Raw genomic sequence first — 55484 nt, forward strand, 5'->3', positions numbered from 1 at the left:
CCCGGCGGGGGCGGACGCCGTGGCCTTCGCCTTCGCCGAGGCCGAGGCCAGGGGCGCGGAGCTGCACGCGGTGCACGCCTGGAGCCGGCCCATCGTGGGCTGCGGGCCGTTCGCGCTCGCCGACGCCGAGGAGGCGGCCCAGCGGGAACGGCGCGCGCTGGCCGAGGCCCTGGCGGGCCAGGGCGAACGTCACCCGGACGTCAAGGTCGTCGAGTGGCTGGAGTACGGCCATCCGGTCGAGGCGCTGCGGGAGGCGTCACTGGAGGCCGACCTGCTGGTGGTCGGATCACGCGGACGCGGCGACCTGAAGGGGTTGCTGCTCGGCTCGGTGAGCCACTCGCTGCTGCACCACGCCGCCTGCCCGGTGGTCGTGACCCCCTTCCCGGGAAGGGCTCCCGGAAGGGACGGAGATCGCGAGTCCGCCCCACGTGCGGCTTCGCACAGGACGTGAGAACCCTCGCAGGGGGATATGCCATGGGTACACGAAGCACTCCCGCCCGCCGGGTGGCCCTCGTGGCCGCAGCCCTGGGCGCCGGGACCGTCCTGACGGCCTGCGCCCCCGGTGTCGTCCTCACCGCGGGGCCGCCTGCGGGCGCGCCCGCCCTCGTGTTCACCGATGTCCTTGAGGAGCACAACGCCCAGGACGTGTTCTTCGCCCAGCGGATGATCCAGCACCACCGGCAGACGCTGATCATGACCGAGATGGCCGCGGCACGCGCGGCGGACCCCGAGGTCAGGGCGACGGCCGAACGGATCGGACGGGCCCAGAAGGCCGAGATCGACCAGCTGACCGCCTGGCTGAAAGGCTGGGGGGACCAGGTCCCGCCCCCCGATCCGTGCATGAGCCCGGGCAACGGCGACGTGAGGTGCCGTGGAGACGAGGACGTCGGACCCGGAGCGGACCGGGGACCGTACGTGATGGACCCCTCCGACCTGGAGGCGCTGAGCAGGACGTCCGGGGCGGACTTCGACCGGATGTTCCTGAACCTGATGATCCGCCACCACAGCGATGAGATCGCCCTGGCCGGGATCGAGCAGCGGGACGGGTTGTCGCCGAAGGCCAAGGCCCTGGCCTCCTCGATCACCACGGCCAGAACCGCCGAGATCGTCCACATGCGGTCGATGCTCGTGCGGTTCTGAACGGGTTCTCCGGCTCCGCCACGCCGTTGTGGAGGAGCCGCCCGGGCGGTCTGGGGATGAGTCCGCCCGGGCTCGAAGGGCGCGCCCCCGCCGAGGGCGCACCCCCGATGCTCCGTGCCGGCCGGGGCCGGCACGGTCTCACGGTCCCGGAGGGCCGTCAGACGGGCAGCACCCGCAGGGCGGGGTAGTTGACCGAGTTCAGGTACAGCTTGTCGGTGCCGTGTTCCTTCTCCAGCTCCAGGACGAACCGGTAGCGGTAGAGCCCCGGCTTGGCGTCGCTCATCACCGCCCCGGCCCAGTAGTAGTAGACGGCGGTGTACTCGTCGCGCATCCGGTCGGGACCGCCGTAGACCTTCAGCTCGGTCATGATCCGGCGTTCGGCGACGTCGTCCTCGTCACCCTTCTCGACGTCGAGGAAGACCAAATTGTTGATCTTCGGCATCGGGGGCCAGGTGCCGTCGGGACGGCGGTGCATGTCGATCGGGCGGATGATCCAGTTGATCACCTGGCCCTGCTTGCAGATGGTCTCCAGGTGGTCACCACCCTGGCCGACGCCGCCGACGCTGTTGTCCATCATGTAGAGGCAGCCGTCCAGGGACTTCGTCGCGGCGGCCCTCTCCATGTCGACGAGGGTCACCACGTTCAGCTGGACGGAGTTGAGCTGGCCGCGGTCGGCGAAGTCCGTGGCCGCGTACGCCTGGGTCATCGGCCTTACCTTCCCTCTGGGGCGGGACCGGCCAGGACGGGCCTGGCGGTCGGAGTGAACGGCGTGCTGACGGTGCCGAGCAGGAAGGAGAGCCGGTAGGGGACCGGTTCGGTGATGTCCTGCTTGACCTCGGCGGTCCAGAACACGATGTCGGTTCCGGGGTACACCTTCCGCACGGGCTCGGCGATCCGCGGGTCGATCTCGATGTCGGTGAGGGACACGTAGGTCTCGCACTCAAGCGGGAGCACGTTCCACAACAGGGTGTCACCCTTGTGCACCAGGCTGCGCAGCCCGGGGGTGCCGAACCCGGTCGACCCGGCGGCCCTGTTGGTGTCGTAGAGGTAGAGGTTGTCGTCCAGGTTCTCCGACGCGAGCGCGGCCACGGGGTCGACCACCGCGGTGATCGTCACGGGCCGGGCGGGCCGGCGCTGGGACTGTCTGGTTCTCGGGGGCATGCGGCTCCTCCGTTTCGAAGACGTTCCGGCTCGGTCCGGGTCAGCCGGCGGCCGGGACGGGCGGCAGCGGAAGCACGCCCAGTCCGGCGCCGGTGAACCCGTTGCGCTTCGGATCGCTGATGATCTTCAGGCTTGACGTGCAGGTCAGGTCGACGGACTCCCAGACCAGCTCGTCGTTGCGCTCGACCAGCTCGTGCAGCTGGACGTGCACGGTGTACGAGTAGACGCCGGGCCTGCTCGTGTCCACGGTCGCGGCCCAGTACCAGCCGTCGTAGACCATGTCGGGCGAGCCGTACTGGGCCGGGTAGATGATCTTCTCGGTGACGGCCGGGCCGGTGATGTCGGTGATCACCGGGGCCGGGTAGTTGTAGGCGTCGGCGCCGCTGGTGGTCTTGCCGGTGACGTCCAGCAGCTTGGCCGCGGTGAGCCCGCGCCCGCTTTGCCGGCCTGCCCGCTTGCCGACCCGCTGCTGCAGCCGCTTGAGGTCGGCCTCGCTCACGCCGCCCTCGCCGCTGAGCGCGGCGAGCTCCTCCAGCGTGCGCCGGTCGTCGGCGCGCTCCTGCTCGGCCAGGTAGTTGCGCGGCACCGTCGGGGGGATCGCCCCCAGCGCCGCGGGCAGCCAGTTCAGCACCTGCTCGGTCGCCTGCGACCCGTCGAGGAAGTAGGTGCCGGGCACGATCGTTTCAAGCTGTTCGGTTCCCACTCCGGTGGAACCGATGAACTTCATGTTGTCGAACCAGTACGTGTTCCCGTCGAGCGAGCGCGTCTTCAGCGCGTTCTCGACATCGAAGAGCACGATGATCCCGTGTTGCTGGGCCATGAGACCGCCTTTCGCGGAACAGGGTTCACACGCGCAGCAGCGCGGGTGAGTCGACGTACAGCACGCTGTTGGGTCCTTCGTGGAGCTTGAGGGAGAGCCGGTACCGGTAGGGCACACCGGGCACCATGTCGTAGGGCACGACGCCCTCCCACACCAGCAGGTCGTGGTTGTCGTGCCCGTTGGAGGCCGTGGCGTCGACGCCCAGGGCGGGCACGACGGCGGACTCCACCGGGTACGGCTGCGCGGCCTGACCGGTCGTTTCGTCCGGGAGCGGGGCGACCGCGCCGGACAGGAACTCGATGGACTGGATCTCGACCGGGGTCTGCACGTCCACGTGGATGGGCGTCCAGTGGACGACCTGTCCCGGGACCACCGCCGTGACGAGGTCGGGAGTCCCCTGGTGCTGACTCCCGGCCGTACTGTCGTCGACCAGCGAGAGATTGCCGTTGTGCAGCGTCCGGTCGGACAACGCCCCGACGGCGTCGACCATCACGACGATGTTGACCTTTTCCTTCATCTGTCCTCCCGTGTCGGGTGTCATTCGGGCACCTGGACGGCCAGGCGCTCAGCCCCGGTCTCTGACCAGGGGCGTCTTGCCGACGGTGGTCCGTTCGATCTGCGGCGACGCGGGCGGTACGAACGCCAGGCGGAAGCCGTAGCCGGTCTGCTCGATGGCAGCCGCGTTGGCCTCCCGGTCGTTGAAGAGCGACAGGGAGGCGGGCAGCGCCTGGAGGAACAGCCGCCGCGTCCCGCTCGCGCCCAGCGCCCGCTCGACGGCCGCGGTCGTACCGTCGGGGTCGTCCACCGCCGCGAGCAGGGTGAGGGTCCGGTCCTCACGGTGGTTGTGGAACTGGAGCTCGTGCGCGATCAGGTCCAGGTCGACGCCGGTCGCCGAGCGCAGCCGCGTGCGCAGGGCCGCGTAGGCCAGCGTCGCCGAGTACTGGCTGTCGTTGAGGTGCAGCACGTCGGCGGTGCGTCCGGCGAACTCGAACCTCTCGGTGCGCAGCCCGGGGCCGTCCAGGGCGGGTCGGCGGATCATCCGGTCCCCGAGCTTGAGACGCAGCAGCGGCGCCTCGTCGGCGTGCAGCCGGGTGACGACCAGCTCGCCCTCCTCGCCCTCGGCGACGGCGCGGCCGTGCTCGTCCACGATCTCCACCAGGTGCAGCCCGGGTACGGCGGACAGCGCGGGCGAGGTGTGGTCGAGCTGGAGCCCGATGCACTCGGCCTGGGTCGCGGCGAAGTAGCTGAGGATCGACACGTTGGGGAAGAACGCCTGCAGCTCGTCACGCTTGCGCTGCGGCAGGGAGCCGCTGCCGTACATGGCGACCCGGAAGTCGGCCCTGGCCTGCGGGGACAGGCCCGCGCCCAGTTCGGGCAGGAGCGCGATGCCGGCGGTGATGCCCATCAGGGCCTTGTGGCCGGGGTAGGAGAACATGTGCTCCAGCACCGGCGCGCTGACCGGTCCCGCGCCGATGTAGTTGACCCCGGGGACGCTCGCCAGGACGCCGCCGACCATGGTCCCGCTGCTCCACATCTGGTAGTCGGCCAGGGTGGTGAACAGCCAGCGCGGCGCGGGACCGCGCAGGTAGCGGTTGAGCTGGTAGGCGCCCATGAACGCCCCGGAGATGCGGTAGGTGTCGCGCAGCTCCCGCAGGGAGTACACGATCTCCAGGGGCGTGCCGTCGCCGGTGCCGCCGCTGGCCACGACCTCGAACCCGCCCCGGTCGAGCGGCACGACCATCCCGGCCCGCGGGCCCATGAACATGTCCCGCTGCACGATCTTGTCCGACAGGGGGATCCGCTCCCACTCGGTCATGTCGGCGGGGACGTCGCGGATGCCGAAGTAGTGCAGCCGCTCGCGCCACAACGGGTTGAGCAGGCTGATGCCGACGAGCTGCTGCAGGCGGCGGAACACCAGCGCGTTCTGCAGGTCGAGTGGGGACTCGCAGTACGGGACGCCGGTGAGCCGCCCGCACTCGTCCAGCCTCTCCGCGAACGACGTCAGCCGGGTGACGTCGTCGACCGAGCGGGGCCGTAGCTCCTCCTCGGGGATCAGCTGTGCCGCCAGCCGCGCCGAGGCGGCGATGTCAAAATCCGTAATTGTCATGATTGACTCCCGTTCCGCTGGTCGTGCCGGGCCGTGGCGCTCGCGCGCAGCACCCGTTGCCCGATGTCCCTGATCTCGGCGATGAGCATGGCCAGGTGATCGGCGTCGATCAGGTGGTTCATCACCACCACCCGCAGCGCCGCCGTCCCCTGGATGTCGACCTTGGAGATGAAGAAGCGCCCGCCGCCCCGTATCCGGTTGCGGATCTCCAGCTGCAACCGGTGCGCGGCCGCCGGTTCCATCCCGTCCGGCAGATACCGGAAGCACAGGATGTTGGACTCCGGCTCGTGCGCCACGGCGAAGTCCGGCTCGGCGGCGATCATCCGGTGCGCCTGCCGGGTCACCTCGCACAGCCGGTCGATCTTCTGCTCGAACAGCGCCGGGCCGTAGACCGACCAGACCGTCCAGAGCGGCATGATCATCGGGCGCTTGGTGCACTCGAAGTTCTTGTCCGCGCTGTCGTAGGCGCTGTATATGTCCGGTTCCTCGTCGAAGACATAGCTGGCGCGCTGCTGGAACGCTCCGCGCGCCGCCGTACGGTCCCGGTAGAACAGCAGTGTGCACGGCGCCGGCATGAACAGCATCTTGTGGGCGTCCCAGGTCAGGGAGTCGGCCAGTTCGATGCCGCGCAGCTTGTCCCGGTGCTGTTCCGACAGCAGCAGGCTCGCCCCGTGCGCCCCGTCCACGTGGAGCCAGAGCCCGTGGCGGCGCGCCAGGGCGGCGAGGTCCTCCAGCGGGTCGAAGGCGCCGAGCGACGTGGTTCCGGCCGAGGCCACCAGGCAGAACGGCCGCAGGCCGCGTCGTTTCGCCTCGTCCAGCACCGACCCCGCCAGGTCGGGGCGGATTCGTCCCGCCTGGTCGACCGGCAGCCGGATGATCTGTCCTTCACCGATGCCCAGCACCCCGGCCGCCCGGGTCACGCTGTAGTGGGCCTCCTCGCTGATCGCGATGGCCGGCAGGCCCGGCGCGCCACCGGCGCCGCGCGTCCAGATCTGCGGGAAGGCGTGGTTGCGGGCGGCCAGCAGCGCGGTCAGGTTGGCCAGGGAGCCCCCCGACGTCGTCACCATGGCGAACCGGTCGCGGTCCCAGCCGATGAACCGGTTGAGCTCCTCGGCCATGAGCCGCTCGGCGACGTTGGGGAGCTGCCCGGCCTCGTAGAAGGAGGAGGGCTGGTTGACCACCGAGCCGACCAGGTCGATGAGACCGGCCAGCGGCACCACGCCGGAGAACTGCCGCCCCATGTAGCCGGGGGAGTGGACCGGGATCCCGGTCTCGGTGTACAGGTCGACGATCTGCTTCACCCGGTCGGCGTCGAAGTCGGCGACGCGCTGCCGTTCGGGGGTCATCAGTCCCCGTGCGGCCTTGAGCAGCACCTCCGGGTCGATGAGGTCGAGTCCTCGGACCGACCGGTCGCCCAGATAGGCCGTCAGGCGGTCGACGATGTCCAGAGCGCCTTCGTGGAAACGTCCCGGGTCGAAGGCCGCGGTGAGGCCCGATGCGGAGTGCCAGAGGTCCTCACCGGTCGTCGGCTCGGGAAAGGAACTCTGGACATCGGAAAGTGAACTCGTCACGAATGATGCTCCAAATGATCCGGCGTCGAGAACTCTTACATCTCGATAGGAATTCGAAAATGGCGGCTCGAACTCTTCTTCGGACGCGTGGGATTCTCGCGGAAAATGCGTTTTCTACGGTGGTGCATCGAGCAGCAAAGGAACTCCGGTGCCCGAGGGCGCGCGGAGTCATTCATGTCTTCGCAGGTCCGTCCCGGGGGGTAGAACGGTCCAACGCGGAGGGAGAACCCCGATCGACGGCATGGGAGAACCCGAAAAACTTTCGCTTTCCCCTGTTTCACCCGTTCGATCGGTGCTGGTCGGTCCGGCGGTTCCGCCGGTTCTCAGGACCTGGTGAGGTCCTGTAGCCGGCGCAAAAGCAATCCGTCCCGAATTCCGTCCGCCGCACACGTTGGCACGCCCTTCATGCAGCAGACCTAATCATTAATGGCGGGAGTGATGCAAGTCGAGCGATAGGCGCGGATGGTGCGGTTACACATTGTGACCGAGGCGGGATAATGTTCTGTAAGTTATTACCGTTCGGTAAATGTGAGTTTTTCTCGCGAACCTTGATCAAGCTCGGGTTTTGAAATCCACACCCTTGGCGGCCCGCTCTTTCAACGGGACGTTTCTCCTGTATGCGGCAGCTTTCCCGAAACACGCTAGAAGCCCTAGGTGGGCTACATGTCAGCCTTCTTCGGCGTGTCGGTCATAAAAGTGGACACCTCTTATGTTTCTGGGTGGTGTCATGTCAACGGCATCCTGCGCGTGCCACCTTGGGCTGGACGGTGCCGTTTCACCGGACGCGGCGAGCCGTGATCGCCGATCTCGCGCGCTCTGCCGCCGGGCACGGGGAGCCTCTGGAACGCGAGCCGGCCCAGGTGCCCGGCGTACCCTACGAGGACGTCACGCCGGCGGCGTCCGTCGCGCAGGCCTTCACCGCTGCCGGGGATTTCAGGCCCGCTCTCCCCGTTCCGCGCGGGGAGGTCCCGTGCCGGGACCGGCGATGAGCCCGCGTCAGGCCTCCGGCCGGTCCACGGCTCCGGACATGGGACGGCCCAGCAGGCCCGTGGCGACGGCCGCGACGTGCGGGGCCAGGTCGGCGGTCCGCGCCCTGGCCAGGGCGGGGGTGGCCACGACCGAGCGCAGGATGCCGATGCCGACCAGCCAGGCGCTGAGCAGTTCGGCCCGCAACTCGGCGTCGTCACCCTCGGCCAGGTCCCGCAGGGCGTTGACGTAGGTGTGGCAGACCTCCTCGCGGAGGTGCCGCCGGGTGTCCTCGTGGGCGGAGGAACGCAGCAGGGCGACGAGGGGGTGCTCGCCGCCGTACTCCGTCCAGTCCTGGTCGACGACCGTGCGCACCATGCGGGCGACCAGTTCCTCGTTCGGCCCGTCGAGCAGGTCGGGGGCCAGGTCGGCGGCGGTGGCCTCCTCGAAGAGCCGCTTCTTCGAGCCGAAGTAGCGGAAGATCAGGGTGGCGTCGACGTCGGAGTCTCCGGCGATGTCACGGACGCTGGTGGCGTCGTAGCCGTCGCGGGCGAAACGCAGTCTGGCGGCCTCCAGCAGACGTGCCCGGGTGGCCTCCCTGTCTCTCTTCCGCAACGCGGGCCCCTCCCTGTGTCATCGACCGTTGACATTCTACGTGGGGCCCGTGCTACGTTCCCTCAAGTCAGCGTTCGATGACTTAAAGGGGGAAATATGCGAACATATGTGGTTGCGGGGGGAACGAGCGGGATGGGGAGAGGACTGGCCTTACACTTCCTGCGCCGGGGCGACCGGGTGACGGCCGTGGGCAGCGATCCGGCCAGGGGGCGGCGTTTCCTCGAAGAGGCCGCTGGGCTGGGCGCGGGAGAACGGGCGACCTTCCTGCGGGCCGACCTGACCTCGGTCGCGGAGAACGCCCGGGTGATCAAGGAGGTCGGGGAGCGGTACGACGCACTGGACGGTCTGGTGTCCACCGCGATCCGTCACTTCCCCCGGAGGACCGAGACCGCCGACGGCTACGAGTCCACCTTCGCCCTCTACTACGTCAGCCGCTTCCTGCTCGCCTACGGCCTGACCGGCCTGCTCGAACGCGGCGAGAACCCGATGATCGTGAACGTCTGCGGGGTCGGTATCACCAAGGGACGGGTCCACTGGGACGACCTGTCGCTCCGGCGTGGCTACGGCGGAATCAGGGCCCTGCTGCAGGGCGGGCGGGCCACGGACCTCCTGGGTGCCGCCTACGCCGCCAACCACCCGGACGGCCGCGTCCGCTATCTGCTGCACCATCCGGGCTTCACCGACAGCGGCACTGACAGCCTCGGGCAGCCGGCCAGGGCGGCCGTCAAACTGCTGGCCAGGATCGCCGCCCAGCCGGTCGAGAAGGCCATCGCGCCGATCATCGAGCTGATGGACGACCCGCCGGGCGGAGGTGGGCTGCTGGCCTACGACCGCCGCCGCCCGCTCGATCCCGCGCTACCTTCGCTCGACCCGGACGCCGCCCGCCGCCTGTACGACCTGACCGCTCACCTGCTGAACCTCTAGCCGTACGGCCAGAGCACCGGGAAACAGGAGCGGCCTCATGACCGGCGGCGACGCCGTGTCGACCTGCCTGCTGAAGCGGTCGCGGCACCGTCGGGAGGGGCCGGTGCCCGGAGGGGCGGCGGCTGATGAACCGCCGGCCCGGATGTACGAGGCGTGGTTCCGCGCCAGACGTTGAACCACGTGGTTCACTGATGGTATGGTGAACCACATGGTTCAGCGAGAGGCTCTCGACCAGGTGTTCGCGGCGCTCTCCGACGGGACGCGCCGCGACATCCTCGTCCGGCTCGGCGAGGGACCCGCCACGGTCTCCGAACTGGCCGAACGCGCGGGGATCACGGTCACCGGGCTGGCCAAACACGTCAAGGTCCTCGAAGAGGCGGGCCTGGTCGCCACCGAGAAGGTCGGCAGAGTACGGCAGTGCCGCCTCGGGCCGGAGCGCCTCACCGACGTGACGGCCTGGATCGGCCGCTACCAGCGGCTCTGGGAACGCCGCATGGACGGCCTGGACATCTATTTCACCCTGAGGAAAGGCACCGAGCGATGAACGACGCCTCCCAGCTCCGGATCACCCGGGTGCTCCCCGCCACCCCCGAGGAGGTCTTCGACGCCTACACCGACGCGGACAAGCAGAAGATCTGGTTCTCCATCCTCGACGAGCGCCCCGGTGTCGTCGAGATCGAGGTGGACCTGCGCGTCGGCGGCGTGCAGACCGCCGCGTGGGGGCCGGACGAGGACAACCTGTTCCGCGAACGGCAGACCTTCCTGGTGGTCGAGCGTCCGAACCGGCTGGTGTCGGAGGTGACCGGCAGCTCGCCCGACGGCGCGACCCTGACGACGCACGTCGAGGTCACCTTCGCCGAGCAGCCGGACGGCCAGACCCTGATGACCGTCGTCCAGTCCGGCTTCCCGACCGAGGAGACCCGTGACTTCTTCGCCAAGGAGGCGTGGGCGGGCGCGCTCGACCGGATCGAGACGTTCCTGCGGCGCGCGCCCCAGGACGCCCGGTGAGTCACGGGGAACGAGGAGCGAGTGTTCTGCGCAGGCCGTACACGACGGCCCCCGCGGCCAGCACCGCGCAACCGGCGACGACCACCGCGTCGGCCGGTCCCAGGCGCCGCGCCAGCCGTTGCTGTCCGGTGCGAGCCATGGGCGACCTCCAGCGGGATCGGATGTACGGGGGCCTCGCGCTCCGACCGTAGTGGCCGCCGTCCGCCGATCCCAGCCGGGACGTTCTCTCAGCGGGGTGTCACCCGGGCGTGTTCGTGCACCGCAGGTTGAAGGACGCCCAGTTGGAATAGGAGTGGGTGGGGGAGAGGATCTCGATCGCCTCCGAGTGGGTCCCCGGCGCGCCGATCAGCCAGGTCGTGCTGACCGACCTGGTCGTCTGGCCGAGGCCGAAGTGCACCTCCTGTATCGGAGCGGAGGCGTTGTCGCTGCGGATCCAGCGGTAACGGACCGTTTCCGGGGTGAGCAGCACCGAGATCTGGCCGGTGAAGGTGAAGGTGTGCCCGCGTGAGCAGTCACCGCTCCAGCTTGTGGGGCTGACCCACACGTTGGCGGTGGGGTAGGCCAGGGCGCCGGAGGCCCCGGCCGGGGGCGGGCCGGTGACGGCTCCCGCCGGTGTCGCCGGAATCGCTGCCGCCACGCTCAACGCGGCGATCGCCGCCATTCGCGTCCAGTGCATCGTTGTTCCTCTCGTGAGGCCGGTGCGCTCAGTGAACAACGGCTCACAGAACCGGTCCATGACCGTCGGCGCCGAGGACGTTCACACCGCGACCGACGCTCCGCCCCGTCGGCCCCGTCAAGGACGGAAGTCGTCGGCGTGCTCCCGGGCCCACTCGGCGAACGTCTGGGCGGGCCTCCCGGTGAGTCTCTCGACGATGATCGAGGTCTCCGGGACGGCCCTGGTGCCCGCCTCCCAGGCACGCATGATCGCCTCGACCCCCATCCGGGGGATCTTCTCGCTCAGATCGGCCCGCGCCTCCTCGGGCGTCACCACCTCGACCGGGATCTCCCTGCCGATGGCCGCGCCGATGTGCCCGACCTGTTCGCGCAGGGTGAGCGCCTGCGGGCCGTACAGCGTGTAGGCCTGCCGCCCGTGCCCCTGCTCGGTCAGCGCCCGTACCGCGACCGCCGCCATGTCCCGTTCGCCGACCGGGGCGATCATCGAGTCCGGGTACGGCAGCCGCACGGCCTCGCCCTTCTTGATCGGCTCCGTCCACCACCAGCGGGTGTTGGTCGCGAACATCCCCGGGCGGACGAAGGTCCACGAGATCCCGGACTCCTCAAGGGCCGACTCCACGGCCCGGTGCTCGCGAGCTATCGGGTTGTGGGCGGAACCGGGTTGCACGACCGCGGCGGAGGAGAGCAGCACCACGTGCCGCACCCCGGCCGAACGCGCGGCCGTCACGAACCCGTCGACGCCCTCTGACCTGGCGTAGAGGAAGACCTGCGAGGCGCCCTCCAGCGCGGCGGGCAGGGTGTGCGGCGCGTCCAGATCCGCCGCCACGTGGGAGTCGTCCGGGGTTCTGCTCGTCAGCCGGACCGGCACGTCCAACGCGGCCAGACCCGCGGCGACGTGGCGGCCGACACTTCCCCTGGCGCCGAAGACAACGGTGACCATCGTGTGGGTTCTCCTATTCGTCTTCCTCGGTCTGCTCATCGGTGAGCAGCCTGACGAGCTGGGTGCGAAGGATCCGCCGGGTCTCCGGCGACAGCGGGTCGCCACCGAGGACGTCCTCGACGAGCTGCGGCATCGTGACGGGCGCGAGCGTGATCGCGTAGGCGGCCAGGAGCGCGAACGCCGGGTCGGTCCCGGCGCGGACCTCACCGTTCTCCTGCCGTCTTCTGGCCTCGGCCACCGCCGCGACCGTCTTCTCCCGCTGCTGTTCCGCCCGCAGCCGTTCCTCCTCGGCGTCGGCGAACGGGCAGTCGCCCAGCGCCTGCCAGGCCACGAACCTGGCCCAGTCGGGCCGGTCGAACGTCGCGTCGAGGTAGGCGCGGATCCGTCCGGCGAACGAGGCCCCCGGCGGGACGATCGTCGCCTGGATCTTCTCCCTCCGGCGCCGGAGCTCGTCGAGCAGCCCCTGCTTGCCGCCGAAGTGGTAGGAGATGAGTTGCTGGTTGACCCCGGCCCGCGCGGCGATGCACGCCGTACGGGCTCCGGCGTAGCCCTTGGCGCCGAACTCGGCGACGGCCGCGGCGAGGAGGCGTTCTCGTGTCTCCTCCGCCGTCCGCGCGCGCCCGTCCGGAGAGGGCTTCCTCGACGAGGCCATGTGGATCACGATAGTCAACCGTTTGTTTGAACGAGGACTTCTCCGGGGCCGCCGTGCGGCGGCGGGGCGGCGGATGCGATGCTCCTCGAAGAGAGTGCCCGGCGCCGGTCCTCACGTGGCGAAACCACCCCCGGGGTGTGTCAGGGGCCGTGCTCCGTCCGGGCCGTCGTCACTCGCTCCTCACAGGAGGTCTCTTGACCACCATTCCCGCCGGGGACTTCGACTACGAGCGTCACGGCCACGGCTACGCCGGGCAGCGCCGTACGGACCCCCGTATCGCCGCCCACGTCCACGCCGCGCTCGGGCAGGCCAGGACCGTCGTCAACGTCGGCGCGGGCGCCGGCTCCTACGAGCCGCCGGACCGGCACGTCGTGGCGGTCGAGCCGTCGGCCATGATGCGCGCCCAGCGGCCCCGTCACCTGGCCCCCGCGGTGAACGCCGCGGCCGAGCGGCTGCCCTTCGACGACGGCGCCTTCGACGCGGCCATGGCCACCGTCACCGTCCACCAGTGGAGCGACCTCGGGCAGGGCCTGCGCGAGCTGCGCCGGGTCAGCCGGGGCCCGGTCGTCGTCCTGACCTTCGACCGCGACCTTCTCGGCCTGTACTGGCTCGCCGAGTACGCCCCCGAGATCATCGCCGTGGAGCACCGGCGTTACCCGCCGATCGACCTGATCGCCTCCCACATCGGGAGCCGTGCCGAGGTGCTGCCGGTCGCGATCCCGTTCGACTGCGTCGACGGTTTCGCCGAGGCCTACTACGCCCGCCCCGAACGCTTCCTCGACGCCGAGGTCCGGGCTTCGCAGTCGGCGTGGGGCTTCGTCGACGACGCCGTTCAGGCCCGTACCGTCGATCGGCTGCGGCGCGACCTCGAAAGCGGCGCCTGGGACGAGCGCTTCGGCCACCTGCGTGAGCAGCCCGAGTTCCTCGGCTCCCTCAAGCTCGTCGTCGGGCGTCCATGACCTCGTGGAACGGGATTCGTTCCCCGGAACCTCCGCCTTCGCCGGCGACGGCTTCTGGGCACGGCGGGCCGTTCAGGCCTGGGACTCGGCCTTCCACGCGGGCCAGCGCTGCTCGACCGGGCGGGGAAGATCCGCGGCGTACCACGTGCGCAGCGGCACCCGCACCGGTTTCGACGGCTCAGCCGGCACCGGCGCGTCGGTCAGCCGTGCCAGGGCCTCGTGGTCGGAGGCTTCGGTCGCCAGCCGCTCGTTGCCGACCATCGGAGCTGACCACCAGTTGATCGGCACGCTGGTGCGGACCCGCTGCGCGTGGTCGCGGCTGGGCAGCACCGCGTGGACGGCGTCGCCCCGGGCGACCACGAACCGGTTGCGGCGTGGCGCGATGGTCCACGCGCGTTCGAGGCGGCGCGGGACGAGGGCCGTGCCCTCCTGGTCGCAGACCTGAGAGGAGAAGATGGTCGCACCGCCCGCGTCGCCGAGGTAGAAGACGCTGGCTGCCGTCGGCGGCCGGACGACGCCGTCGCGCATGAACAGCGCCTCGTCCTTGTCCACGTGCCAGGGCTGGAAGTGGTAGGCGGGGGCTCGGCGGACCCACCACTCGACCCCGGCGCCGGGCCGGTCGAGCTGCGGGAGCCCGACCAGTGCCTTCAGGTGGCGCAGGACGGCCGCGATGAGCGGTGGTCCGGGCGCGTCGAGGCCGGTCCAGAAGGACAGCGTGCGGTTGGGCAACGCGGCGGCCGCGGCGCTGAGCGCTTCGAGCAGTGCCGGGGGCAGCACGTCGTCGAAGACCCGCGGCGCGAACGGATCGACATCCATCAGGCACCTCCCCGGGAGCAGCGTTCGGCCAGCGCGGTGCGTACGACGCCGAACCGTTCCAGTGTCATGAGCGCGTCGGCCAGCTGGGGGAAGGGGACGGACAGTCTCCGTGCCAGGTCGCCCGCGGTGAGCGGCGGCCGCACGGCGAGGTGCTCGGCGAACGCGGCCGACCATGACACGCCCCGGATCCGGCCGGCGACGGCCCCGGCGCGGACGATCTCGACGCCGTCGGTTTCGGCCCTCAGCACGACGTTCTCGGACAGGACCGGCTCATCCTGCGGCACCCAGTCGTGATAGGGCGACGCGACCTCTTCGATCCGGTCCAATGCCCAGAGATCCGGCACGCCGGCGTGAGTGACCATGCAACGACCCCTCAGAAGACATGTCAACGTCCGGGCGCTTGATTGCCGCCGCCGAAATCCGACCATAACAGCGGCCGTCCATTCCCGCCACCCGCACCATTGATTATGTTGTCTGCGCCTGTTAACTTTTGTCAGAATCGTCGTCGACCCTCGAAAGAGGTACGCATGGCTGAGAACCTGGCTTCCGAGTCTGAGCTCCCCGCCGCAGGCGAGGAGCACGTCCAGTTCACTGTCGAAATGATGGAACTCGACAGCAACCCGATCATTCTGCAGCCGAAGTCCTACTGACGTCGCGCATGGCGAATTCGTATCCGGCTGCCTCTGGATCACATTCTGTGGCGTCCGAAAGCAGCGATTTCGCCTATGGTCTCGCCCCTTGGGTGGTCACCGCCGCCCAGGGGGCGAGTGCATTCCTACTGGGACCGAAACTTTCATTGGTCCGCCTTGCGACCGATATGATCGACGCGTCCACAATTGCGCAGGACATGGGTGTGGACAATGCGGTGGAAGCTGGTTTCATCGAGCCTCTCGCGCTTTCCGGTGATTTGGAAACGGGCGATTTCGGCCCGGACGTTTCCGGGCCCGGCGCACCGGTGACGGGAGTGCTCGTGCGCGGCGCCGGCGTGCCGGCCCGCGCGTGCGCGGAGCTGGCCCGCCGTCTGACCGCCGCCGGTCAGGCCCGGTGGGTCATCGGGCGTCCGTCGCTCCCCGAGACGCTCGTCCTGATCGTCACGCATCGCCAGGCCGACCACGACGCACTGGCCCGCACGCTGCGCGCGGGCCGGCTCCTGCGCGTGGGCGAGTCCTTCGAGGGCCTGTACGTGACCGGCCCCGAGCCGCTGTCCGGGCCGCTGCCCGGGCCGGGGCCGGACCGGCGCTGGGCCTTCGAGCACCGGCTCGCCGAACTCGGCCTGCACGACCGGCCCTCCACGACGCTGTGGCGGTTGCGCGCCGACCCGGACGGCCTGGTCCGCGCCGTGCTGGCCGCGACCCGCCACACCGCGGACGACGCCGTCCTCGCCGACTCCGGGAGGCGGGTCTCCTTCGCCACCCCCGCCGCCCTGCGCCGTACCGCGTTCCGCGACGTGCCGGACACACAGGCGTGGACGTTCGGGATGGTGCGCGGGCTGAAGACCGGGCCAGGAGCGGTCGCGGGCAGCCGCATCGCCACCTGCCGGACCCCCGCCTCCGGTCAGGACCACCTGGAGGGAAACAGCGGCAAGGGAACCGATCCGCAGGCCGCGGTGACCGGCGCGGTAGGGGAGGCCGTCGAACGCTACACGGCCTACGAGGCCAACTGGAGCCTGCCACCGGCGGCCAAGACGTCACGCAGGGTCGACCTGGCGCAGTTCCATCCGTACGGCGACGTCTGGGACCGCGGCCCGGCGCCCACGGCCGACTACGTCGACGGCACGGATCTGACCGACCACACCACCGTCGCGGTGCCCAAGGCCCTGGTCACGTTCCCCTACGTCGGTGCCGACCGGCCCACCTACGGCGGCACGACCGGTCTCGCGGCGGCACCGGACGTCGCGGACGCGACCCTGCGCGGCCTGCGCGAGGTGCTTGAGCGCGACAGCCTCTACCACCACTTCACCGGGCTGCGGCCCGCGTACCGGCTGGACACCGCGGCCTCCCTGCGCCGCCTCCGCCTGACCGGCGCCTTCCGCGGCGACCTCTGGGTCCTGCACTGGCCGAACCGGGAATACCTCATGCCCGACGTGCACGCCTTCCACCACGATCCGCACGCCGGGCTGCTCGTGCGCTCCAGCGGATCCGGCCTGACGTTCGACGAGGCCGTCGACTCGGCGATGCTGGAGCTCTGCCAGGTGTACCACGAGGGCGTGCGCGCGCATCGCGCGGGCGCCGCGACGAGCACCGTGCACGCGCGGTGGCGGCGCCCGTCCGTCATCGACGAGTGCCGCCGGTACCTGGACTCCCAGCGTCCGCACGCCGTACCCGAGATGCCGTACCACGACGCGCCCGGACAGCTGGAGCACCTGGTGCGCGGGCTCGCCGCCGCGGACCGCGGACCGATCGTCGTCCGGCTGCCGCTGCGCGGCCCCGACTGGACCGTGGTGCGGGTGCTGGTACCGGGGGCGGCGACCGTGCCGTACGCCTCGGCCAGCCGCGGCGGGGCCCGGTTACCCACCGACGCGCCGTGGCGGCACGGCATACCGACCTGACCGGCCGACGACGACAAGGAGCCGAAGTGAGCACCATCGACGCGTTCCGTGAACTCCAGGACGCTCTGACCGCCGTCGAGGAACAGACGGAAACGGCCGACGACGACCGTTCTGCGCACGCGCTGGCCGCCGCCCTCGCGGGCTCGACGGCACTCGCCCGGGTGGACCCGGGTCTGCTCCTCGCGGAACTGCTGGCGGACCCGCGAGGCTGGCTGGACCAGTCATGGGAGAACTACTTCGGCAACGCCTGTATCACCGTGGTCAGGACCGAGACGATCCGGGTCGACGTACTGTACTGGCTGCAGAACTCCTCCACCCTGCACAAGCACGTGTCGTCCGGCGCGTTCCTGGCGCTCAGCGGCCGCCGTGTCCACCTTGAGTACGACTTCTCCGCACTCGACGCGCTCGGTGACGGCGTCACGTCCGCGACACTGTCGGCGACCAGCCGCACCATGATGCGCGCCGCGTCGGTCTCGCCGATCCTGCCGACCCTCGTCCACGAGCTCTACTGGATCGAGAAGCCGTCGGTGACGGTGGCGGTGCGACGCGCGCCCGCCCAACCCGAGGCGGGTGGCCCCGCGCATCGGCCGCACGAGTTCGTCGGTCCCGGCATCGGATACCTGCCCGCCGCCTTCCACCGCACGTCCAACGTCCAGCGATGGATCGACGGGCTCGGCATGCTGCGCCGCGCGAACCGGCGGCTGTACCTGCGAACGCTGGAACAGGCGATGACCGTGGTGGACCCGATCCATCTCATCCACGTGCTCGACGAGCTGAGCGACAACCCGCCCGACGAGGTGTCGGCGCTGCTGGAACGGGCCGCCGCGGCCCGCGCCGACGACGACCTCGCCAGACTCGCCCCGACGGTGCCCGAGTTCCGCCGCCGGAAGATCTTCTCCCGTGTGTTCGCCCCCGGTGTCGACGCGCAGCTGCTGGCCGGCCTGCTGTGGGCGGGCGCAGAGGGCGGAGAACTGGCCGCCTTCCTCAAGGACGAGGGCGTCACCGATCCCGACCGGTTCGTCCGCGACCACGGCGAGTCGCTCAGCGCCCGGGACCCCCGCGTCGCCCCCTACGTCGAGCACGCCCGGCGGTCGCTGTGATGAGCGGGCGACCGGACATCACCACGTTGTGGGAGAGCGGGCCCGGCGTGATCGACCCGCCCTGGGACACCGGCGCCTTCACCGAGGAGCGGCTGTTCACGCTCGCGTGCACCGCCGCCGCCACCCGTACGACGCTGCCCGACCCGCAGGACGTACGGCTCTTCACCGACGACAACATCGTCAACCCCACCCAGCTCGACCCGTACCTGCCCGGCCGCGGGCTGGACAGCGGCTTCGCCGGATACGCCGACCGTCTCCGCGGTCGGGTGCGGTCCTTCGCGTTGACCGTCAACTCGCTCCAGCAGTTCGACTGGGACTTCTGGCGCGTCCTGCGCCGCCAGGCCGACGCCGTCATCGCCGCGACCGGTTCGGAGGTGGCCGGTGGGGTCGACTGCCACCTCATCGCCTCCGCGTACGGCACCGCGCCGACACTGATCCACAAGGACACCGCAGGCGTCTTCACCCACGTCATCAGCGGCACCAAGCGCTACTACACATGGCCCTTCGAGGTGTTCGGCCACGTCGCGGGTGCCGAGGCGACCCAGCGTCAGGTGAACCTGCCCGCGTCGGTGCGCGTCGAGGACCATCGCGACACGGCCACCGTGGTCGAGGGCGGCGCGGGCACCGTCATGTACTGGCCGTCAGACCGCTGGCACTGCGCGACCTCCGACGGGGAGGCGACGGTGTCCCTGCACATGGCGTACTACCAGTGGGACGACCGGCTCGCCACGGTGCTGCGGCGGCTGCGCAAGCAGGCCGAGGCAGACCTGGGCGTCGCCCGGTTCCTGGGCGGCACACCGGGGGAGGAGGGCACCGACCGGGCCGACGCCGTCGAGGCGGCCGTGCGCAAGGCCCTGACCCGCGTCCTCGAAGGCACCGGCCTGGACCTGCAGACGCGCCTCAGCCGGTTGCGGCGCAGGACCGCGTCGAACTTCGAGGTGGTGCCGCCGCCGCGGCCGTGCCCCGGCCTCGCGGCCGCCGACCTGCTCACTGTCCCGGACGTGTCGGCCGTGGCGACGCTGGTCGTCGACGACACGACCTATCTGGCGGCCAACGGGCACGTCATGCGTGTGCGCGGCGGCGGATGGCTCAACGGATTCCTGGCCACGCTGGAGCCGGGTACGACGCGGACCCTCGCCGGATGGAGCGGGACGATGCGCGCCTCCGGTGGCCCGCCGGGCCTCGCCGAAGCCGCGACGCTCATGCGGGAACTGGTCCGGCGCGGCGCACTGGACCAGGAAAGGACGACGTCATGAAGCTGACAGACGGGGCGTTCGTGGCCGTCAAGGACGGCCGGCTCGTCCTCGGCCACGTCGACCGGCCGTTCACCCTCTGGCAGGTCGATCCGGGTGTCCTCGTCGTGCTGGCGGAGATCGCGCGCGGCACGGCGGCGCAGGACCTGCCCGAGGCGCTCGCCCCTCTGACCGGGCTCGACCGGCACTCGGCCGCCGCCCTGCTCGGGCATCTGCGCGGGGCCCGTGTCGTGGCCGACGAACCGGGCGTCGCCCTGCGTGACGTACACGCCGAAATCGCGAAGGTCGTGTCCGCCGCTCCCGACCTCGACCACGACCACGACTTCCTCCAAGCCGCCCGGCAGTGTGAGGACCTCACCCTCACCTCGGCCGCCGCGCAGTACGCCCTGTGGTCGGCGGTGGGACACATCGCCGGCAACGCCATCCCGGGCGCCGTGGTGGAGTGCGGCGTCTGGCGGGGCGGCAGCATGCTGCTGGCCGCGCTGGCCCTGCTCAACCACCACGTCGAGGACCGCGACCTGTACCTATTCGACACCTTCGACTGGGCCTGGGAACCGGCCGGCGGGCACGACGGCATGGTCGGGGCGGAGGAGCGGACGACCGGCGCCGAGGCCGCAACGCCGGAGCACATGTCATCCGGCACCTCCGCCGCCGAGATCCACAAACGGATCACCACGGCGGGGTACCCGGGCGAGCGTGTGCACTGTGTGACCGGGTTCGTCCAGGACACCGTCCCCGGGCACGCGCCGGACCGCATCGCGCTGCTGCGCCTGGACACGGACCAGTACGAGTCGACCCTGCACGAGCTGCGTGAGCTGTACCCGAGAGTGGTACCCCACGGGGTGGTCATCGTCGACGACTACGGCAAGTTGAGCGGCGCCACGCGAGCCACCGATGAGTACCTCGCCGGGCTGGACCATCGGGTGCTGCTGCACCGCATCGACACCCAGGGCCGTGTCTTCGTGAAACCCGCTGAAAGGTAGGACCGATGCCAGACGTCATTGATTTCGCGGTACGCCCGCGGTTCAGCGACCGCGCGTCCCTGACCGTCGACGACGGCGTGGTGCGCATCGAGGACGGCACGTACCGCGCCGAGTTCCCTGCGCGCACCGCCGAAACCCCGGACCTCACGCGGCTGGCGCACGGCGTGCCGCCGCAGCAACTGCTGTCCGAGGTGGGCGGCTGGCTCGGATGCGGCGAACGTGAGGCGCGCGCGGCCGTTCAGCGGCTGTTCAGCACCGGCCTGCTGGTCGACCCCGACGCCGCCCGGCAGGAGCACGTGCCCGGGACGTACGTGGCGTGCAGGCTGCTCGACGTGTTCCGCCGCCGGTTCCCGGCCGCGGTCCGCGACGCGCCCCTGCTGCGCGCCCTGGCCGAGGGCCCGAACCCGGGGCTCGCGCTCGGATTCCTCGTGGAGACCTACTTCGTCGTGCGGAGCGCCCGCTGGTCCAGCGAGCCGGTGTTCCGGCACGACATGACCGGCGCCCAGCGCGCGGCGCTGGAGGATTTCCGCGACTCGGAGTCCGGCCACGGTGAGCTGCTGCTGAGCGGCTTCGCCTTCGCCGGTCTCGACGTCGACGTCCTGCGCCGGGCTCCGGAGGCCGTCGAGACGATGGCCTACAGCCACGCCTACGGCGCCTTCGCCTGGCAGGGCGTGGCGCAGTTCGCGGCCGCGCTCGTCCTGCCCGAGGTTCCGGCGCCGCGGTCCGGCGGGACGCGGTCGGGCGACGACGTGCTGGACCTGCTCGCCCGTGACCACGGCGTGCCGGACCGCCTGATCAAGGTGTTCCGCGCGCACGAGGACGACGACGTCGAGGGCGACCACGCCGGGCTGCCCGCGTTGCTGCTGTCGGAGGAGCGTCACCTCACACCGGCCGTCGTTGAGCATCTGTTCGTCATCCTGCGGCAGATGATCGACCTGTACCGGGGGCATCTCGACGCGGTGCACCGGCGGTACGCGCGGTGGACACCCGACGCGGCGGCGGCACGGCTGCCCGACAACGCGTTCCGGATCTGAGCCATGACGACGACGAGCTTCTACGATGGCCTCCTCGGGACCGTGTACGCCAACGCCATCGCCGACCAACGCTTTGTCGAGGACGACGTGTTCACCCAACTGGTCGTCGGCGCCGACGGCCCGGCCCTGGAGCTGGGCAGCGGCACCGGACGCCTGATGCTGCGCCTGCTCGCCGCCGGGCACGACGTCGAAGGGCTGGAGATCTCCGACGAGATGACCGACGTGTGCGTCACCGAGGCGGGCCGCCTCGGGCTGCGCCCGGTGGTGCATCGCGGCAGCTTCGCGCCGCTCGACGCGTCGCTGCGCGGGTACGCGGTGATCTTCTGCCCGCTCAACGCGTTCAGCTTCATCGTGGACGACGCCCTCGCCATGACCGCGGTGCGCAGCTACGCCGCCGCGCTCAAGCCCGGCGGCGTCCTTGCGCTCGCCGGTTCGGCCGGTGAGGACGCGCTGCGCGACGGCACCGGCTGGATCCGGCGCCCCGACGTGCCGGTCGCCGAGGCCACACTCGCGCAGGTCGAGGAGCGACGGACGCCCGACGCCGACGGCCGGTGCCTGCGGATCGAACGGGTCATCCGGATCGTCGGCCCCGACGGAACCGTACGGCGGACACAACACGGGACACAGCTGCGGCGGTTGCGCCCGATCGCCGCGCTCGCCGAGATGTTCGCGGACGCGGGGCTCGACACGCTGCACGCCCACGGCACCGACGCCGACTACATTCTCACCGGCCGCAAGGGATGAACCACACCACCATGTCCACCGATGTCACTCAGGTCCGCCGAGGCGCCGCCGCTGTCTTCCTCGTCGCGGTGTTCGTCTCGGCCGTCGGCGACGAGATCGCCGCCATCGCGGTCATGTTCCACCTCGCCGAGACCGGGCGGTCCTTCCTCGTCGCCGCGCTGCTGGTGCTGCAACTGGTGCCCGCCGTACTGCTCGCGCCGCTGGCCGGCCAGCTGCTCGACCGGCGTGACGCCGGGCGGATGCTCGCCCTGGTGTCCGGGATTCAGGCCGTCGTCGTGCTGGCCATGAGCGCCTGGCCGAACACGGCCGTCCTGCTCGGCGGCTCGACGCTGGTCGGCCTGTGCGCGGCCGTTTCCACCCCGGCGGCGATCGTGCTGATCCCGCTGCTGGCCGGCGAGGCCTTCCCGACCCGGGCGAACGGGCTGCTGGAGGTCAGCCGCTCGGCGTCCACGCTCGCCGGGCCGGTCGTCGGTGGTGTGCTGGTGGCGAGCATCGGGCTCCGTCCGGCGCTGCTGGTCGACGCCGTGTCCTTCGCCCTCGCCGCGGCCGCGATCGTGCTCATCAAGGTGCGCCGCCCGGTCGACGACGACGGCCGGGTGTGGTGGACGGGCGCGACCGACGGCATCAGGTTCCTGGCCCGCCAGAGCGACCTGCGCACCATCCTGCCCATCGTGGTCATCACCGTTTCGGCCAGCTCGATGGTCAACGTGGCGCTGGTGTTCCTCGTCAAGGGCCCCCTGCACTCGGGCGCCACGGCCCTGGGTGTGCTGACCGCGGCGTGGGGCGTCGGCGCCCTGGTCGGCGCGGCCCTCGGGTCCCGTCGCGAGTTCCGGACTCCCGAACGTGTCGTGCTGGTCGGCGCCGCCGCCATGGGCGTGGCGATCCTCGCGTACGGACTCGTCAACGCCGTCGTGCTCGCGGTCGTCGCGGCGCTCGCGGCGGGCGCGGCCAACGCCTACCAGAACATGGGCATGCGTACGGCGGTGCAGATCCGCACCCCGAACGAGCTGCTGGGCCGCGCGCACGCCGCGGCGGGTTCGATCGTCAACTCGTTCTTCCTGGTCGGTTTCGTGCTCGGCGGCGTCTTCGCCGCGGGCAACCCCCGCGCCACGTTCATCGTCTCCGGCGCGGTCACGGTCGCGGCGGCCGCCGTCGGCCTCGTGCTCATGGCCGCCCGGCGCGCGACCGTGCCGCAGGACGGCGCCGCCGCGCTCCCGGGAGATCTCAATTGATCTCCTCCTCGCGCCGCGGTGACGTCGGCGCCGCGGTGCGCGTGGTCCCCGACAGCCCGTACAGCGCGATCTGCGTGGTGGTGGCCCGCGGTTACCTCGACGACCCGGTGTCCGGCGCGGGCCTCGCCCACCTCTTCGAACACGTGTGGTTCGCGCACGAGCTCGACGCGCCGACCGTCGAGTGGGGGGAGACCCGCGAGCACGCCGTCGTGCTGCACCACGTGTGCCCGCCGGAGGAGGTTCCGGCGGTCGTCCCCGCCCTGGCGCAACGGCTGTTGCGCTGCCGCGCCGCGCTGCCCGACGCGATGGCGCCGCGCGTCGCGGCCTCGCTGAGGCTCATCGCGCTGGAGCGGCGCACCGGACGGGAACGGCGGGTCTTCGGGTTTCCGCGCCGCGACATCGCCCGGGCGTTGCGCGGTGACCCCGGCTTCGATCCTGTCGCCGTCGACACCGACGGCCTGCGGTTCGACGACATCACCTCCTTCCTGACCGGGCGCCGCCTCGCCGTGTGCGTCGCGGGACCGCAGGCGTCGCCCCTGCCGTCGCCCGAGGACCTGCTGGCCGCCTTCGCCGTACCGCCTGACCAGGACGGAACGGTGTCGGCGCCGGCGCCGGCACTGGCCGGCGGCTGGACCGTCGCCACCGACGACGTCGAGGCGAGCGCCACCGCCTGGCTTCTTCCGCCCACCGTGGACGTCGCGGCGGCGGCCTGGCTCGCCATCGGCCTGATCGAGCGATGCCCGCCACCGGCCGGACTGCGATGGGTGTCGGGACGGGTCGTCTCCCCGTTCGGCGCGGCGGCGGTGCGCGGCGGCCACCTGTTCGCGGTAGCCGCCGGCCTGGCGGACGGACCCGCTCCGGATCTCGTCCACGATCACCTGCTGCCGTTGCTGCGCGGCGACCTGGCACAGTTCGACGCGGTGCGCGCCACCACCGACGCGACCCGGATCGAGGCCGCCGACCAGGCCGCCATCGACGCGATCGACCTGATCGGCCCGGCGACCGGTCACGACGCGGTACGGCACGCGGTCCGCGAGGCGTCCACGGACACGATGCGGGACTTCGCCGAGCTGCTCGCCGAAAGCCCGCACGCGGACTTCCGCGCGCGCGCCGGGTCGCGGCGGTGACGGCCTGGGAGCGCCGCGACGGCGACCGCAGCGTGCGGTACGTGCACACCGGTGACCCGCAGCCACGCCTGCACCTGCGCGCAGACGGCCCCCCACCGGACGAGCCCGTGGTCCAGATCGTCCACGACGCGCTGACCCTCCCACGGGTCTGGGCCTTCGGCGCCCGCCTCGGTGAGGCCGCCCCGCTCGTCGACCACGGCCGTGTCATCGGCGTGGACGTGACGATGCCGGAGCTCGACCCGGCATGTGTCTGGGAACAGGCGGCGCGCCTGCACGACGTCGTGCGGGCGGCCCCGGTGTTCGACGAGCGGGCCGGGCGTGCGCTGGAGCGGGCCGCCGCAGCGTCCGTCGAAACGTCGCACCGCCTCGCCACCCTGGCCACGCTCTTCGCCCGGCCGGGAATCCCCGACCGGATCCACGCCGGGCGGCTGGTCGCCGCCGTCGTGCGCGCCGCCCGGCGGCTGCTTGAGGAGCCCGCGGAGGCTGTGCCGGTCGGCGTGGCCATCACCGCGGCGCTCGGGCCGGGCACCCTGGCGTCGGGCGAGGACCCGGCGCTCGGCCTGCACCGGCCCTGCAGGCCACCGGCGTGGCTTGAGGTCGGTTCACCACGCGCGGATCTGGCCTATCTGCAGGTCCGGCGTGCGATTCCGCCGGTCCGCACGGTACGGGAGCTCGCCGCGACCCTCATCGCCAACCAGGCGGCGTTCGGGCCGTACCATTCGGAGCTCGACGACGTCATACGGTCCCGTGCGGCGGTGAGCTACCTGTGGGACTGCGTGACGGACCTCGCCCGCGGCGAGTTCGTCATGCTCGCCGCACCGGACGCGGCGACGGCCGACCGCGTGGTGTCACTGATTCACGCGGCGCACGCGGACGCGGCGCGTCCCTCGGCACGCCCGGTCGAGGACGCCAGGCGCATCGTACGGACCCAGGTGCTGCGCCGTCTCGCGTCGACGAACTCCCTGCTGCTCGCGCACGGAGAGGCGCAACGTTCCGGCCTGCCGGTGGATCTGTGGACGGCCCTGTCGGCGGCGCTGCGGGATGTGACCTTCACCGAGGTGGACGCGGCGGTGCCCGGCGTGTACGCCGAGCCGCTCGCCACCACCCTGGTCGTGCCGGTGCGGCCGGACGTTCAGCAGGCGTCCACCGCCCCGGCGGCGTAGGCGACGTCGAGCACCGCGACCACGTCGGCCGGCAGCCCGTCCTTCCCCCGCCACGCGTCGAGGCTCAGGACCGCGCCCACGGCCAGGTCGCCCAGCGCGGTGAGCAGGGAAACCAGCGGCTGTCGCGGCGGGATGCGGAACGAGCGGCCGTTGACCGCCACGATCACCGTTCTCTGGTCCGCGGCGTCGGTCGCCCAGGAGAGGGGTGTACGCTGCGCCGCGCGCACGCCCGTCGCGCGCCGCCAGTCGGGCGGTGTGCGCTGAGGGAGGTCGGGGAGGATCTCGAAGTTGGCCGTGCTGTGCCGCGTCAGGCCCCACTGGTGCACGGCGGAGGTGGCGGCCGCGGCGGCGGTGTGCCCGAACGTCAGCGCTTCCGCGGCCAGTTCGTGTTCCGCGGTGCTCCATCGCGGTGTCGGCGCGCCGAGCCCGGCGCGGGCGAAGGCGCCGGCCCACACCGGCCCCATGTCGCGGAAGTTGTGCGTCGCGAGATGCAGGCTCAGCGACGGCCGTCCGTCGGACTCGCCGCAGTGCCAGTAGGACGCCGGCCAGTAGAGCACGTCGCCCGGTACGCCGGTCAGCCGCAGCGGCGGCGTGCCGACGGCCTCGGGCCCGATGCCGAGCGCGACGTACTCGTGCTCCGGGTCGCAACCGTCCGGCGCGTGGCCGACGAGCGTCTCGAACGGCCACAGCAACATCGTCTTGACGCCTTCGGCCACGTACAGGAAGACGTCGGCGGTGTCCTTGTGGATGCGGGTCGGCCCCGACGCGTACGAGCCGGCGACGATGAAACAGTCCGAGACGCCCGCGGGAAGTCCGCGCTCGGTGCCGCGCAGCCGGACGAACACGTCACGGGCGAACCGGTACAGGCCGGTGGAGTGCGACTGTGCCGAGTTGGCCACCACGCTCCAGCCGACGTTCAACGACTGTGACACCCGTCGCGCGTAGGGGCCGAACTCGGACTCGCCGGGACCGGGGAGGCAGTCGCCGAGCTCCGCCGCCACCCGCGGCACGGTGAAGACCTTGACGTCGTCGGGCCGGCGGTGGGTCCCGGCGCGCACGGCGGTGCCGATGCCGCGCAGGATGCCGTAGGTGTCGACCGCGTCGATGCCGTCGAGGCCACGCAGGACGCACGGGTCGTGCCCCCAGCCCGGTGGTAGCCGATCGAAGTCGAAGACCGGGACGGAGGCGGTGCGCCCGGTCACAACGCCCTGGCCGGCGCCGCGGCGGGGCGCCGGTACTCCGCCGATCCGGACCGCTCGACGAGGCCGAGATCCGCCAGCAGCCGCCGCAGCCGTGCGACGTCGTCGCCCGCGTGGGAGAGGATCGCGTTGACCTCGCCCTCGGTCAGGGTCTGGTCCTCGGGCAGGAGGCCGGCGAGGACCCTGGCGATCACGTCGAGGTCTTCGGAGCGCTTCGGCAGGTCGACGATGCGGCCGTGGGCGAGGTAGCGGCGCAGCGGCGACTCCGGTGGGATCGCCTGGCACAGCGCGGTCATCTCCACCACCGAGTCGCCGACCCGCCCCAGCGAGGCGATGTCGGCGATCAGCGCGTCACCCTCGCGACGCAGCACGCCGGCCTCGACCAGTCGCATCACGTCGCGGGACAGGCTCCTGACGTCCAGCTCCAGAGCGCGGGCCAGCTCCGCCAGCCGCACCGCACCGGACTCCTTGTTCATCGTCACGACCGTGTTGACGATGGCCAACCGCCGGTCGTTGGACAACGCCAGCAGAATTTCGGAGGCGTCACTGAGGATGGCGGAAGTGGCGCGGCCCCCCGATTTCGCTGTGGCAGACATGGGTCGACAGTTTACCAGTTGCCGAATATCTTTCAACGAAAGATGATTCATAAATGGTTAACCTCAGTGGGCGGTCGTCGGCGTGAAATTCCGGCGGCTTGGGCGCAGCGGCCTCGTGGTCAGTGAAATCGCCTACGGCAACTTCCTCACCCATGGCTCACAGGTCGATGAGGAAACGGCGATCGCCTGCGTGCGCGCCGCGCTGGACGTCGGCGTCACCACCTTCGACACCGCCGACGCGTATGCCGGCGGACGTGCGGAAACGGTGCTGGGACGGGCCTTGGCCGGTGAACGTCGTGAAGGACTCGAAATATTCACCAAGGTCTACTTCCCGACCGGGCGCGGCGCCAACGACAGAGGCCTGAGCCGTAAACACATCATCACGTCGGTCGAACGGTCGCTGCGCCGTCTGCGAACGGATCACATCGACCTCTACCAGGCGCACCGTTTCGACCACCACACTCCATTATGGGAGACCATGAAGGCGTTCGCCGATGTGGTTCGGTCCGGCAAAGCCCTATATATAGGCGTATCCGAATGGACGGCCGATCAGATCCGGGCCGCGCATGTCCACGCCCGCGAACTCGGTGTGCCGCTGGTGGCCAACCAGCCCGAGTACTCGGCGCTGTGGCGGGTCGTCGAGGCCGAGGTCCTGCCGGTCTGCCGCGAGCTCGGTATGGGGCAGGTGGTCTGGTCGCCGATCGCCCAGGGCGTGTTGACCGGCAAGTACGCACCCGGTGGCGTGGCTCCCCACGGAAGCCGGGCGTCCGACCACACCGGTGGCGGCGCCCTGAACATCCAGGGCTACCTGCGCGACGACGTCCTGGAGCGGGTGCGGTTGCTTCGCCCGCTCGCGCGCGAGGCCGGGCTCACCATGGCGCAGCTGGCGGTGGCGTGGGTGCTGCGCAACCGCGACGTCGCCGCCGCGATCGTCGGCGCATCCCGTCCCGACCAGCTCATCGAGAACGCGGCGGCGTCCGGCGTCACCCTGGACTCCGGTCTCGTCGCCCGGATGGACGCCGTGCTCGCCCCGGTCGCCACCGTCCACCTCGACCGTCGCCCCTGAGGACACGGGGCTCCGGTAAGAGGCCGCCAGACGGTTGGTCGTGGTTCCGGGGCCGCGGAGATCCGCGCCCGGCGCGGGCAGGCCCACGGGGCCGAGTCCTCGCTCGACGGATAGTTTTGGATCGGGTTCATCTATGGACGCGGTCCATGTGCCCTGTCCGCTGTGATCGCAGAGGAGAAACGAGCCCGGCGCAGGGCCCACATCGCGGACGCGGCGATGCGGCTGTTCGCCGAGCGGGGGTTCGACGAGGTAACCGTCAACGAGGCCGCCGAGGCGGCCGGGGTCGTCAAGGCGACGCTGTTCGACTACTTCCCGACCAAGGAGTCCCTGGTCCTGCGCGCACTCGACGACCTCGCCCGGGTCGTCACCGACGAGCTGCGCCGCACCGCCGCCGTGCGCGTCACCGGCGGCACGCCGGAACGGCTCTCACTCGCCGCCGAGCTCGCCGTTCCACACCATGGCCGCCCGCTACGCGAACCCCTGACGGTGCCCGCACACCCGCCCGTGCAGGGGCTTTTGACATCTTCCATAGGTAACCGCTATCTATTTGCCAACCGTCAGGGGGTGGAGTGCAGGACGCGGTGCTGGCGATGCTCGCCAAGGAACCATCACACGGGTACCACCTGCGTGCCCGGCTGCGGCAGTGTCTCGGCCCGCTGGGCGAGTCGATGAACTCCGGTCAGATCTACGTGACCCTGACCAGGCTGGAGAAGGCGGGACTCGTCGTCTGCGAGCGGGCGGACGGGCTTCCCGAACGGCCCGAGCGCAAGGTCTACGCGCTGACACCGGCCGGGCAGCGGCGGGTGGCCGCCTGGCTGACCGAGGTGGGCTGGCCGAAACCCGACCTGGCGGAGTTCCACCTCAAGCTCGCCGCCGCCGCGGCGGCCCGGCTGGCCGACCCGGTCGAGCTGGTGGCGGCGCAGCGCCGCGAGTTGCTGCGCCGTCTGCGTGAGGTGCAACAGGCGGCACTGGCCGAACCGGCGGGATCGGGTGCCGGCCTGCTGCTGGAGGGGGTAGTGCTGCGGTTACGGGCCGACCTGCGCTGGCTGGACGCCTGCGAACGGGCCTGGTCCGGGGCCGATGACGAAGTCGAGGGTGGATGAACGTGTCAGACGTCGTGGTCCGGGCCCGTGGCCTGGTGAAGACCCACGGTCAGGGGCAGAGCCGGGTCCGCGCGGTGGACGAGGTCGACCTGGAGGTGCCCCAGGGGCAGACGCTCACGGTGATGGGGCCGAGCGGCTGTGGGAAGTCCACTCTTCTGCACCTGCTGGGAGGCCTGGAACGGCCCACCGGCGGGGAGGTGTGGGTGGCCGGGCGACGCGTCGACACGCTGAGCGAGCGGGCGCTGGCACGCATGCGGCGCCGTTCGGTGGGGTTCGTCTTCCAGGCCTTCCACCTGGTGGAGGAGTTGTCCGCAGCCGAGAACGTGGAACTGCCCGCGCTATTGGCCGGACGCTCACGCCGCCAGGCCAGGCGGTGCGCGAACCTGCTGCTGGAACGGGTCGGGCTCGCCGACCGCGCCCGGCACCTGCCGTCCCAGCTGTCGGGCGGGCAGCGTCAGCGGGTCGCCATCGCCCGCGCGCTGGCCAACGAGCCGTTGGTCGTCCTGGCCGACGAGCCGACCGGCAACCTCGACACCGCGGCGACCCTCGACGTGCTGAGAATCTTCGAGGAGCTGCGTTCCGCGGGACAGACCCTCGTGATCGTCACCCATGACGAACGGGTCGCGGCCACGGCGGACCGGCTGGTCTCGATGCGCGACGGGATGTTCGTCGACGACACCCGGCTGGCCGCCTCCCACCCGCGCGGACTCGGCGGGCTGATCGGACTGGGGGACTGAACGTCGTGGGCTCCGCCGTACTCGTCGTGCGTCTGGTGTTGGCCGACCTGCGCAGGCACAGGGTTCAGGCCGCGATGCTCCTGCTCGCGGTCACGGTGGCCACCGCCACGATGGCGCTTGGCCTGTCCCTGCGCGAGGTGAGCGACGCGCTGTACGAGCAGACCCGGGAGGCCAGCGCGGGACCGGACGTGGTGGCGCTCTCCGGTGAGACGGGCCCCGAGGTGACCTCGGCCCTGACCTCGTTGGCGGAGGCTCCGGAAGTCGTCGCCCACCACGGCCCCTACCGCATCGTCTACGCCGACCTCACCGTGCGCGGCTCCACGTCGTCCCCGGTGGTGGTGCACGGCTTCGCCGAGAGCCCCGGGGCACTCGACCGGCCGCTGGTGACCTCGGGGCGGTGGGTACGCCCGGGCGGCACGGTCCTGGAACGCGGCTTCGCCACCGCGCTCGGCGTCGGCGTCGGCGACCGCGTCACCATCGCGGGCCGGCCGTACCCCGTCGTCGGGATCGCCGTGACCTCGGCCACCTCCATCTACCCCTGGGCCGCGCAGATCGGCCCGTACGGCGGCCCCAGCGACTACAGCGGCCTGGCCTGGATGACCCGCTCCGACGCCCGGGCCCTGGCGTCGTCCCACGACCTCCCGGTGACCCTGGCCCTGGACCTCAAGCTTCGCGACCCCGCAGCGACTGAGGCCTTCCGCGACGCCCACGCCTCCAGCGCCATGATCACCTTCCATTCCTGGCAGTTCAAAGCCGAACAGGACACGGTGATCCTCAGGAACAGCCAGCCGATCCTGGTTTTCGGCGGCTGGCTGCTCAGCTTCCTGGCCGTCACCGGGGTGGCGGCGCTGGCCGCGGGACGCGCCGTCGAGCAGACACGCCGGGCGGGGCTGCTCAAGGCCGTCGGCGCCACCCCGGGACTGATCGCGACCGTCCTGCTCACCGAGTATCTGGTGCTGGCGCTGGCCGGTGACGCGCTGGGGCTGGCGATCGCCCGCCTGACGATGCCCGCCGTCGCCAGTCCCACCGCCAGCAGGATCGGCACCGCCGGGCTGACCGGCGGCACCGTCGCCACGGCGACGGTCCTCGCCGTGGTGGTGGCGGTGCTGTCCACACTGGGCCCCACACTGCGGGCCATGCGCACGGCGACGGTCACGGCGCTGTCCGCCACCGCGCACCAGCCCCGCCGCCGCCCCTGGATCACCGCGTTGTCGGCGCTGCTGCCCACCCCGCTGCTGCTCGGGGTACGGCTGACCGCCCGCAGGCCTGGCCGTGCCGTGCTGCAGGCGTGCTCGACCGCCACCACGGTGATCGCGATCGTCGCCGTGCTGACCCTCAACGCCCAGCCGGAGAGGGGCTACGGCCTGGACGGTTCCTCCGTCCTGCCCAACCTGCGGGGTGAGCACGACCGCGGGCTGATGCTCCTCGTCACCATCCTGCTGATCACCCTCGCCGTCGTGAACACCATCACGTTCACCTGGACCACCGCCCTGGAGGCCCGGGCGAACATGGCCGTCGCACGCACGCTCGGCGCCACCCCGGGGCAGATCTCCATGGGGTTGTCCGCCGCCCAGCTCCTGCCCGGCCTGCCCGGTGTCGTCGTCGGCGTTCCCCTGAGCATCGGCATGCTCTCCCTCTTCACCGCCAGGAACGCGGTGGAGACCCCCTTCCTCTGGATGGTGGGCGCCGCGCTCGCGACCCTCCTGGCGACGGCGGCGCTCACCGCGCTGCCCGCGCGCCTGGCGGCCCGCAGGCCCGTGGCGCCGACCCTCAGCGCCGAGACGGCGTGACCGGACCCCGGGTTCAGCCGGAGACGAAGGCGGCCCGGTGGTCGGCCGCCCAGGTGGCGAACGTGCGGGGCGCGCGGCCCAGCACCCGCTCGACGTCACCGGTGAGCCGGGCGTTGCCGCCCCGCGCCACCGTCCGGGAGCCGTCGACCGCGATGTCCGCGAACCCGGGATCCACTCCGGCGGCGATCAGGCTCTCGCGGTAGACCTCCAGCGGCACCTCGACCGTCTCGACGGTCCGCCCGAGCGTCTCGCCCAGTACCTTCGCCATGTCCGGGACGCTGAGCAGTTCCGGCCCGGTCAGTGTGAGGACGGCCCGTACGTGCTCCTCGGATGTCAGCGCCGTCACCGCCACCTCGGCCACGTCCCGCGGGTCGACGACCCCCTGCCTGCCGTCGCCCATCGTGTTCGGCACCGGCTGCCCCCGCAGGACCTGGGGAGCCCAGCCCAGGGCGTTGGAGGCGAAGCTCGACGGCCGCAGGATCGTCCAGTCGAGCTCACCCGAGCGCAGCGCCCGCTCCCCGGCCAGATGCCAGTCTCCTACCGTGACACCTTCGCGTTCCTCTCCCGTGCCGATGGCCGAGACCTTCACCACCTTCCGCACCCCCTCGGCCCGCGCCGCCGCGACCATCGCCTCGTCGTGCCGGGCAGCCCACGGGCCGGGGGCGCTGAGCAGGAACAACGCGTCGGCACCGCGCGCCGCCCCGGCCAGTGACGCCGGATCGTCGAAATCCCCCCGGACGACCTCCACCCCCGGCGACTCCTCGACCTTCGCCGGTTCCCGCGTCATCGCCAGGACGCGTTCTCCCCGGCCCGCCAGCAACCGGACCACCTCACCGCCGACCGTGCCCGTGGCACCCGTGACAAGAATCATGCGCCAACCCTGGCGCCCCGCCCACCAGCTCCTATAGGAGTTTTCGGCACGCCTGCCCGCCCTGCGGCCCGGCTAGCGTGAGGTGGTGAGCATCGAGGTCCCGATGGCCGTGCCGTACGGCCTGCGGTCGCTGGTCAGGGCGGTGAGCGCGCTGCGGGCGGGCGATTCCGTACGGGGAGGGCGGCTTCCGCTCGTGCACGTCCCCGAAACCGACACCTCCCTGGTCTTCCGGACGACCCCGGCGGGGCGCGGCGACCTGCTCGTGGTCGGCCCGCGTACCCGCGCCTCGTACCACGCGGGCAAGGACATCCCGTACGGCCTGCGGTTGCGGCTGCGTCCCGGTGCCGCCCGGCCGTTGCTCGGCGTCCCGGTGAGCGAGGTCGTGGACCGGGTGGTCGGCCTCGGGGAACTGTGGGGCGCCTCCTCCGACCGGCTGCAGGAGGAGCTGACGGAGGCGGCCGGTGACGACGGCCTCGTGCTCGGGCATCTGGAGGCGGCGCTGTCCGCCCGGGCACCGGGGGATGGGGCGCGGGGCGCGCTGGTCCGGGCCGCGGCCCGGGCGCTGCGCGGACGCAGGGGTGGACGGCACGAACCGCTGCCCGTCATCGCCCGTCACCTCGCCGTCAGCGAACGGCACCTGCGCGCCCTGTTCGCCGACGCGGTGGGCCTGTCACCCAAACACTTCGAACGCATCGAACGCCTCCGTGCGGCCCTCTGCCTGGCCTGTACCGACGGTCCCCGCTGGGCCCGCCTGGCCGCGGCCACCGGTTACTACGACCAGTCCCACATGACGGCCGAGTTCCGTACGTTGATGGGCGTCACCCCGGCCGCCTTCTTCGAGGGCCGTCTCCCCGCCCTCCAGCCCTGCTGACCTGTCGACCCCGCCCGTGTTTCCTTATGCACCGCGTATATACCCCCGGTATATAGTCAGGCTCCATGACAGTCCCCCTGGCCCTCCTGGGCCTGCTGGATCGTGAGCCCAGCTACGGATACGACCTGAAACGCGCCTACGACACCTACTTCGGCAGGGGCAAGCCGTTGCCCTTCGGGCAGGTCTACTCGACGCTCGGCCGCCTGGCCAGGGACGGCAAGGTCACGGCCGGTCAGAGCGAGCCGGGTGACGGCCCCGACCGCAAGCGTTACGCGATCACCCCGCTCGGCAGCCAGGAGGTGGCGGTGTGGCTCGCCGAACCGGTGGCGGCCGAGCCGTTCCTGCAGACCGTCCTGTTCACGAAGGTCGTGCTGGCCCTGCTGCTCGGCCAGGACGCGCAGGGCTACCTCGACGCCCAGCGCGCCACGCACATGCGGCGCATGCGCGAACTGTCGGAGATCAAACGCGGTGACGCCCTCGTGGACACCCTGCTGGCCGACCACGCCCTGTTCCACCTTGAGGCCGACCTGCGCTGGATCGACGTGACCACGGCCCGGCTCGGCGCGCTGGCGGAAACGGTGCGCAACGCATGACCGCCGTCATCGACGCCGTTCCCGTTCCAGGCCCACTGCTCGAAGCCCGTTCCGTGGACCGTGCCCACGGCCGGACACCGGCGCTGCGCGCGGCGAGCCTGTCCGTGGCGGCGGGGGAGATCCTGGCGATCATGGGGCCGAGCGGTTCTGGAAAATCCACCCTTCTGCACTGCCTGGCGGGCATCCTCACCCCCGACACGGGAGAGGTCTGGTTCGACGGGCGGAGACTGGACCTCCTCAACGACGCCAGACGTTCCGAGCTGCGCCGTACGGCGTTCGGCTTCGTCTTCCAGTTCGGCCAGCTCGTGCCGGAGCTCACGGTGGCCGACAACGTCGCGCTGCCGCTGCTGCTCGGCGGAACCCGGCGCAAACAGGCCTACCGGCGGGCGGGGGAGGCGCTGCTGCGGCTGAAACTGGACGACCTGGGGGAGCGGCGCACCGGTGAACTGTCCGGAGGGCAGGCACAACGGGTGGCGATCGCCAGGGCCCTGGTGACGCGGCCCAAGGTGATCTTCGCGGACGAGCCGACCGGCGCGCTCGACTCCCTCTCCGGCGAGCAGGTCATGGAACTGCTCGTCGGCCTGGCCCGCGAGGAGGGCGTGACCGTGATCGTGGTCACCCACGACGCCCGGGTCGCCGCCTGCGCGGACCGGGAGGTCGTGGTGCGCGACGGCAAGGTCACCGACCCCTACGCGAGCGAGGCCGTCCGATGACGTTCCTGCTCGGCCTGCGGCTGTCGCTGCGCGGCGGCGGGCAGGCCGCCGTCAGGCTGGCGCTCGTCACCGTCGCCGTCGCGACGGGGGTGACGGTGCTGCTGGGCACGGTGGCGCTGTTCAACGCCTTCAGGACCACCGCGAACCGCCCGTGCTGGGAGTGCACGACCGGCTCCGCGCCAGGCGGCTGGGCGCTGGGCGCCACCCAGGGCGCCGTACTGTGGAACCACCGCCGGGACGTCTACGCGGGCCGCCCGATCAAACGGCTCGACGTCGCCGTCCTCGACCGGGGAACGGCCACGCCGACCGTGCCCGGCCTCACCGCCCTGCCCGCAGCCGGGCGGTACCACCTCTCACCCGCGCTCGCCGAACTGGTCGACGCCGTCCCGCGCGAGCAGCTCGCCGACCGCTTCCCGGGCGCCCGAGCGGGCCTGATCGGGCCGGCGGCGCTGTCCGGCCCCGACGACCTGGTCGTCGTCGTGGGCCGTACCCCGGCGGAACTGGCCGCCATGGCCGGAACCACGGCCGTCGACACCGTCGCCACCACCCCCGCCGACGACGAGACCACCGCCCTGTACGAGCACGGCTTCGGCATCGCCGCGGTCGGCCTGATCCTCCCGCTGTTCGTCCTCATCGGCACCGCCACCCGCCTGGCCGCGGCCCGTCGTGAGGCGCGTTTCGCGGCGATCAGGCTGGCGGGCGCCACCGCGCGGCAGATCAACGCGATCGCGTCGGCGGACGCGGCGCTCGGCGCGGCGGCGGGTGCGATCGCCGGCGTCCTTCTCTTCCAGGTGGTGCGGCCGGTCCTGGCGGGCGTCACGGTCACCGGTTCCCGTTTCTTCCCCGAAACGGTCGCGCCGACCGGGCCGCAGTACGCCGCCGTGCTCGTCGGTGTGCCGCTCGCCGCCGTCGGCGCCGCCCTGTGGTCGCTGCGCCGGGTGCGGATCACCCCGCTCGGTACGGCGCGCCGGGTGCGGGCCTCCGCCCCGGGATGGTGGCGGACGCTTCCGCTGCCGGCCGGGCTGGGGCTGTTCGCGGGCCCGGTGTTCGCCAAGGGCGGGGACCCGGACACGGTGCTCGTCGACGTGGGCCTGGCGCTGACCATGGTCGGCCTCGTGGTCGCCGGGCCGTGGCTGACGCTGCTGGCCGCGCGACTGACCGCCCGTGTCACCTCGGGAGCGGCGACACTGCTGGCCGCGCGACGACTGGCGGCCGACCCGAAGGGGGCCTTCCGGTCGGTGAACGGCATCGTGCTGGCCGTCTTCATCGGCACGGCCGTCGCCGGTGTCGTCCCCGCGGTCGTCTCCGGCCAGAAGGCGGCGGGAGGCGGCACGCTGAACGAGGTCATGCGGGCCTCCTTCGGGTACGGCGAGGCCGCCGACGGCCTGCCGCTGCCGCCGGACACGGCGGCCGGGCTGCTGGCCGGGATACGCGCCCAGCCCGGCGTCACCGTGCTGCCGGTCTACCGCAGGACCGACGCGCCGCCCAGACCGGACGGGCCGCCGCCGTGCGACCCGGGGCCCGGTTGCCGGCCCGACTTCCTGCTCGGGCACGTGGTCGGCTGCGACGCCCTGACCGCTTTCCCGGCGCTCGGCCGGTGCGCCCCCGGCGTCCGCGAGGTGAAGGCCGACTTCAACCGGCTGCTGACCGGCGACAACATGCTCGCCGTCGATCGTCACCTGCCGATCGTGGACACCGACAACCCCGACACCTCCGCCGCCTCCGCGGGCCTTCCCCTGGCGGCGGTACTGGTCCGCGTGGAGGACCCGGCCGTCCGTGAACGAGTCCGCACGCTGCTCACCCCGTACGTCGCCGCCTCCGGCAGTACCGAGACGCCGCAGACGTTCGCCGAGGTCGCCCAGGCCCGCGCGGTGCTGCTGGAACAGGCGGAACGCGCCGCGCTGGCCGTCGTCTCGCTGACCCTGCTGGTGGCGGGATGCGGTCTGCTGGTCTCGGTCGCGGGAGGGGTGGTCGAGCGCAGGCAGCCGTTCACCCTGCTGCGGCTGGGCGGCACGCCGACACGGACCCTGTCCAGGGTGGTGCTGCTGGAGACGGCGGCCCCCGTGGTACTGGCCGCCCTGGTGGCCGCCGCCGCGGGCTTCGGTGTGGCCAAGCCGTTGATCGACCGGCTGGCGATCAGGAACGTGTCGGTGGCGCTGCCGGGCCCCGCCTACTTCCTGACCGTCGGCGGCGGTCTGCTGGCCGCCCTGCTGGTGATCCTCGCCGGCCTGCCACTGCTCAAGCGTGTGACCGCGCCCGACAACGCCCACTTCGAACAGGACCCCCGATGATCATCACACGTGTCCGGCGGCTGGCCGTACCGCTCCTGGCCGCGCTGACCGGTGCGCTTCTCGTGGCGGTGCCCGCGCCGGTGCGGGCGGAGGAGGGCCGCTACTCCGCCGACATCAGGCGTACCGAGTACGGCATCCCGCACATCCAGGCGAAGGACCACGGCGGTCTCGGCTACGGCCACGGCTACGCCTTCGCGCAGGACAACCTGTGCGTCATGGCCTCGTGGGTGCTCACCCTGCGCGGCGAACGCTCGCGGTACTTCGGCGCGGAGGCGATGTCCGACGACCCGATCGACCCGGTCTCCAACCTGGCCGGCGACGTGTACTACAAGGGGATCCAGGCGTCGGGCACGTTACGCCGGATACTCGCCCGGCCCGCGCCGCACGGCCCCGGAGCCGAGCTGCGCGCCCTCGTGGACGGTTACGTCGCCGGGTTCAACCGGTACCTGGGCGAGACGGGTGTGGACCGGCTGCCCGACCCCACCTGCCGGGGCAAGGAATGGGTCGGGCCCATCACGGCCACAGATGTCTGGACGAACCTGCTCGACCTCGCCCGGCTGGGCGGCGGCTCCTCGTTCAAGGAGGCCATCGCCGCCTCGGGACGGACGTCGGAGCAGGGAGAGGACCGGCCGGTCAGGAGAGGGCCGTCCGCCCCCGGCAGCAACGCCTACGCCATCGGGCGCGAGGCCACCCGTGACGGCGCCGGCATGCTGCTGGGCGACCCCCACTTCCCGTGGAACGGCAGCCGCCGTTTCTACCAGGTCCACCTGACCATCCCGGGTGTGCTCGACGTGTCGGGCGGCAGCCTGTACGGCACGCCCATGGTCCAGATCGGCCACAACGCCACCGTGGCCTGGACGCACACCGTCTCCCACGCCCAGCGGTTCACGCTGTACCGGCTCGAACTGGCTCCGGGCCTGCGCACCTCCTACCTGGTCGACGGGCGGCCGGAGCCGATGGGCAGGCAGGAGGTGTCGGTCACCGTCCGGGACGCCCGGGGCGGGACCCGCGCCGTCACCACCACCCTGTACACCTCCAGGTACGGCCCGGTGCTGGCCACCGGCTGGACCGGGAAGGAGGCTCTCGCCCTGGCCGACGTCAACGCCGCCAACCTGCGCTTCGCCGACGAGTGGCTGGCCATGGGCGCCGCCCGCGACCTCACCGAACTGCGCCGGGCACAGGACACCTACCAGGGCATGCCCTTCGTCTACACACTCGCCGCCGACTCCAGGGGTGAGACGTACTTCGCCGACGCCTCGGTCGTGCCGCACGTCACCGACGAACAGGCCGAACGCTGTCGCGCCGGGGACGACCCCGAGGCGCTCGTCCTGGACGGCTCCACATCGGCGTGTCTGTGGGGCCGGGACGCGGACGCGATCGAACCGGGCGTCTTCGGCCCCGCCGCCCAGCCCAGGCTGACCCGCGCCGACTACGTGACCAACGCCAACGCGAGCCCCTGGCTGACCAATCCGAAGGCCCCGCTCACCGGCTATCCGCGCGTCTACGGTGACGTCCGTACCGAACGGGACCTGCGCACCCGGGTCGGCCTCGACATGGTCGCCCAGCGGCTTTCCGGCGGCGACGGGCTCGGCGCCCCCGGCTTCACGCTGGAGACCCTGCAGCGGACGGCCGTCGGCAAGCGCAACCTGAGCGCCGAACTGCTCCGCCCGGACCTGCGCGCGCTGTGCCGGGTCAGGCCGGTGATGACCGCGAGCGACGGTGGGAAGGTCGACGTCCGCCGGGCCTGCGCCACGCTGGCGGCCTGGGACGGACGAGCCCGCCTCGACAGCCGTGGTGCCGTCCTGTGGCGTGAGTTCCTGCAGAACCTGAACCGCCCGCACAGACGGTCGGAGGCGGCTGACCCACGGAAGAGCTGGTGGAAGGTGCCGTTCGACCCCGCGCACCCGCTCACCACGCCACGCGGACTCGACGTCGCCGACCCGCTGGTGGCGACCGCGCTGGCCGACGCCGTACGGTTCTTCACCGCCAACGACCTCCCGCTGACGCTCACGCCGGGTCAGGCCCAGCGCTACGGCGCCGTCCCGGTGCCGGGCTGTACGGAGGGGGAGGGGTGCTTCGACCGGATTCGCACCGGCGGCCCGCTGGGTGAGCAAGGGCGTTACCCGGACGTGAACACCGGCTCCAGCTTCCTGATCGCCGTGGAGCTGACGCCGGCCGGGCCGCGCACCCGTACCGTGCTGACGTACTCGCTGTCGGCCAACCCGGCCTCGCCACACCACACCGACCAGACCGAGCTGTTCTCCCGCGGCCTGTGGGTGACGGAACGGTTCACCGAGGCCGAGATCAGGGCGTGTCCGGAGCTGACGACGACGTCGTTGCGGTAGGTCCCAGGTCCCTGACGAACACGATCCCGTCGTTGTCCGCCAGATGGGCCGGATCCAGGGGGAAATAACCGAAATATGGGGACACACGGGGGGTGAGCCGTGTGTCCCCGAGGGCGGAGACCAGGTCACGGGCGCCGACGACGGACCGCTCTTCGGAGAGCCCGTACAGCAGGCCCTCGACGGTCTCCGGAGGAGGGGTGCCCACCCCCCGGTGCCGGAGCGTGCCGAGAGCCGTCGCGAGGAAGGCGTACTCCTCTCCCAGGCGCGCGCTCACGAGGGCGCCCGCGCTCCACCACTCCAGGTTCAGGGCACCCAGCCGCATCGTGCTCCGCTCCCGCTGGAGATGACGGTTGTGGGCGTGGACCAGTACCGGCCCCCGTTCGGCGAGAGCGAGGAGGTTGGCGGCCATCATCGCGTCGCGCAGGCCGATCAGCCTCGTCATCCGGCCCGGCGAGGTGTCGGCCATCCAGGAGTGGTAGAGCAGCAGGCCGGTCGCGGTGCGCCCGTACAGACGAGCCCGCTCCCACTCCTCCCGCGATGACGTCGCGATCAGGTCCGGCGTCTGCGCGTCGAGCAGCGCGACCAGGTCGTCGGCGAGCAGCCGCAGCCGTACGGCCTCCTCCGACCGTCCGACCGAGTGGGACGGGTCCATCATCGCGGCGGGGTCGGTCCACCGTTCGTCGGCGCCGAGCAACCGGTCGAGGGTCTCCCCGGTGCAGGCGAGCAGGCCGGCGTCCACCCGGGCCGCGAGGTAGGTGTGGAGCGCGGTGAGGGCGGGCCGGGGGCTCGCGGCGCCACTGATCTCCAGCGGGCCGTCGAACCCGGCGAAACGCAGTCGTTCGGCGGCGGGCCTGTCTTCGTTGTGGGCGCGCATCCGGCGCACGAGTTCGCGGTTGGCCGGGGACGCGCCGAAGCCGTGGCTGAATCCGCGTTCCATGACCTCGTCGAGCGTGCCCGCGCCCCCGGTGACGTAGTCGTCGACGACCAGCCCCGCCAGGCAGTCGCTCTCGATCGCGATCGTCCGGTAACCCTCCTGTTCGACGAGCCGCTCGAAGAGGTCGTTGCGCAGATCGAGCAGGACATCCTCGCCGTGGGTCGGCTCCCCGAGGGCGAGCAGCCGTGGCGGGGAGGGGAACAGCCCCATGACGGACTCCACGGGACGCACGACGCCCCTGACATCAGCAACCATGCCTTAAACGGTATCGTTGATCACTCTTTTGAGACTTTTCACGACAATGGCAGGGTCCCTGGAGGGAAACCCTCAAAGCGGGCTCAAGGCCCCTTCCCTGCGCGGGGCGTGGCCCGGCCGGTACCCAACCGGTCGCCTCATCACGGAGTTCAGGACCCCGCAGCCCCTCTGGTGGGAAAAGCTGAAGGCCGTCAGCGCGTCCACGCTGCTGGTCGGCGGCGGGCCGAGCAGCCACGTTTCGCCGGACGCGCCGGCCGGGGTGTGCGAGATCATCGGAGACTGCCGCCTGGTGACCGTCGAGGACGCCGGGCACCGCGTGCACAGCCTCAAACCGGAGGAGTTCTGGTCGGTCACGGCCCCCTTCCTCCTGACGGACAACCCGGGGGACGGCCAGGCGGACGGCCTGGAGGAAGGCGGCGTGACAGACGGCTGACAGCGCACTGAGTGCGGTCTGTGCGCGGAGGGGCCGAGGGTGGGGACGTCCATCCTCGAAAGGAACAGTCCGATGCCCCGTAATCTCCTCCCGCACGACCGTGCCGTACGGCGCCGCCGCCCGCGCGTGGCCGCCGCGCTCGCGCTGGCGGCGAGCCTGGTCGCGAACTCCGTGGCCCTGGCGTCCCCGGCCGCCGCGACCCAGAGCAGCGCCTCCCAGACCGGTGACGAGGCGCGAAGCGCCCAGCTGAGGCGGCTGGCACGCGAACTGGTCGCCGCCGGAGCGCCCGGCGTGATCGCACGGATCGACGACGGCGACGGCCGACCGGTCGAGATCGTCGAACAGGCCTCCTGGACGAGGAGGGACCACCTGCTCAAGGCGGGGGACGAGGTCCGGATGGGGTCCAACACCAAGACCATGATGGCCACACTCGTGCTGCAGCTGGTCGCCGAGGGCAGGGTCGCCCTGTCCGACCCGGTGGAGAAGTGGCTGCCGGGCAGGGTGCCCAACGGCAGGACGATCACGCTGCGCATGCTGCTGAACCACACCGCCGGCCTGTTCGACTACACCGAGGACCCCGCGCTCCGGCCGTCGATCCTTGGCAGGGACCGGCGGCGATGGACCCCGGAGAAGCTGCTCGCCGTGGGCGTGAAGCACGACCCGCTGTTCGCGCCCGGCACGAAATGGTCATACAGCAACACCAACTACGCCGCGATCGGCGCCGTTCTCGAACGGGTCACCGGGACGAGCCTGGTGAACCTTGTCCGGGACCGGATCGCCCGGCCGCTCGGCCTCAGGCACACCTACTACGCCACGGACTCCACCTGGCGCGGGCCGTACGCCCGCGGCTACGAACCGGACGCCGCCCACATGCCGCCGACGGTGCCCGCCGGGCTCAGGAACTTCGCCGGGACCCGTCACGACGGGCACGTGGACGTCTCGGGCAACGACCCCGGGTGGGGAGGACCGGCCGGGGCGATGGTCTCGACCGCACAGGACTGGGCCCGCTTCTCCACCGCGCTGATGTCCGGCAAGCTGCTGCCCGCCGCCCAGCTCGCGCAGCTGCGCGCCACCGTGCCGGTCGACCCCCGGGAACCGGACGGTGCCGGCTACGGGCTCGGCGTCCAGACCAGCGCCACCCCGTGCGGCACGTTCTGGGGCCACGACGGCGGCATCCCCGGCTACCTCACCACCAACGTCACCGACCGCGCCGGTGGCCGTACGGCGACCCTCATCGTCCTGGCGGAGTCCTGGGCCGAGTACGGGAGCGACCCGAAGCTCGCCAAGGCGGCCCAGGCGTTCCAGCTCGCGGCGATCTGCGCCATGTTCGGCAAAGCCGCCCCGGCTCACACCGGCTGACCCGCACGGCCGACTCCGGCGGAGGTGACGACCGAGGACACCAGCCGCTCGGCCTCGGCGCGTGAGGCCGCCGCGCCCACGGCGTAGGCGGCCGTGAACCCGGCGGCTCCCAGGACGGCGGTGACCCGCCGCTCGACCGTCCGCGCGTCCGCGTCACCGGGATCGTCCCGCCCCCGCAGTACGGCGGCGGCCCCGAGCAGCCGTCCGGCCCGCTCCGCCCGGTTCCGGCACAGCTCGATCGCGGCGGTCGCGACCGCGATCGAGGCCGCGACCGGTGTGTGCCAGGCCAGCGTCAGGCGCACCGCCGGGTGGTCGAGCCGGCGCGCCGCCTCGTCGGGCGCCCCCTCTGCGACGTCCACCTGGGCGAGTACGGCCAGCAGCAACGCGGTCAGGTGCGGGGTCGCCCGGCCGGGCGGAGCCTCGGTCAGACCGGCCTCGGCGTGTTCGCGGGCGGCCCCCGGCCGTCCGGCCTGCCACTCCAGCCGTGCCAGGCCGAGACACACCTGGGCCTGTGACTCCGCGGACCCGGCCCGGCCCGCCTGGGCGAGCAGGTCCGTCAGCAGCCGTCGCCCGCCGTCCGCGTCACCGGTCTGGGCCAGACGCAGCGCGGTGGCGACCTCACTCTCCATCGTGTGCTCGGGCATGCCGAGCTCCCGGAAGTGCCGGGTGGCCCGCTCGGCCAGCACGGGCGAGGCCGGTTCGCCGGCCCGCTGCGCCGCCGAGTTCAGGGTGCTCATCGTGGTCGCCAGCCCCCACCGCTCGCCGAGCTCCTCGAAACCGGTCAGCGCGTGCGACAACAGATGTCTCGCCTCCACGGCCCGCCCGGTGTTCATGGCCAGCACGCCCCGGACCAGCAGGGTCAGCGACCGGCTCCACGGATCGGTCTCCTCGTCGGGGGAGCCGGGGATGTCCGGTGCGCCCGCGCCTATGGCGAGCACCAGCCGGGCCATCCTCAGGACGGGGTGGGTGCCGGAGGCCTCTTCGAGTGCCTTCCCGATCCGGTCGAAGGCCTCCTTCGCCTCCTCCGGCTCGCCGACGGCCTCGACGGTGGCCAGTGCGTGCGCGACGACCACCAGCGCGCGGGCCTGCGGCTCCGCCGGACCACGAACCTGGAGCACCCGGTCGAGCAGGTCGAGTGACTCCGGTGGATGGTCCCGAAGGAACCAGAACCAGCACAGCGCGACGCCGAACCGGACCGACAGACCGGCGTCGCCCGACTCGGCCGCCCAGCGGATCGCGGCCGACAGGTTGTCCCGCTCCGCGGACAGCCGTACCAGCCAGCGAAGCTGCTCTGAGGTGCGCAGATGTAGGTCGGCGGACTCGGCCGTCCGCAGGAGGAAGGCGACGTGCCGCCCCCGTACGGCCTCCACCTCGCCCCGCTCCGCCAGACGCGCCAGGCCGTACTCCCTGATGGTCTCCAGCACGCGGTAGCGCGGCTCGACCGGGTCGGCGGACTCCATCGGGTGCAGCAGGGACTTGTCGACCAGCGCCGCCAGCGACTCCCGCACCTCACCCAGCCCGCCGACGGCCTCCGCCGTGTCCTCGGCGAAGGTGCCGGGCACGACCGACAACCGTTCCAGCAGCGTCCGCTCGTCGGAGCCGAGCAGGTCCCAGCTCCAGGCCACCGCCGCGCCAAGAGTCCTGTGCCGTGGCAACGCCGTACGGCTGCCGCCGGTGAGCAGCCGGAAGCGGTCGTCCAGCCGCGCCGCGACCGCCTCGACCGGCAGGGCGCGCAACCGCGCCGCGGCCAGTTCGATCGCCAGCGGGAGGCCGTCCAAGCGGCGGCAGATCTCGGTCACCGCGGTCAGCGCGCCACCCTCGGGGGCGAAGTCCGGCCGGACCGCGGCGGCCCGGTCGTGGAACAGGCGGACCGCCGCGCAGGCACGGGCCCGCTCAGGGCTCGCCCCAGGTTCGGGGAGTTCCAGCGGGAGCACCGGATGCAGGGTCTCACCGTCGATCCGCAGGGGTTGCCTGCCGGTGGCCAGCACCCGCAGGCCCGGACAGCGGGCGAGCAGGGTCCCGGCGAGCGTCGCGACGGCCTCGATCACGTGCTCGCAGTTGTCCAGCACCAGCGCCAGGTCGTCGTCCGCGAGCGTCTCGGCCAGGTGGTCCGGGACGTCCTCCCGGGCGACGGGCCGGGACGGCACACCCTCCCGGCGGCTCCGCAGCAGGTCGAGCACCACGCGGGGCACGTCGTCCGCGGCGACCGGGGCCAGCGGGACGAACCACACCCCGCCGGGCGGCGAGAGCCGTCGGCCGACGGCGTTGGCCAGCCGGGTCTTCCCCGCTCCGCCGGGGCCGACCAGGGTGACCAGCCGGACGCGGCCGAGCAACCCGACCACCCGGCGGACGTCCTCGTCGCGGCCGACGAAGCTGGTGAGCGGGACGTCCAGGTTTCCGTGCGATCGGCGGGGGCCGGGAGACGTGCCGCGCAGCACCGCCAGGTGGGCCTGCTGAAGGTGCGGTCCCGGATCACCGCCGAAACCGTCCGCGAGCAGGTCACGGATCCGCTGGTAGGCGGCAAGGGCCTCGGCGCCCCGGCCGTTCAGCGCCAGGGCCCGGATCAGCTGGGCGTGCAGCCGTTCCCGCAACGGGTGCGCGGCGGTCAGCGACTCAAGCTCGGCGACAAGGCCGGGCTCCGCGCCCAGCGCGAGGTCGGCCTCGATCCGGTCCTCCAGGGCGGACAGCCTGGCCCGTTCGAACCGCTCCGCCTCGGCGTCGGCGAACGGCGCCTCACGCACGTCCGCCAGAGCGGGACCGCGCCACAGTTCCAGGGCCTCGCGCAGGGTCGCGGCGGCCTCGGCGGGCCGGGACCGCGCGTACGAGTCGCGCCCCTCGCGGGCCAGCCGTTCGAACCGGACGGCGTCGACCGCCTCCGGCTCGACGGCCAGCCGATATCCGGCGGGCCCCAGGGTGAGCAGCCCGGGGTCGCCCAGGACACGGCGCAGCCGGGAGACCAGCGACTGCAGCGCACGCTGGGGGTCCTCCGGCGCCTCCGCACCCCACGGTTCGCCCCACAGCGCCTCGGTCAGGGTCGCGGGCCGTACGGCACGCCCGGCGTCCAGCGCCAGCCGGGCCAGCAACGCCCGAAGCCGCGCGCCTCCCACCTGCGCGGGACCGGAGGGGGTGTCCAGCACCAGGGGGCCGAGGACACCGACGCGCACCCGTTCACTCGCCATGACCAGCAGTCTGCCAAACCGGAACATCACGACCGGCCCCTGAGGCGTACGCCGATGACGGTAAACCGGACCGTGCGTCGGCGATGCCCGCGCAGGTCGTTGTCGTACGGCTCCGCGTCGGGTCCCTCGGCGAAGACGCCGGTCGGCCTCCCGCTCCTCCGCCTGGCTCCGGCGAACAACCGCCTGCCGTCGGGTGCCCGAAGGGAACGGCCTCCCTTCGAGGGCTCCCGGGGCCGGTGACCGTTTGCGAACGCCGCCCGTTTGTTTACCGGTCACCACAACTAACACGAGGAAATGAAGGGCATAAGGGAAACCGCACCGGCGGAGCCGGTAAGCAATTGGCACGGAGCCGGACGCCCGGATTGTCCCGGGACGGGCTTCGGTCGTCGTAACAAGAAAGGATGATATTCATGGAAGAAACAGTGGAAAAGCCGCGGAAGAAACTCTCACTGGACCGGGAGACGGTGCGCAACCTCAATGACCCCATCCTGAGCACGCAGGGATGGAGTCTGTGGACGTGCGACGACGCCGGCTCCGAGCATGAGATTCAGGGCGAGCGGGTCAAGTAGACGAAAACGGTGGGTCGGCGTTGAATCTGAAACCGGTTCCACGTGTCTCACGTGGTGACTTCCGGCCGGCACGCCTCGCCGGCCTTCCTCAGGTGGTCGTGGACAATGTTTCCGGATGGCGGGCCGTCAAGAGCTGGAACAGCGCCTACCTCAAGTCCGTGGCAGGCCACCGCGAGGTCGCCGTGCGAGAGACGAACGGCCCACCCAGCAATATTTTCCAGAATCTGGCCCGCGGCGGGCGTACGTCTTTCGGTGATTATCTGGACTGGGTGGTGGAAACCGCGCACGACCTACGGCCTGTCACCGAAAGACACGCCGACGTCGGCGCCATCACCAAGGCGGTCGCCGCCAGCGGCTTCGAGGACTCCTATTACCTCGACGCGAAGCTGAGCCAGTTGTCAGAGAGGCTCGCCGCCGACGCGCCGGCCCCGGACTGGTTCCGCGCCTCCCCGGTGGACACCAATCTGTGGTGCGGCGTCCTGGGCACCTCCTCCGGACTGCACTGCGATGTGACTCCCAACTGCAACGTCCAGGTGATCGGCCGCAAGCATTTCGTTCTGTTCCCGCCCTCGCAGTCGCGGCTGGTGTACCGCATTCCCCGGATCACCCACTGCCGCTTCGACCCCAACGTTCCGGACTTCGACAGGTTCCCGCTCGCACGGCGGGCGTCTGGCTGGCAGTGCACTCTGCGGCCGGGTGAGTCGCTCTACATCCCGGTCGGCTGGTATCACCAGGTGACGGTGGTGACGCCGTGGGCGCTGAACGTCAACTTCTTCTGGCCGCGCCCGTTTCCGCAGGGCGTCATGACGCCGTCGCTGTGGCGGTTCCTGCTCCGGCGGGGGTCGGCCCGGATGAGGCGGCTGCTGCGGGGATGACGGGTGCAGAGGAGGAGCCGGCCTGGCGGCCTGCGGAGTTCTTCGTGCTCCGCACACCGTACCTTCCGCTGGACGCGTTGTCCGCGCTGGGCGGTGACAGCCTGGTGGAGACGGGTTTCTCGCACGAGCGTGCGACGGCGGAACACGCGCGTGCCCTCGACCGGCTGCGGGCGCTGTGCCTGCGGCCCGATGTGCGCGAGGCCCTGTGGGTGGCCTCACCGTCGCTGGAGGGGCGGCTGGACGGCTGGGCGCGTGACCCGCGGGGCGGGCTCAGGATCGGCCATGGTCTTCTTCGGTATGTCGCGCGCATGGCGGGGCGCCCGACGCCGTTCGGGCTTTTCGCCGGGTGCTCGCTCGGGACGGTCGGTGCGGAGACCCGGCTGCGCCTCGCGAGCCGGGAGGCCTACCGCCGCCACACGAGTTTGGACGCCCGATATCTCGCTGCCCTGGCGGAGTCCCTGCAGCGGGATCCGGCTCTGCGGCCGCGGCTCAGGTATCTGCCGAACTCCAGCGTCTACCGGGCGGCCGGGCGTCTGAGGTACACCGAGACGCGCCCTGCCGGCGCCGGGACGTCGTACCATCTGGTGGCCGTCGAACCGACGGCCCACCTGGAGGCCGTGCTTGAGCGGGCCGCGGGCGGGGCCCTGCCCGGAGAGCTGGCCTGCGCCGTCGGCGCCGTCGACCCCGAGGTCGGCCGGGACGAGGCGCTCGACTTCGTGGACCGGCTGATCGACGCGCAGCTCCTGGTCTGCGAACTCGGTCCCACGGTGAGCGGGCCCGAGCCGGTCGACGACCTCCTTGACCGGCTGGACCGGGCGGGCGGAGAGCGCGCCCGGCCGGTCGTCTCGGCCCTGCGCCGGGCCCGGACCATGCTCGCGGGTTTGGACGAGTCGCCGCCGGGGGCCGATCCGGAGCGTTACCGCGAAGTCGCCGCGGCGCTTCCGGCCCTGGCCGAGGTCCCGGTCTCCTTCCACGTCGATCTCACGAAGCCCGCCGGGACGACACTGGGACGAGACGTGCTCGCGGAGATCGAGCGCGGGGTGCGTCTGTTGCGCCGCGTCGGCGCGGGGCGGCGCGGCGACCCTCTGGCCCGCTTCCGTGAGGCGTTCCTCAACCGGTACGACCGGCGCGAGGTGCCGCTGTGCGAGGCCTTGGACGACGAGATCGGTGTCGGATTCCCCGCTGACGGCCCGTTCGGGGCGGCACCGGCTCCGCTGCTGGACGATCTGGCGTTCCCGGCTCCTCCACGGGCCGAGGACACTCGGCTCAGCAGGCGGGACGCGCTTGTCACGCGCTGGCTGACCGAAGCCGCGTGCGCGGGCGTGGCGGAGCTGTCGCTGGGCGAGGCCGAGGTGCGGGCCCTTGAGGAGGCGGGCGAGGCAGCCTCGCTGCCGGACTCCTTCGGGGTCGTCGCCACGATCATCGCGGCCGACGAGGACGAGGTGGCCGCGGGACGCTACCGCATCATGTTGTCCGCGGTGGGCGGTCTGTCCGGAACCACGCTGATGGGCCGGTTCTGCCGGCGTGACGACCGGTTGCTCCGCCATCTGCAGCGGCACCTACGGGCCGAAGAGGCGCTGCGACCGGAGGCGGTCTACGCGGAGATCGTGCATCCCGTGCCGGGCAAGGTGGGCAACGTCCTGGTCCGGCCGCGCCTTCGCGAGTACGAGATCGTCTACCTCGGCCGACCGGCCGCGCCGGAGCGGCGAATGCCCCTCGACGACCTCACGGTCTCCGTCACCGGCGAGCGGGTGGTGCTTCGCTCGCGTTCGCTCGGCCGCGAGGTTCTGCCCCGGCTCACGGTCGCGCACCGCTTCGACGGAGCCGGCAGCCCGGCCTTGTATCGCTTCCTGTGCCACCTGCAGCGCCAGGGGAGGGCGGGCGGGCTGTCCTTCTCGTTCGGAGGCCTGGACGACGCGCCCTATCTGCCGAGGGTCACCGCCGGCCGGCTGGTGCTGTCCCGGGCCCGCTGGCGTCTGTCGGACGCGCAACTGGGGTCCCTGGAGGGCCCGACGGCCGCCGCCCGCTTCGCCGCGGTTCAGGATCTGCGACGCCTGCTTCGCCTGCCGCGATGGGTCGCGGTCGTGGACGCGGATCGGAGACTGCCCATCGACCTGGACAACCCCCTCTTCGCCGACATGGCCGTCCACCTGTTCCGCGAGCACCGGCCGGTGCGGCTTGAGGAAGTGTTCTTCGGGCCGGACGAGGTGCCCGCGACGGGGCCGGAGGGTCGTTTCGCGCACGAGATCATCGTGCCGTTCCTGCGCACGAGCGCTCCCGAGCCCACTTCCGGTACCCCGGCGCGCCAGGAGAGGCCGCTCACCCGAAGTTTCCCGCCCGGATCGCCCTGGCTCTACGCCAAGCTGTACAGCGGCCCGGTCGGTGCCGACACCATACTCCAGCAGGTCGTGCGGCCCCTGGTACGCGCGGCGGTGTCCGACGCCTCAGTCGATCGCTGGTTCTTCGTCCGGTACGCCGATCCCGACCCGCATCTGCGGCTGCGGCTGCACGGCGATCCCGGCCGCCTGATGAACGAGGTGCTGCCCGCGCTGCTCGCCGCCTGCGCGCCGTTCCACGCCGAGGGCACCCTCTGGCGGATCCAACTGGACACCTACGAACGCGAGGTCGAACGCTACGGCGGAGCCGACGGGATCGTTCTGGCCGAGCGGCTGTTCCACGCCGACAGCGACGCCGCGCTCAAGGTGATCGGGGAGACTCCCCGCGACATGGACGCACGCTGGCGGCTGGCGCTGGTCGGTCTCGACCGGCTGCTCGACGATCTGGGCCTGGACCTGGCCGGGCGGCTCTCCGTCAGTACGGCGGCACGTGATCGTTTCCGCCGCGAATTCGGTGCCGACACCGCCTTCGCCCACCGGCTCGGCGCCCGCTACCGGCGGGAGCGGACGCGACTGGAGTCGCTCCTGGCCGCACCGGATCATCTGTACCGGGCACGCTCCGAGGCGTTGCGTCCCATCGCCGGCGACCTGGCGGCGTGCGCGGGGGCTGGCCGGCTCACCCGTCATGCGACCGCCCTCGTCGGCAGCTTCCTGCACATGCACGCGAACCGGATGCTGCCCGCTGCCGCGCGCGCCCAGGAACTTGTCCTCTACGACTTCCTCAGCCGCTGGTACCGCTCGCGCGTGGCCCGGACTCTCATCGAGGCCGCGACAGAAGCACCGCGTCGTGCCACCGGCCGGTCTCATCGAATCCAGCGGTGACGAACATGTCGGCGTACCGCGGGTTGAGGTACATGACGTAGAAGTCCCGGGGAGCCTCGGCGAGCGATTCGAGAATGCGCTCCACGACCGCGTGCATGGTCTCGGCACCGAACGGATGGAAGAAGTAGGCGACGGTCACGGACGTCGGGACGGCGAAGGACCCGGCGTCCGCGCACGTGACGCTCAACGCGCAGGGACGGCGGCGGCCGAACCTGGCGATGTTCGCGTTCGCGATCGCGCACAGCTCCGGCGACGATTCCACCCCGATCGCCGCGGCGAAACCGTGTCTCGCGGCGAGCATGAGCACCCGTCCTTTTCCCGCCCCGAAATCCACGAACACCCGCCCGTCGGTGGTCAACGGGGCGTTTCGCAGCATCTCCGCGAAGAGCAGCGGATTGGTGCCCTCGTGCGCGGTCGCGCAGCCGGGCGGCTCCAGAGAGGTGTCGGTCCCGTGCCGGACGTCGAACAGAAGCTCATGCGAGACCAGCCGCATCGTCCGGACGACACCGTATCTCCGTCGCGCGGCGGGAAACGAACGCGTGATGAGCCGGAACTGCCCGGCGAGCCGACCCAGCATCGCGCGCCCAGCCCTCCCGCCGCGACCGTGAACGTCACCTCATCCTGTCAGGGGCGTCGAGCCGAGTCCCGGGGAAACGCCGAGACGCCGCCCACGGCCCGGCGGCCCGTTCCTGCCCTGCGCACGTGTGGCGGGAGGCAGCCGCGAGTCGGTCGGCCTGCGGTCCGATTCCCTGTAGTAAGGTCCGACCTTGTCGGACACTCCCAGCCATGAGGTGACTACTCACTGTATTGGATGCTGTGTTCCGCGCGTATGGACAGCCCCGGCGCCCATCGACGGTCACCGCTGCCCGGCCGCCTTCAGGAAGGACGTTCCCTGTGAACCTCAGCAACCCCGTCGGTGCCCACCGGCCGCGTGTCCGGCGCACCGCGGTCACCGCGTGCCTTATGCCGGCCGTCCTGACCGCCACGGTCTTCGCCCCCGCCTCGTCCGCGTTTCCGGTCACCGGACCGGCAGCGGCCTCGGCAGTACTTTCCGCGCAGGTCGAACCACAGCAAGAGGTGCCTGAACTCGATGCCCCGGGCGCCGCCGAACCCGTGACGTATCCGCCGGACCATCGCACCCGCCCCACATCGGGCACCTTCGTCTTCACCGCCCCTCCGCACACCCGCATCACGCGCCTGGAGATGAACTGCCGCCCCCGGCCCTGCGCGGAGGCGATCGCCACCGATGGCTCCACCGCCACCGCCCGCACGGGCCCCGGGCGCTGGCGCTGGAACGTGCCGGTACGGGTCTGGCTTCAGGCCGCCGCCAACGCCCCCATGCAGCGGGCCCGTTACAGCGGAAACCTGAGCGTCGACAGTGAGCGGCAACCACTCGACGTGGTCATCACCGAGGGGAGGCAGGGTCTGTTCGGCGTCGTCCGTGAGGACGCCCCCAACAACAGCGGTGCGCTGGTGTCCGACGTGGTGCCGGGCAGCCCTGCCGACAAGGCCGGGATCCGGCCCGGTGACGTCATCGTCTCCTTCAACGGCAGGGTCATCACCAATGCCAGGGAGCAGAGTGCCGCCCGTGTCGGAGTGTTGCGCGCGGGAGCCGTCGTCCCCGTCACCTACCGCAGGCCCGACGGCGGCGTCGGAACCGCCGAAGTCACCCTGGTCGACACCCTTTGAAATTCTTCGAGGTGGATGCCCGGTTCCCCGAGGCCGCCAAGATGGAAAGCCCGTGGGCGGAGGCGAACAAGCTTCTGAGGGTGCGGAAGCTTACAACCGGCTGAAGTCCTGTTCGGCCTCCGAGGTCGCCTCGATGATCGAGAGCGTGTCGCGGCGGTACACCGACACGCACGGCGCCTTGATCGTCGGGTTCGCCTTCGCGTACATGCTGGACTTCAAGCTGAGGCCGAGGCTGAAGAACATCGGCTCGGCGAAGTCGTACCGGCCGACGGCCGGCAAGGACAAGAACTGGCCCCACCTGGCGCCGACGCTGTCCACCAAGACGATCGACTGGCAGCAGTACGACCAGATCGTGAAGGACGCCACCGCCCTGCACGCTGGGCATCGCCGAGGCCGAGCGGTCTCGCGCCGCCCCACCCGCGGCGTACCGGATGGTCAGCACGTCGGCGATCTGTGCCGGAGACCACTTCCGTGTCAATTCTGTCCGTGTTGCTGCGGGGGATGCGCGGGCCCGGACAACCGCCGGCCTCCGCTCAGCTCTTCCGGTCGCTCAGGACGCAGAACTCGTTGCCCTCCGGGTCGAGGAGGGTCACCCAGTGCTGCTCCTCCTGCCCGTTGTTGGCGCGCCGGGCACCGAGCGAGAGCAGCCGGGCGACCTCGGCCTCCTGGTCGTCAGGGCGGAAGTCGGGGTGGAGCCGGTTCTTCGACGCCTTGCCCTCGGGGACGGGCACGAAGAGCAGCCCCGGCATCCGGTCCGGCTCAGGCCGGATCTCGATGATCTCCTCGGATTCGTCGACCACCACCCAGCCGAGAGCCTCTGCCCACCAGCGCCCGAGAGCGACGGGGTCGGCGGAGTCGACGATGATCTGTTCCCATTCCAGTGCCATGGGCCTGAGCATAGACAGGACCGGCGGCCGTCCCTCCGTGAAGGAGCGGGCCGACTTGTGTACTCCTGTGAGAACCAGGTGGAGCACGAGCCGTCCGGAGACTCGGCAACTGCGGCGTCCGACCGTTCCGGTTATGGCCTCCGAGGATCTGGGACGGCCGTGTCGCGGGGTCTTGGGAAGACACGGACGAATCTTCGTCAGCTCCCGGAGATGGTGCCTCTCCACTTCCAGCCTGGTTTCGGGCCGACATGGACACGTCAGTACCTTGAGGCCCGCGTAGCGGACTGATGACGTCAGGTCGCGACGCCTATGGAGCCGGTTCCGGGGGAGTGGCGGGGGCGCGGAGTTCCGCTGTCACCGCGCGTTCCCTGAGCTGGGCGGCCTCCAGGCGCAGAGCCTCCATCTGCTCCCGCAGGTCGGAAAGCCTCACCTGCTCCATGGCCAGTTGCATGAGCGCCCTGTCCCGCTCCGCCTGTGCCTCGGCGATCCGCGCGGCGGCGCGTTCCTCCGCCTCCGCGACCTTCGCCATGGCCCGTTCCTCCGCCTCGGTGACCTGGCGCGCCGCTCGTTTGTCCGCCTGGGCCGACTGCCGGTCGGCGCGGGCCGCCTGCGCCCGGGCCTCGGCGGCTTCGGCCAGCGCCTGTGCCCGGCCCTGAGCCTCGGCGTCCGCCCGGGCCTGGGCCCTGTCCCGTTCGGCTTCGGCCGCTCTGGCCTGGGCCTCGGAGGCGACGGCGGCCCGCTCGGCCTCCGCCCTCGCCCGCTGTGCGGCCTCCGCCGCCCGTTCCGCCTGGTCACGCTCGGCGCGGGCCTGTTCCGCCTGCTCTCGTTCCTGTACGGCCAGCGCCTGGGCCTGCTCGGCGGCGGTCTCGGCCGTCTCGATCCGCTCGGCCGTCTCCCTCAACGTGGCGTCCCTGGCCGCCTCGGCGTGGTCGGCCCGTCGTCTGGCCTCCTGTTCGGCGTGCTTGGCGAGCCGTTCGGTGGCCGCTGCCTCGTGCAGGGCGGCCAGCGCCTGTTCCCTGGCAGTCTCGGCGTCGGCCAGGGCGATGTCCCGTTCGGCGTTCGCCTCCTCGACCTGGCGGGCCATGGTGTCCCGCTCCCTGCGGGCGTGTCCGGTGGCCTCGCGGGCCAGCCGTACCTGCTCGAAGGCCTGTTCCCGCTCGGTGCGCGCGATCGCGACCCGGGTGTGGGCCTCGGCCTGCACCGCGCTCAGCTTCGCCTCGACCCCGGCGGGACTCAGCTCGTCGGCCAGGATCTGCGCCAGCGGCGCGATCGCCGTCGCCATGCCCTTCTCCATCCGCTCGTAGAACTCCTCCGCGCGGGCGAGCGCGCCCTCAAGGCCGGGGGTCGCGCGTTTCAGCTCCCGTTCGCGCTTGGCCGCCGCCTGGCAGTCACCCTGCGGGCAGTAGGCCTTGGGCCGTCCTCTTCCCTGGCGCTGCTCGATCGGCATCCCACAGTGCTTGCACGGCGTCACCGCGCCGGCTCTCTCGCTCACCCCTCCAGGCTAGCATTTTCTGTTTTCCAGAAATTCAAAATCAATAACCACGCTTCGTTGTGTTGGCGGCACAGATCGCCTACTACCGGGAATGACAATTCCCGCAAGTAGGCGGATCGGAGGTCTTCTGCGGCGTGGATTGTCCGTTTGTGCGAATCCGCACGAGGTGTCAGTGCGCAGCTCAGAGGCCTTTTTGAAGGCTCGGTGGCCGCCTGGCGCCCTCACCGCACCGCTGCGTCCCAGAGGACGGATGAGAAAGTGTCACGGAGCCTGAGGCCCTGCAGGACTGTGGGGCCTCGCGGATCGTGACCAACGACGCCTCGGTGACCCGCGACGTCTCATTGATGGCCAGCCCCCTGGGAGTGCTTCCGGCTCAGAGACGTGACACGTTCCTCAACTCACAAACGAATGGCCATGCCCCGACCTTCGATGTCTCGCCGACAGCCAGACCGTGCTCGTGGCCAATGAGAATTGGCCACGAGCGGTGAAGCCCTATAGGACGAGTCACAGGCCGACGTTGCGCATGGCGTTGTCGCGCCGGCGGTCGACGGCACGGATGTAGCACAGCACGGCCGGGGTGGCCGGAGCCCAGCGGCCGCGCTTGGCGATGAGGCCCGGCGCTCGGGTTGGTGTCACCAGGCGCAAAGTGGAGTGTCCGAGCTGGTCAGAGGGCTCGGACGGCGGGTGGCCGCCGGGGTGGTTACGGCTGTGAGCAACCAGGGCGGGGCAGCGGCCGGATCATAGCGTTCAGGAGTCCTAGGGTGCTGACCTGGTCGGATGTGATTCGGAAGATCCGGCAGAGCTACGTTCTGTCTGGTAAGACCTCACGCTGAGCTACTTTGCCCCTGGTGACACCGACCCAGGCCCCGAGCCTTGTCGAG

At 71.5% G+C, this 55484-nt stretch carries 54 protein-coding genes and 1 pseudogene; 33 read left to right on the forward strand and 22 right to left on the reverse strand.

The window, feature by feature from the left end; genetic code table 11:
• A partial coding sequence (locus ACFOYY_RS39645; RefSeq protein ID WP_386196453.1) for a universal stress protein occupies positions 1-451 on the forward strand: 451 nt, incomplete at its 5' end.
• 23 nt (positions 452-474) lie between these two features.
• Positions 475-1140: a DUF305 domain-containing protein gene (locus ACFOYY_RS39650; RefSeq protein ID WP_352013404.1), complete on the forward strand. Its 666-nt coding sequence runs from the start codon at positions 475-477 to the stop codon at positions 1138-1140.
• A 157-nt stretch (positions 1141-1297) separates the two neighbouring features.
• Here ACFOYY_RS39650 and ACFOYY_RS39655 read toward each other — a convergent pair whose 3' ends face one another.
• From ACFOYY_RS39655 to ACFOYY_RS39685, 7 genes are all read right to left on the reverse strand, one after another.
• Positions 1298-1846 (reverse strand): hypothetical protein, encoded by a 549-nt coding sequence (locus tag ACFOYY_RS39655; RefSeq protein WP_352013405.1) that lies wholly within the window; start codon positions 1844-1846, stop codon positions 1298-1300.
• Between the two features lie 5 nt (positions 1847-1851).
• Positions 1852-2301 (reverse strand): hypothetical protein, encoded by a 450-nt coding sequence (locus ACFOYY_RS39660; RefSeq protein WP_352013406.1) that lies wholly within the window; start codon positions 2299-2301, stop codon positions 1852-1854.
• A gap of 40 nt (positions 2302-2341) precedes the next feature.
• Positions 2342-3121, reverse strand: coding sequence for a hypothetical protein (locus ACFOYY_RS39665; protein WP_352013407.1), 780 nt, complete (start codon positions 3119-3121; stop codon positions 2342-2344).
• A 25-nt stretch (positions 3122-3146) separates the two neighbouring features.
• On the reverse strand, positions 3147-3638 hold the full coding sequence (locus tag ACFOYY_RS39670) for a hypothetical protein (protein WP_352013408.1): 492 nt from the start codon (positions 3636-3638) through the stop codon (positions 3147-3149).
• 48 nt (positions 3639-3686) lie between these two features.
• Positions 3687-5228, reverse strand: coding sequence for a hypothetical protein (locus tag ACFOYY_RS39675; RefSeq protein WP_352013409.1), 1542 nt, complete (start codon positions 5226-5228; stop codon positions 3687-3689).
• Complete coding sequence (locus ACFOYY_RS39680; protein ID WP_386196456.1) at positions 5225-6799, reverse strand: pyridoxal phosphate-dependent decarboxylase family protein; 1575 nt, start codon at positions 6797-6799, stop codon at positions 5225-5227. Before ACFOYY_RS39680 ends, ACFOYY_RS39675 begins: the two co-directional genes overlap by 4 nt.
• A 996-nt stretch (positions 6800-7795) precedes the next feature.
• On the reverse strand, positions 7796-8380 hold the full coding sequence (locus ACFOYY_RS39685) for a TetR/AcrR family transcriptional regulator (protein WP_386196458.1): 585 nt from the start codon (positions 8378-8380) through the stop codon (positions 7796-7798).
• 96 nt (positions 8381-8476) lie between these two features.
• On the opposite strand from ACFOYY_RS39685, the gene ACFOYY_RS39690 reads away from it, so the two are divergent.
• From ACFOYY_RS39690 to ACFOYY_RS39700, 3 genes are all read left to right on the forward strand, one after another.
• Positions 8477-9304: an SDR family NAD(P)-dependent oxidoreductase gene (locus ACFOYY_RS39690; protein WP_386196460.1), complete on the forward strand. Its 828-nt coding sequence runs from the start codon at positions 8477-8479 to the stop codon at positions 9302-9304.
• A 208-nt stretch (positions 9305-9512) separates the two neighbouring features.
• A complete protein-coding gene (locus tag ACFOYY_RS39695; RefSeq protein ID WP_386196463.1) occupies positions 9513-9848 on the forward strand; it encodes an ArsR/SmtB family transcription factor in 336 nt (111 codons plus the stop codon).
• On the forward strand, positions 9845-10312 hold the full coding sequence (locus tag ACFOYY_RS39700) for an SRPBCC family protein (protein ID WP_386196464.1): 468 nt from the start codon (positions 9845-9847) through the stop codon (positions 10310-10312). The genes ACFOYY_RS39695 and ACFOYY_RS39700 overlap by 4 nt, the downstream gene beginning before the upstream one ends.
• A gap of 1 nt (position 10313) precedes the next feature.
• Here the strand turns inward: ACFOYY_RS39700 and ACFOYY_RS39705 are convergent, their stop codons facing one another.
• From ACFOYY_RS39705 to ACFOYY_RS39720, 4 genes are all read right to left on the reverse strand, one after another.
• Positions 10314-10451, reverse strand: coding sequence for a hypothetical protein (locus tag ACFOYY_RS39705; RefSeq protein ID WP_362911953.1), 138 nt, complete (start codon positions 10449-10451; stop codon positions 10314-10316).
• A 99-nt stretch (positions 10452-10550) separates the two neighbouring features.
• Positions 10551-10988, reverse strand: a complete 438-nt coding sequence (locus ACFOYY_RS39710) for a hypothetical protein (protein ID WP_386196466.1) — start codon at positions 10986-10988, stop codon at positions 10551-10553.
• Between the two features lie 117 nt (positions 10989-11105).
• Positions 11106-11927 carry an NAD(P)H-binding protein gene (locus ACFOYY_RS39715; protein ID WP_352013417.1) on the reverse strand — a complete coding sequence of 274 codons (822 nt, stop codon included), beginning with the start codon at positions 11925-11927 and terminating at the stop codon, positions 11106-11108.
• Between the two features lie 13 nt (positions 11928-11940).
• Positions 11941-12579, reverse strand: coding sequence for a TetR/AcrR family transcriptional regulator (locus ACFOYY_RS39720; protein WP_386196469.1), 639 nt, complete (start codon positions 12577-12579; stop codon positions 11941-11943).
• A gap of 194 nt (positions 12580-12773) precedes the next feature.
• Between ACFOYY_RS39720 and ACFOYY_RS39725 the strand changes: the two genes are divergently transcribed.
• The gene (locus ACFOYY_RS39725; protein ID WP_352013419.1) at positions 12774-13538 is read left to right on the forward strand and encodes a class I SAM-dependent methyltransferase; all 765 of its coding nucleotides are present in this window, start codon (positions 12774-12776) and stop codon (positions 13536-13538) included.
• A 72-nt stretch (positions 13539-13610) separates the two neighbouring features.
• Here the strand turns inward: ACFOYY_RS39725 and ACFOYY_RS39730 are convergent, their stop codons facing one another.
• Together ACFOYY_RS39730 and ACFOYY_RS39735 are read right to left on the reverse strand one after the other, a co-directional pair.
• A complete protein-coding gene (locus ACFOYY_RS39730) occupies positions 13611-14354 on the reverse strand; it encodes a hypothetical protein (RefSeq protein WP_386196471.1) in 744 nt (247 codons plus the stop codon).
• Positions 14354-14716 carry a hypothetical protein gene (locus ACFOYY_RS39735; protein WP_386196473.1) on the reverse strand — a complete coding sequence of 121 codons (363 nt, stop codon included), beginning with the start codon at positions 14714-14716 and terminating at the stop codon, positions 14354-14356. Before ACFOYY_RS39735 ends, ACFOYY_RS39730 begins: the two co-directional genes overlap by 1 nt.
• A 165-nt stretch (positions 14717-14881) precedes the next feature.
• Here ACFOYY_RS39735 and ACFOYY_RS39740 point away from each other — a divergent pair, with 165 nt between their 5' ends.
• The 10 genes from ACFOYY_RS39740 to ACFOYY_RS39785 all read left to right on the forward strand — a co-directional run bounded on the left by ACFOYY_RS39740 (position 14882) and on the right by ACFOYY_RS39785 (position 25538).
• Complete coding sequence (locus tag ACFOYY_RS39740; protein ID WP_352013422.1) at positions 14882-15004, forward strand: hypothetical protein; 123 nt, start codon at positions 14882-14884, stop codon at positions 15002-15004.
• A 320-nt stretch (positions 15005-15324) separates the two neighbouring features.
• Positions 15325-16902: a YcaO-like family protein gene (locus ACFOYY_RS39745; protein WP_386196476.1), complete on the forward strand. Its 1578-nt coding sequence runs from the start codon at positions 15325-15327 to the stop codon at positions 16900-16902.
• A gap of 26 nt (positions 16903-16928) precedes the next feature.
• Positions 16929-18002 (forward strand): hypothetical protein, encoded by a 1074-nt coding sequence (locus tag ACFOYY_RS39750; protein ID WP_386196477.1) that lies wholly within the window; start codon positions 16929-16931, stop codon positions 18000-18002.
• A complete protein-coding gene (locus ACFOYY_RS39755; protein WP_386196479.1) occupies positions 18002-19258 on the forward strand; it encodes a hypothetical protein in 1257 nt (418 codons plus the stop codon). The genes ACFOYY_RS39750 and ACFOYY_RS39755 overlap by 1 nt, the downstream gene beginning before the upstream one ends.
• Complete coding sequence (locus ACFOYY_RS39760) at positions 19255-20238, forward strand: TylF/MycF/NovP-related O-methyltransferase (protein WP_362778967.1); 984 nt, start codon at positions 19255-19257, stop codon at positions 20236-20238. The genes ACFOYY_RS39755 and ACFOYY_RS39760 overlap by 4 nt, the downstream gene beginning before the upstream one ends.
• Before the next feature lie 5 nt (positions 20239-20243).
• Positions 20244-21272 (forward strand): hypothetical protein, encoded by a 1029-nt coding sequence (locus ACFOYY_RS39765; RefSeq protein ID WP_362778970.1) that lies wholly within the window; start codon positions 20244-20246, stop codon positions 21270-21272.
• Positions 21273-21275: 3 nt separating this feature from the next.
• Positions 21276-22016: a class I SAM-dependent methyltransferase gene (locus ACFOYY_RS39770; protein ID WP_386196482.1), complete on the forward strand. Its 741-nt coding sequence runs from the start codon at positions 21276-21278 to the stop codon at positions 22014-22016.
• Between the two features lie 11 nt (positions 22017-22027).
• Positions 22028-23248, forward strand: coding sequence for an MFS transporter (locus tag ACFOYY_RS39775; RefSeq protein WP_352013429.1), 1221 nt, complete (start codon positions 22028-22030; stop codon positions 23246-23248).
• Positions 23245-24375, forward strand: coding sequence for a hypothetical protein (locus ACFOYY_RS39780; RefSeq protein WP_386196485.1), 1131 nt, complete (start codon positions 23245-23247; stop codon positions 24373-24375). The genes ACFOYY_RS39775 and ACFOYY_RS39780 overlap by 4 nt, the downstream gene beginning before the upstream one ends.
• The gene (locus tag ACFOYY_RS39785) at positions 24372-25538 is read left to right on the forward strand and encodes a hypothetical protein (protein WP_386196486.1); all 1167 of its coding nucleotides are present in this window, start codon (positions 24372-24374) and stop codon (positions 25536-25538) included. The genes ACFOYY_RS39780 and ACFOYY_RS39785 overlap by 4 nt, the downstream gene beginning before the upstream one ends.
• Here the strand turns inward: ACFOYY_RS39785 and ACFOYY_RS39790 are convergent.
• Positions 25508-26740, reverse strand: coding sequence for a hypothetical protein (locus tag ACFOYY_RS39790; RefSeq protein ID WP_386196489.1), 1233 nt, complete (start codon positions 26738-26740; stop codon positions 25508-25510). The two genes, ACFOYY_RS39785 and ACFOYY_RS39790, sit on opposite strands and share 31 nt — an antisense overlap.
• Complete coding sequence (locus tag ACFOYY_RS39795; protein WP_386196490.1) at positions 26737-27333, reverse strand: DUF2087 domain-containing protein; 597 nt, start codon at positions 27331-27333, stop codon at positions 26737-26739. Before ACFOYY_RS39795 ends, ACFOYY_RS39790 begins: the two co-directional genes overlap by 4 nt.
• Positions 27334-27415: 82 nt before the next feature.
• Here ACFOYY_RS39795 and ACFOYY_RS39800 point away from each other — a divergent pair, with 82 nt between their 5' ends.
• The 5 genes from ACFOYY_RS39800 to ACFOYY_RS39820 all read left to right on the forward strand — a co-directional run bounded on the left by ACFOYY_RS39800 (position 27416) and on the right by ACFOYY_RS39820 (position 32029).
• The gene (locus ACFOYY_RS39800) at positions 27416-28399 is read left to right on the forward strand and encodes an aldo/keto reductase family protein (RefSeq protein WP_386196492.1); all 984 of its coding nucleotides are present in this window, start codon (positions 27416-27418) and stop codon (positions 28397-28399) included.
• Between the two features lie 162 nt (positions 28400-28561).
• Complete coding sequence (locus ACFOYY_RS39805; RefSeq protein WP_386196494.1) at positions 28562-29071, forward strand: TetR/AcrR family transcriptional regulator; 510 nt, start codon at positions 28562-28564, stop codon at positions 29069-29071.
• Positions 28969-29502, forward strand: a complete 534-nt coding sequence (locus tag ACFOYY_RS39810) for a PadR family transcriptional regulator (protein WP_352013436.1) — start codon at positions 28969-28971, stop codon at positions 29500-29502. The genes ACFOYY_RS39805 and ACFOYY_RS39810 overlap by 103 nt, the downstream gene beginning before the upstream one ends.
• Positions 29499-30239, forward strand: coding sequence for an ABC transporter ATP-binding protein (locus ACFOYY_RS39815; RefSeq protein ID WP_352013437.1), 741 nt, complete (start codon positions 29499-29501; stop codon positions 30237-30239). The genes ACFOYY_RS39810 and ACFOYY_RS39815 overlap by 4 nt, the downstream gene beginning before the upstream one ends.
• A 26-nt stretch (positions 30240-30265) precedes the next feature.
• The gene (locus ACFOYY_RS39820) at positions 30266-32029 is read left to right on the forward strand and encodes an ABC transporter permease (RefSeq protein WP_386196497.1); all 1764 of its coding nucleotides are present in this window, start codon (positions 30266-30268) and stop codon (positions 32027-32029) included.
• A 13-nt stretch (positions 32030-32042) separates the two neighbouring features.
• Here ACFOYY_RS39820 and ACFOYY_RS39825 read toward each other — a convergent pair whose 3' ends face one another.
• A complete protein-coding gene (locus ACFOYY_RS39825; protein ID WP_386196499.1) occupies positions 32043-32900 on the reverse strand; it encodes an SDR family oxidoreductase in 858 nt (285 codons plus the stop codon).
• 85 nt (positions 32901-32985) lie between these two features.
• On the opposite strand from ACFOYY_RS39825, the gene ACFOYY_RS39830 reads away from it, so the two are divergent.
• The 5 genes from ACFOYY_RS39830 to ACFOYY_RS39850 all read left to right on the forward strand — a co-directional run bounded on the left by ACFOYY_RS39830 (position 32986) and on the right by ACFOYY_RS39850 (position 39713).
• Positions 32986-33771: a helix-turn-helix domain-containing protein gene (locus ACFOYY_RS39830; RefSeq protein WP_386196502.1), complete on the forward strand. Its 786-nt coding sequence runs from the start codon at positions 32986-32988 to the stop codon at positions 33769-33771.
• A gap of 65 nt (positions 33772-33836) precedes the next feature.
• Positions 33837-34364 (forward strand): PadR family transcriptional regulator, encoded by a 528-nt coding sequence (locus ACFOYY_RS39835; RefSeq protein ID WP_352013441.1) that lies wholly within the window; start codon positions 33837-33839, stop codon positions 34362-34364.
• A complete protein-coding gene (locus ACFOYY_RS39840) occupies positions 34361-35077 on the forward strand; it encodes an ABC transporter ATP-binding protein (protein WP_386196505.1) in 717 nt (238 codons plus the stop codon). Before ACFOYY_RS39835 ends, ACFOYY_RS39840 begins: the two co-directional genes overlap by 4 nt.
• Positions 35074-37368 carry an FtsX-like permease family protein gene (locus ACFOYY_RS39845; RefSeq protein WP_386196507.1) on the forward strand — a complete coding sequence of 765 codons (2295 nt, stop codon included), beginning with the start codon at positions 35074-35076 and terminating at the stop codon, positions 37366-37368. The genes ACFOYY_RS39840 and ACFOYY_RS39845 overlap by 4 nt, the downstream gene beginning before the upstream one ends.
• Complete coding sequence (locus ACFOYY_RS39850; protein WP_386196509.1) at positions 37365-39713, forward strand: penicillin acylase family protein; 2349 nt, start codon at positions 37365-37367, stop codon at positions 39711-39713. The genes ACFOYY_RS39845 and ACFOYY_RS39850 overlap by 4 nt, the downstream gene beginning before the upstream one ends.
• Here the strand turns inward: ACFOYY_RS39850 and ACFOYY_RS39855 are convergent.
• Positions 39673-40902 (reverse strand): erythromycin esterase family protein, encoded by a 1230-nt coding sequence (locus tag ACFOYY_RS39855; RefSeq protein ID WP_386196511.1) that lies wholly within the window; start codon positions 40900-40902, stop codon positions 39673-39675. The two genes, ACFOYY_RS39850 and ACFOYY_RS39855, sit on opposite strands and share 41 nt — an antisense overlap.
• Positions 40903-40948: 46 nt before the next feature.
• Here ACFOYY_RS39855 and ACFOYY_RS39860 point away from each other — a divergent pair, with 46 nt between their 5' ends.
• Both ACFOYY_RS39860 and ACFOYY_RS39865 read left to right on the forward strand, forming a co-directional pair.
• Entirely contained in the window at positions 40949-41335 is a 387-nt protein-coding gene (locus ACFOYY_RS39860) for an alpha/beta fold hydrolase (RefSeq protein WP_386196513.1), read from the forward strand.
• Positions 41336-41407: 72 nt separating this feature from the next.
• On the forward strand, positions 41408-42694 hold the full coding sequence (locus tag ACFOYY_RS39865) for a serine hydrolase domain-containing protein (RefSeq protein WP_386196515.1): 1287 nt from the start codon (positions 41408-41410) through the stop codon (positions 42692-42694).
• Here the strand turns inward: ACFOYY_RS39865 and ACFOYY_RS39870 are convergent.
• A complete protein-coding gene (locus ACFOYY_RS39870) occupies positions 42682-45900 on the reverse strand; it encodes a BTAD domain-containing putative transcriptional regulator (RefSeq protein WP_386196543.1) in 3219 nt (1072 codons plus the stop codon). The genes ACFOYY_RS39865 and ACFOYY_RS39870 overlap by 13 nt on opposite strands.
• A gap of 383 nt (positions 45901-46283) precedes the next feature.
• Here ACFOYY_RS39870 and ACFOYY_RS39875 point away from each other — a divergent pair, with 383 nt between their 5' ends.
• The 3 genes from ACFOYY_RS39875 to ACFOYY_RS39885 all read left to right on the forward strand — a co-directional run bounded on the left by ACFOYY_RS39875 (position 46284) and on the right by ACFOYY_RS39885 (position 50535).
• The gene (locus tag ACFOYY_RS39875; protein WP_386196516.1) at positions 46284-46442 is read left to right on the forward strand and encodes a hypothetical protein; all 159 of its coding nucleotides are present in this window, start codon (positions 46284-46286) and stop codon (positions 46440-46442) included.
• A 92-nt stretch (positions 46443-46534) separates the two neighbouring features.
• Positions 46535-47317 carry a cupin-like domain-containing protein gene (locus tag ACFOYY_RS39880; RefSeq protein ID WP_386196517.1) on the forward strand — a complete coding sequence of 261 codons (783 nt, stop codon included), beginning with the start codon at positions 46535-46537 and terminating at the stop codon, positions 47315-47317.
• Positions 47314-50535: a lantibiotic dehydratase gene (locus ACFOYY_RS39885; RefSeq protein ID WP_386196519.1), complete on the forward strand. Its 3222-nt coding sequence runs from the start codon at positions 47314-47316 to the stop codon at positions 50533-50535. The genes ACFOYY_RS39880 and ACFOYY_RS39885 overlap by 4 nt, the downstream gene beginning before the upstream one ends.
• Here ACFOYY_RS39885 and ACFOYY_RS39890 read toward each other — a convergent pair.
• Positions 50471-51028: a class I SAM-dependent methyltransferase gene (locus ACFOYY_RS39890; RefSeq protein ID WP_386196521.1), complete on the reverse strand. Its 558-nt coding sequence runs from the start codon at positions 51026-51028 to the stop codon at positions 50471-50473. The genes ACFOYY_RS39885 and ACFOYY_RS39890 overlap by 65 nt on opposite strands.
• Before the next feature lie 584 nt (positions 51029-51612).
• On the opposite strand from ACFOYY_RS39890, the gene ACFOYY_RS39895 reads away from it, so the two are divergent.
• Positions 51613-52224 (forward strand): PDZ domain-containing protein, encoded by a 612-nt coding sequence (locus tag ACFOYY_RS39895; RefSeq protein ID WP_386196523.1) that lies wholly within the window; start codon positions 51613-51615, stop codon positions 52222-52224.
• 133 nt (positions 52225-52357) lie between these two features.
• Positions 52358-52573, forward strand: a pseudogene (locus ACFOYY_RS39900) (Tn3 family transposase); the annotation flags it as partial.
• 184 nt (positions 52574-52757) lie between these two features.
• Here ACFOYY_RS39900 and ACFOYY_RS39905 read toward each other — a convergent pair.
• From ACFOYY_RS39905 to ACFOYY_RS39915, 3 genes are all read right to left on the reverse strand, one after another.
• On the reverse strand, positions 52758-53111 hold the full coding sequence (locus ACFOYY_RS39905; RefSeq protein ID WP_386196525.1) for a VOC family protein: 354 nt from the start codon (positions 53109-53111) through the stop codon (positions 52758-52760).
• Between the two features lie 307 nt (positions 53112-53418).
• Entirely contained in the window at positions 53419-54603 is a 1185-nt protein-coding gene (locus ACFOYY_RS39910; protein WP_386196527.1) for a hypothetical protein, read from the reverse strand.
• Between the two features lie 504 nt (positions 54604-55107).
• A complete protein-coding gene (locus ACFOYY_RS39915) occupies positions 55108-55239 on the reverse strand; it encodes a hypothetical protein (RefSeq protein WP_386196529.1) in 132 nt (43 codons plus the stop codon).
• Positions 55240-55484: the final 245 nt, after the last annotated feature.

The organism is Streptosporangium jomthongense (assembly GCF_042650425.1).
Classification (GTDB): Bacteria; Actinomycetota; Actinomycetes; order Streptosporangiales; family Streptosporangiaceae; genus Streptosporangium.

What these genes read in the sequence shown, in the direction of transcription:
- ACFOYY_RS39740 (WP_352013422.1), top strand. Translation starts at nt 14,882, where the DNA reads ATGGCTGAGAACCTGGCTTCCGAGTCTGAGCTCCCCGCCGCAGGCGAG.
- ACFOYY_RS39770 (WP_386196482.1), top strand. Translation starts at nt 21,276, where the DNA reads ATGACGACGACGAGCTTCTACGATGGCCTCCTCGGGACCGTGTACGCC.
- ACFOYY_RS39710 (WP_386196466.1), bottom strand. Translation starts at nt 10,988, where the DNA reads ATGCACTGGACGCGAATGGCGGCGATCGCCGCGTTGAGCGTGGCGGCA.
- ACFOYY_RS39760 (WP_362778967.1), top strand. Translation starts at nt 19,255, where the DNA reads ATGAAGCTGACAGACGGGGCGTTCGTGGCCGTCAAGGACGGCCGGCTC.
- ACFOYY_RS39815 (WP_352013437.1), top strand. Translation starts at nt 29,499, where the DNA reads ATGAACGTGTCAGACGTCGTGGTCCGGGCCCGTGGCCTGGTGAAGACC.
- ACFOYY_RS39730 (WP_386196471.1), bottom strand. Translation starts at nt 14,354, where the DNA reads ATGGATGTCGATCCGTTCGCGCCGCGGGTCTTCGACGACGTGCTGCCC.
- ACFOYY_RS39650 (WP_352013404.1), top strand. Translation starts at nt 475, where the DNA reads ATGGGTACACGAAGCACTCCCGCCCGCCGGGTGGCCCTCGTGGCCGCA.
- ACFOYY_RS39825 (WP_386196499.1), bottom strand. Translation starts at nt 32,900, where the DNA reads ATGATTCTTGTCACGGGTGCCACGGGCACGGTCGGCGGTGAGGTGGTC.
- ACFOYY_RS39890 (WP_386196521.1), bottom strand. Translation starts at nt 51,028, where the DNA reads ATGCGGCTGGTCTCGCATGAGCTTCTGTTCGACGTCCGGCACGGGACC.
- ACFOYY_RS39705 (WP_362911953.1), bottom strand. Translation starts at nt 10,451, where the DNA reads ATGGCTCGCACCGGACAGCAACGGCTGGCGCGGCGCCTGGGACCGGCC.
- ACFOYY_RS39695 (WP_386196463.1), top strand. Translation starts at nt 9,513, where the DNA reads ATGGTTCAGCGAGAGGCTCTCGACCAGGTGTTCGCGGCGCTCTCCGAC.
- ACFOYY_RS39795 (WP_386196490.1), bottom strand. Translation starts at nt 27,333, where the DNA reads ATGTCTGCCACAGCGAAATCGGGGGGCCGCGCCACTTCCGCCATCCTC.
- ACFOYY_RS39720 (WP_386196469.1), bottom strand. Translation starts at nt 12,579, where the DNA reads ATGGCCTCGTCGAGGAAGCCCTCTCCGGACGGGCGCGCGCGGACGGCG.
- ACFOYY_RS39850 (WP_386196509.1), top strand. Translation starts at nt 37,365, where the DNA reads ATGATCATCACACGTGTCCGGCGGCTGGCCGTACCGCTCCTGGCCGCG.
- ACFOYY_RS39905 (WP_386196525.1), bottom strand. Translation starts at nt 53,111, where the DNA reads ATGGCACTGGAATGGGAACAGATCATCGTCGACTCCGCCGACCCCGTC.
- ACFOYY_RS39665 (WP_352013407.1), bottom strand. Translation starts at nt 3,121, where the DNA reads ATGGCCCAGCAACACGGGATCATCGTGCTCTTCGATGTCGAGAACGCG.
- ACFOYY_RS39735 (WP_386196473.1), bottom strand. Translation starts at nt 14,716, where the DNA reads ATGGTCACTCACGCCGGCGTGCCGGATCTCTGGGCATTGGACCGGATC.
- ACFOYY_RS39775 (WP_352013429.1), top strand. Translation starts at nt 22,028, where the DNA reads ATGTCCACCGATGTCACTCAGGTCCGCCGAGGCGCCGCCGCTGTCTTC.
- ACFOYY_RS39690 (WP_386196460.1), top strand. Translation starts at nt 8,477, where the DNA reads ATGCGAACATATGTGGTTGCGGGGGGAACGAGCGGGATGGGGAGAGGA.
- ACFOYY_RS39835 (WP_352013441.1), top strand. Translation starts at nt 33,837, where the DNA reads ATGACAGTCCCCCTGGCCCTCCTGGGCCTGCTGGATCGTGAGCCCAGC.
- ACFOYY_RS39670 (WP_352013408.1), bottom strand. Translation starts at nt 3,638, where the DNA reads ATGAAGGAAAAGGTCAACATCGTCGTGATGGTCGACGCCGTCGGGGCG.
- ACFOYY_RS39845 (WP_386196507.1), top strand. Translation starts at nt 35,074, where the DNA reads ATGACGTTCCTGCTCGGCCTGCGGCTGTCGCTGCGCGGCGGCGGGCAG.
- ACFOYY_RS39875 (WP_386196516.1), top strand. Translation starts at nt 46,284, where the DNA reads ATGGAAGAAACAGTGGAAAAGCCGCGGAAGAAACTCTCACTGGACCGG.
- ACFOYY_RS39660 (WP_352013406.1), bottom strand. Translation starts at nt 2,301, where the DNA reads ATGCCCCCGAGAACCAGACAGTCCCAGCGCCGGCCCGCCCGGCCCGTG.
- ACFOYY_RS39765 (WP_362778970.1), top strand. Translation starts at nt 20,244, where the DNA reads ATGCCAGACGTCATTGATTTCGCGGTACGCCCGCGGTTCAGCGACCGC.
- ACFOYY_RS39700 (WP_386196464.1), top strand. Translation starts at nt 9,845, where the DNA reads ATGAACGACGCCTCCCAGCTCCGGATCACCCGGGTGCTCCCCGCCACC.
- ACFOYY_RS39885 (WP_386196519.1), top strand. Translation starts at nt 47,314, where the DNA reads ATGACGGGTGCAGAGGAGGAGCCGGCCTGGCGGCCTGCGGAGTTCTTC.
- ACFOYY_RS39860 (WP_386196513.1), top strand. Translation starts at nt 40,949, where the DNA reads ATGGCAGGGTCCCTGGAGGGAAACCCTCAAAGCGGGCTCAAGGCCCCT.
- ACFOYY_RS39675 (WP_352013409.1), bottom strand. Translation starts at nt 5,228, where the DNA reads ATGACAATTACGGATTTTGACATCGCCGCCTCGGCGCGGCTGGCGGCA.
- ACFOYY_RS39840 (WP_386196505.1), top strand. Translation starts at nt 34,361, where the DNA reads ATGACCGCCGTCATCGACGCCGTTCCCGTTCCAGGCCCACTGCTCGAA.
- ACFOYY_RS39655 (WP_352013405.1), bottom strand. Translation starts at nt 1,846, where the DNA reads ATGACCCAGGCGTACGCGGCCACGGACTTCGCCGACCGCGGCCAGCTC.
- ACFOYY_RS39865 (WP_386196515.1), top strand. Translation starts at nt 41,408, where the DNA reads ATGCCCCGTAATCTCCTCCCGCACGACCGTGCCGTACGGCGCCGCCGC.
- ACFOYY_RS39870 (WP_386196543.1), bottom strand. Translation starts at nt 45,900, where the DNA reads ATGTTCCGGTTTGGCAGACTGCTGGTCATGGCGAGTGAACGGGTGCGC.
- ACFOYY_RS39715 (WP_352013417.1), bottom strand. Translation starts at nt 11,927, where the DNA reads ATGGTCACCGTTGTCTTCGGCGCCAGGGGAAGTGTCGGCCGCCACGTC.
- ACFOYY_RS39755 (WP_386196479.1), top strand. Translation starts at nt 18,002, where the DNA reads ATGAGCGGGCGACCGGACATCACCACGTTGTGGGAGAGCGGGCCCGGC.
- ACFOYY_RS39855 (WP_386196511.1), bottom strand. Translation starts at nt 40,902, where the DNA reads ATGGTTGCTGATGTCAGGGGCGTCGTGCGTCCCGTGGAGTCCGTCATG.